The organism is Flavobacterium zhairuonense (genome assembly GCF_004352915.1).
GTDB lineage: Bacteria > Bacteroidota > Bacteroidia > Flavobacteriales > Flavobacteriaceae > Flavobacterium > Flavobacterium zhairuonense.
Map to the genome: position 1 here is coordinate 115,343 of NZ_SJSY01000066.1, position 57,671 is coordinate 173,013.

The following is a 57,671-nucleotide window of genomic DNA, read 5'->3' on the forward strand; positions in this document are numbered from 1 at the left end:
TTCTTCAGTCTGCGGATGAACTAATGGATCTCCATAAACTTCAGAAGTTGAAGCAATCAAAATTCTTGCTTTTTTAACTCTCGCTAATCCTAATAAATTATGCGTTCCTAAAGAACCTACTTTTAAAGTCTGAATCGGAATCTTTAAATAATCAATCGGACTTGCCGGCGAAGCAAAATGCAGTATATAATCTAAATCACCCGGAATGTGAACAAACTTGGTGATATCGTGATGATAGAATTCGAAGTTTTCTAGTTTGAATAAATGTTCAATGTTTTTAAGATCGCCCGTAATCAGGTTATCCATTCCAATAACAAAATAGCCTTCTTTAATGAATCGGTCACATAAATGCGATCCTAAAAAACCTGCAGCTCCGGTAATAAGTATTCTTTTCATAATTGATTTAATTGAACATTTTCGAATTTCATTTGGCAACAAAATCCAAGATAGACGCACAAATGTACTAAAATATCTTTCCTTTCAAATGACACTTTTAACCATCTATAAAAGAAGTTTTACAATTTCAGATAATTATTAAACTCATTTATTTATTTTTACTCACAAATTAATCCCGTATTTTGAAAGTTGTACATGTAATTGAGGCGCTCGGTGGTGGCGTTTATACCTATTTTAGAGATTTATCGACTTTCTTTGGAAATGATGAAATAAACCAAAATATCGAAACCATTATTATTTATAGTGGCAATCGAAAAGAAATTGATGCTCAAAAAATAAAATCTGAGTTTTCAGATGGCGTTAAGCTGATCCAGGTCAATATGGTCCGGGAGCTTTCTCCATTTCAGGATTTAAAATCGGCTTATCAATTAACAAAAGCGCTTAAAAAAATCAATCCGGACATTATTCATCTTCATTCTTCAAAAGCTGGAGTTTTGGGCCGTGTTGCTTATTTTTTCATGTTCAAAAAGAAAAAACTCTTCTATACCCCTCACGGATATTCGTTTTTAAGAACTGATATTTCAAGCACATTAAGAACACTTTATTGGACAATTGAAAAAAGCTTTCAGCGTTTTTTTGGTGGAACAATTGTGGCCTGTGGCGATACCGAGCAAAAAATTGCCCAAAAATTAGGACCTGCAAAATTAGTCCGAAACGGAATTGATATTGCAAATGTTCAAGAACATTATGCACCTCATCAAAACGAAAAATTGACCATTGGAATTATGGCCAGAATTACCGCAGCCAGAAATCCCGAAATGTTTAATCAAATTGCTTTAAAGTTTCCAGATTTTAATTTTGTTTGGATTGGAGACGGTGAATTGAGACATTTAATTACAGCTCCAAACATCCGAATTACGGGCTGGATTTTAGATCGGAAAACGGTTTTAAAAGAACTTGATAATATTGATATTTACATGCAGGTTTCTCTTTGGGAAGGTTTGCCAATTGCTGTTCTAGAAGCTATGGCATTACAAAAACCGGTTATTGCTACTAATATCATTGGGAACAAAGATGCTGTTCTTCACAATAATACAGGTTTCCTTTTTACTGATATAGCCGAATTAGATGGTTTCTTCGAAATTTTAAAAGATGCCGAAACTAGAGCAAAATTTGGTCAAAATGCTTTGGCAAGATGCGGAGAATTATTCGACAAAAATCAAAATTTTAAACAGCTTTTGGCGCTTTATCAAGAGTAAGTTTCTGCTGAAGCCAATAACTGGCAAAAATAGACGACCAAATGCCACTGAAGGCAATTCCGTCAAAACTAAGCAGAAAATCATCGACTAAATTTGATGTGAAAAAAATCAAGAAAAATGATAGTATCATGGCATTTTTTAAATCGTAGCCAAAGTAGCCAATTGTAAAGATGTAAAGCAGCACAACGAGTGGTCCAAGAATTCCGAACTTCAATAAAAAATCTAAAAATTGATTGTGCACTGGAAATTCATATTTAGCCAAAAAATGCTGATTGGTATCTCTATAATATTTGAATAATTCAGGTTTTCCATCTGCTGCCCCAACTCCAAAAGGAAGATTTTTAACCGATAATTCCCAAGCCGATTTCCAAATGGAAACCCTCGTAACCAGTGAATTAAAAACCTTTATTTCGGGATGGTCGATTTCGTCTAATTTTCCAACTTTATCCATATAAGCAAAAGTAACCGACGAATATTTTTCTTTCATATAAGGATTCTTTTGAATGAATAAAAACAAAATTCCTCCTAATAAAACAACAACTGCAAAGCCCGTCAAAAGAATCTTCTTGGGATTAATTTTGGTTCTAATTTCATAAAAGAAAACAATCAAAAATCCGATTAAGACATTCAACAGCGCCATTCTGGTATTGACCAAAAGCACAAAGAAAAAAGAAAATAAAAAGACGCTTAGATACATAATTTTAAACCCTATTTTCTCCTTATTTTTAAAACTCTCAAAAACAAAATACAACGCACAAACCGACACAAAAGCCAAATGCATATTCAGCGCAGGTGCATGAATGCCAATGCTATCGGTAAACTGATAACCCATTTCCCATAAATCAATTTGATTGAGATATTTTTCTACTAAATCAGGAAAAAGAACAAGAAATCGGATCAAGAAAAAAAACATAATAACTGTTGTAGCAATTACATAAGTTTTAGCAATTTTAAAAAAATCTACTCGCTGATAATTTCCAATAATAAACAATGGAAAAACCAATAACGAAGTTCTTTTTTCAATCGCCTTTATTCCTTGGACAAATGAATCATTGTTCCAAAAAAGCAACAACTCCAGTAAAACTGGTGAAGCAATACAAGCGATCAAAATGAATTGTTTTTTTGAATATTTCAATTTCTTGAAAAACACTAAATTAAATACCGCAAACAAAATAATCAGCAATGAGCACGGTTTCCTGAAAATCATCGCAACGGCCATTAAACACAAGAAAAAGTGAAATATTTTATTGAAGTTCTTTTCGGAAATGGTCATAATAAAGTGCAAAATAGATTAAAGGAAAAATCCCAATTTTGTGTCGGATCGAGGAACCTAAATCAGGTTCAAAAACGCTTTGGAGAATGAAAAAAGAAAACAAAATGAACATAATCAAAAGTTCGTAACGATACTTTTTTCTTTCTTGTAAACATATAGAAAATCGCACTAACAAAATATAAAACAGCAAAAGCTGCCAAATTACAAAAACAATAATTTGAGGCGAAAGAATATGTTTTAACCCATTCAAAGGCAGATTTACAGTAAAAAAACCATAAAAAATGCCAATTGCTTCTCCGTACCAAGTATCTGTTTTTACTGGCGAAGTGATCATTGAATTGGCATCTGCAGAAACCATTCTCGAGCTATTTACCACTTCCCTACTGATTTCAGAAAAATATTTCCCTTTTAAAACACCATAACTCAAAGAGAGAAAAACCGCAATCAGCAAACCATAAAAAATCGTACTGACGGTTTTATTTTTAAAATTGATGAAACTCACCAAATACATTCCGCCACCAACAACGGGAATCAAAGCAAAATAAGGACGATATAAGGCTCCAAAAAGTATTAAAAGCAACGAGGCAATCAAAATTGTTTTTCGGAACGAAAATCGCTCGTTTCGGCACAATAAAACAATTACGGCTATAAACAAATAGGTAATAAATTCCTTCGACGGCATCGAGATGAAAATTGCAATCATAAAAATGCCCAGATACACTAAAATGTTTTTGACATTCAGTTTTTCAAAATTATCTGGAATACCTATTTTGTATAAAATATAAATTAAAACCGGAAATTGAATCAACGCAATTATTGGAAAAGGAAGATGCCTAAAACCAATCATTTTATAAAACAAAATCGTAAGTGGATAACTTCCTAAATAACCAATTTCATTGTATTTGTCGTAAATAATAATTGCGGTATCGTAGAAAAATTTTGGAGGCAAAATAAAACAAGACAGAAGTGCCACAACTAAATTAGCTGTCGTAATTAGCAAAAATGCCACTGTACTTTTTTTAACTAATAATTGCATTTTTCTATTTTATTTTGAAGCTCTACGTTTTTTGTTCAGGCTTCTTTTTAATCGGTAACCATTCAAAAAGAAAATCAAAGTCTTGAAAGATAAAAATTTATAAAATTTCATCACTTTATCTACTTTTATGTTGCGTCCTTTTTTAAGAAGATATTTCCAAGAAATCAAATCATCCCAAATCTGTTTTTGCGATTCCGTCGACAAAACATAAAAATCTTTTAGAATTACGACATAATTGCAAGCCCAATAATTTTCTATTGCTTTATTTAATTTTTCTGATTCCGTTTTCTCCGAATACAATCCGTCTTTTACCATTTCATAAACATCTTCAATATGTTTGGCGCTAACAGCTGTCGTTATAGAACCTTGACGCGCCTGACGATAGACATAAAATGATTTCGAGTAAATATTAAAAGTCTTGATATAATACATCAATTTTCCGCACCATTCAATGTCTTCTGATTTTCTTCCGACAGGAAAAAACAATTCATTTTCAATTAAAATGGATCTCTTAATTACTTTGTCCCAAGCCGAAGCAACATATAAATCATAAAAAACCAGCTTCAGAATTTCGTCTTCAAATTTTCCGTTTTTGGTTTTTATAAATCGCTGATTGTATTTGCAATTAATATCGTTTTCTGAAAAAAATCGGCTTTCTTCGTGAAGGATTATATCGGGCTTTGTCTGAGAAATTATTTTACTCAAATCGTCTAAAGCCTGTTTTCCTTGCCAATAATCATCGCTGTCGGTAAAAATGATATAATCGCCTTTTGCTGCTTTTAATCCCGTATTTCTGGCATCAGATAAACCGCCGTTTTCTTTGTCAATGAGAGTTATCTGAGGAAATTTTTGCTTGTATTTTTGACAAATTTCCAACGAAGAATCGGTTGATCCGTCGTTGACTAAAATAAGTTCAAAATCAGAAAAAGTTTGGCACAAAACACTATCTAAACATTGTGGCAAATAAGCCTCAACGTTATAAACCGGAATAATAATACTAAAAAGCAAAGTCTCTTTCTCTATGTTCATAGCATAATTTTTTAATGCAAAAACACTTTTATTTTGTCTTTTCGATAAATAACAATTGCCACAACAAGATTCCAGAAAAAAGAACTTGAAACAAATGCAATTGCACCGCCAGTCATTCCGTAAATCGGAATTAAAAATCGGTTTAAAGTGAAATTAACAATGACTGCCAAAATCAAAATAATCTGAAAAATGTGTTGTCTTCCCGTCATATTCAAATAAACTGATGCTGTACCAAATGCCGAACAAATTCCCTGACCAATAAGCAATATCAAAAATGCCTGCTGTGCCACAATATATTGATGCCCAAAAATGGACAAAATTGATTTTGAAAAATAACTTATCAGCAAGATAACCGGCAACGTTATCATTAAAATTAAACGAGCACTTTTTCTTGACACTTCACTTAATTCTGCTGTTTTGTGACTCGCAAATAACTCCGCAATTTTAGCCGAAACGGTGATATTTATACTTACGATTATGATCGAGATAATCGTCATTATTTTAACTCCAACGGAATAAAATGCGACAGTTTCATCGTTTCGGTATTTCTTCAAAAACATGATATCAAAACACATTAATAAAAACATTGCCATTGCACTGATGGCAATTGGATATGATTTTAAAAATACTTCTTTATGCGTAATTTTTTCTATTGTTTCTAAAACCGTCTTTTTTCGGAAATAAACTAAAACTAAAGCAGTACTCACAACGGCCAGAAAAACAAATCCCAACAAAAAAACATCAACTAAATATTCTTGTTCGTGCCAATAAAACAAAACTATAGAGCCAATAATCAGCGGAATATATTTGATGATATTTCGAAACAACTCGGCTACATATAATTTATCCAAAGCTCTGAAAACTTCGGTGTTTAAAATTGATAAACCCGAGAAAAACAAGGCTCCCGCTCCTTTCAGTAAAATCGAATATACTTCTGGATCTGAAAAATAATTATTGATCGTTTCTTTACTGATAATAGCAATTATGAGTAATACCAACAATGAAGTTCCAAAAAGCATTAGAACCATTTTTGTGTATATATTTTTTAGTTCTTCGAGCGCATTTTGACTTGCTAATTTCCCTTTGAAATATATAATCGACTGGTCAAAACCCAGCAAACACATACTCCCGATGGATAATAGAAAAGAACGTACAAAATCATACTGGCCAACTAATTTTGGGTTGTAGGTTTTGGTCAGGAAAACTGTAAATCCAAATAAAAGCAATGCGCCAAAAACACGTAATGATAAAGTACCAAAGCTTTGTCTTAAAAACTTATTCTTTGAAAATCTTTCGAAAATAGAACTGGCTTTCAATTCTTTTAGAGTTGATTTGCTTGTGAAAGGGCAAGCTGTTTACGGTAAAATCTTCGAAACAAACTAATTACAACAAAAATAAAAATAAAGAAAAGCGGCAACCAAATTTTAAAGTTTCCGTTTACAACTCTATTTTCATTTATGTTAAGCGTCGAATTGATTTCTTTAATCGTTTTATCAAAACTGATTAATTTAATTTTGTTTTTTCCTTGTTCTAAAATCAGTTTTTGTTTCGTTTTTAAAATGTCATTCAGTTGCAAATTTTCATTGTAATACACTACTTTATCATTTTTCGCAGTGCTCGAAAGACCTTTTAAAACTTGATCAATCTGTGAAATAATGGTATCGTTTTGAGCGATTTCACGTTCCAGATTTTTGTATCCAATTTTTTGAGCCGCATCATAATATGCTGAATTATTCAAGAATTTTAGTAGCGGTTCAACAACATCTTTTTCACTTATTTCTTGATTTGAAGTAAAAGTAATGGTGTGAAAAGTGTAATTTTTGCTGGTAACATTATCTTCAAGTACCTTTTTTATTTCGCCTGTTTCGGCCATTAATTTAATCAGTTCAAAGTTTTGTTCTTTGTCTTCAATAAATTTATAAACATCTGGAACTGGCTTGATTTCAATATTTTTTGGAAAATTTCGATTTGAAGTTCCAAAAACATGTACTAAAAAATCAACATCCCCGGCGGCGATTTTAGCCTGAATCAAATTGATTTTGGCGTATAAATAATCGGCACTTTCAAAATTTGGAGTTACAACAATCTGGTTTTTAAAAGATTTTTTATTCGAATCCAAATAAAATCCAAGAGCAACTCCAAGTACAAACAAAATCAAGACCTGAATCCAGTTTCGGATAAAAAACTGAATTGCTCTAAAAATAGATCTATTTATACGGTCGAAAAAACCTCCAATGCTTTTTGAAAGCTGAAAAATATCGATTTCCTGATCTTGATTTTGGGGTACTTTTGTACTCATTGATGTTCTATTTTACGTTGAAAATTTGTTCCAAAATTTTAATGGTAATCAAATAAGTTGGCTTAACTCCAGTTGTTCCTAATCCGCCTGAAGCCAATGTGCTTCCGGTTTCCAAAGGATTATCTGAAGCATAATAAGCATAACGAACTTTAATATCGTGTGGCACACTTTTCCTGATTTTTGATGCCGACTGAATGGCTTTTTGGTAATAGGAACCTTCCATTTCAAGGCCGATTACGCCCCAAGTTGATTCGTGAAAAAATTTCAATAAATCTCTGTTTTGCAACGAAGTTCCTAAAACCGTAACCATTGCGCCTTCGTAAACGTCAATATCATTTCCTCTAAACATATCACCGGTTAATTCATTTTCGAAGAAATAATTATCGGCAGTTCCTTCGTTTATATGCGCAGTCGGAATCATAATATCGCCTTTTCCGCCTTCCAAAATTCCAGCTTTACCCATAATCGAAACCGATTTTACGTTCAGCAAAGTTTCTTTTTTAAATGGTTTCAAAAGCTCATCGATGGTTTCATACGCTTGTTCTCCAAACGCATAATCCATTACAATAATAACCGGTTTTTCTTCGCCTACATTTGCGTTTGAAAATGCCGTTTTTGACCAGTCAATTTTGGCTGTATCAAAAATCTGAACATCAATATTGGTCCCTGAGCAATCTGGAAGCGAAATCATTCCGTTTTTCAAAGCCAGTTCTTCAACTTGTCCTCTTATTTCTTTTGAACCGGAACCACTTAATTCTTCATAAATATGAAAATCGCTTTTGCCTTTGTATTTTGATGTCAATAATGGCGTAGCAAAAATCGAGTTCATCACACTATGCATATTTGCACTAATAACATGAATCGGGCGTTTTAAAAGATCGTTTGCTTTAAGAACTTCTTTGATGTTTGTTGCCCAGATTTCTCCATGAATATGGTGTCCCAAACGCTCGCGCAAAACCGGACTAAAAGTGATTGTACGTTTATTATTTTCGACAATTTCTTCGATTGCTAATTTCCCTAACCAATAAATTACGTGCAAGAAACGATCAGGCGCATTTTCTGAACCGAAAGCGTCATAAATATCCAAAACCTCTTCAAAAGTTCTAGCCAAAATATTGGCAACGTGCGAAATTGCTTTTTCTTTTTCAATCTGCGAAAGCTTTTTTGTCTGCGTAACAGCTTGTTCTAGTTTTAGCCAATCGCGAGAAACTTCACCTCCATCGTCAATTAAAACTCTATTTTTGATTTTATGAGATTCGATGAAAATGAAAGTCAAATGCGTCAGAATATCATAAATGTCTGAACGTCCGCGTGTGATTTCGACATTCATTTGTTCTTCGTCAATTCGGTAACAATTTCTTCTTCTTTTTGGCGGAACAATTGGCTGAAAATGCGATTTTGAATATCCTTCATCTGACGTTAAGTTGATAAATCTACATTGTTCAATTCCTATTGGAAGACGTTCTATAACATATAGAAGTCCGTTTAATTCTACTTTTTCCTCGGCAATATTTCCATAGATTTCAGGACGTAGTGCCAATAATGATTCTCTTAAACTGTCGCCAGAAACTCCCATTGGTTTATAAAAACCACGGTTGAATAAATGACGCATTGTAATGTACATTTTTTCTATCGCCGCAGATGATTCCTGTGCTCTTGATCTTGATATATGTTTGGTTTCTTTCATGCTATTCTATATTTATAAACTCAAATGTAAATTCAAATGTAAGCGAATACAAGGCATGCCTTGTATCTACAATATCATTTTTTTTTTAATCATTTTGATTTATTTTCTGTTTTAAATTTATCCTTTGTCCAATTTTCCGGATTTGAAACAATATAATCGGAAATTCTTTGATAATCATTATTACTTCTAATGATATTATCATAAAATAATTTTTGCCATTGATGGGGATATCCTAATCTGTTGGCGTGTTTTGTTACCGCAGATTTATAGGATCCAACGATTAACGAAATCGTATTTTTTCCAATATTTTGAAATCGTTGCGATCCTGGATTTTGATTTGACAATTCTTGAGGCTGTTGGGATTGTTGAGACAGGGCATGCCCTGTCTGTACATTATTTGCCTCATTCCCATTATTCACTATATCATCATCTATATTATCCGATTTTTTATCAATAATCAAAATTCCGTGAATATGATTTGGCATGACCACAAAATCACCCAATTCAACGTTTTTATGGTGTATAGGAATTTGATGCCACAATATATCGGCAATAATGCCGACCTCTGACAAAATCATTTTACCATTTTGAATTTCTCCAAAATAATGTTTTCTGTCTTGTGTACAAATGGTTATAAAATAGGCTCCGTTCCATCCATAATCCCACCATTGTGCTCTTATTGACGAAATACGATATTTATTTTGAAACTTTTCTTTATTCATAATAACTTAATGCTTCTATCTTTTTTCTTCATTAAAAGAAGCATTAAGTTACAAATATAAATATTTTCCTACTTTAAATTATCCGCGATCTTTCTGTCATTTGACAATCTCGGAATCTTATTCTGTCCGCCCAATTTTCCTTGTGATTTCATGTATTCCTGAAATCCATTTTTTGAAACTTTGGTTATAATTACTTTCTGCAACACATTTCCGGTAATCAAATCGTCGTAATAAATGTTTTGCTTTCGCATAGAATCGTCTATTGCTTCCGCGAAAACCTGCATATTTTCAGGCTCTTTTTCAAATTCAATTAACCATTCGTGATACGGTAATCCGCTTGATGGCGTTATTTGTGGCGCAACAGTAAATTCGTTTATTACTATATTGGTTCCTGCAGTTGCTTCTTTCATTGCATTTTCGACTTCATTGGCAATTACGTGTTCGCCAAAAGCCGAAATATAATGTTTGATACGTCCTGAAACTATGACGCGATAAGGCGCTAAAGACGTAAACTGAACAGTATCACCAATATTATAACCCCAAAGTCCTGCATTTGTAGAAACAATCAAAGCATAATTTACGCCCAGTTCTACTTCTCCGATTGTATAACGTTTTGGTCCCGAACCATCGGGATCGGTAAAAAATTCATCAGCTTTGATAAATTCGTAGAAAATTCCAGAATTCAAGAGCAAAAGCATTCCTTTTTCTTTTTGAGAATCCTGATACGCAAAAAATCCTTCTGAAGCCGGAAAAAGTTCAATACTGTCTACTTTTTTGCCAATCATTTGCTCAAATTTGGAGCGATACGGCTCGTAATTAACTCCACCATAAATGAACAAATTGAAGTTTTTGAAAATTTCGCTGATCTTTTTTCCTCCACTTTTTTCCTGCAAACGCTCAAAATACATCTGAACCCAAGAAGGAATTCCTGAAATCACAGACATATCTTCTTTTATTGTTTCGTCAACAATCGCATTTACTTTGGTTTCCCAATCATCAATGCAATTCGTTTCCCACGATGGCATTCGGTTTTTTTGCAAATATTTCGGAACAAAATGCGCTACAATCCCAGAAAGCCTTCCAAATTTAATTCCGTGTTTTTCAGTCAAAATTGGGCTTCCTTGCAGGAAAATCATTTTTCCGTTCACAAAGTCAGCTTTTCCAGTTTCGTTGATGTAATGCAGAATCGCATTGCGAGCCGCTTCAACATGAAACGGCATTGATTCTTTTGTCAGCGGAATATATTTTGCCCCCGAAGTTGTTCCAGATGTTTTAGCAAAATAAATTGGTTTTCCTTTCCAAAGAATATTTGCTTCACCTAATTTAACTTTTTCAACATAACTTTTCAAATCTTCATAATCCCGAATTGGCACATTTTTCTGAAAATCTTCAATTGTTTTTATTGAAGCAAAATTATGATCTTTCCCAAACTCGGTTTCTTTTGCATTTTGAATCAAACTTTTGAAAACTTCAAACTGAGTTGCCACTGGTTTATTTGACCAAGCTTGTGTTTGATTGTATATTTTTCGAGCAAATATCTTTGCAGCTATTGACTTAATTGACATTTTTTGTGGTATTATTTTTTGTCACTTTTCTTATTGTTTTTTTTGCTTTCGCTTTGCTCCTTCTCCATTTTTGCAACATCTTCTCTAAGCTTAATTTCTTCTTCTGTCGCTTTCATATTTACATCCAAATGTTCCTCATTTTCGGCAATAATAGAATCTTTATTAAATTTTGCATACTCCAGTTCTCCTCTCAAAACCTTTTGAACACCTTTTAAATAGGCCTCGTTTCGTTTTAAAACTTTTTCAAGCGAATCTGATTTTATGGCTAATTCTGTTGCATTTCGTTTTAATTGTGATGACGAATAACCCGGAATAAATTCGCGAAGCGGTGTAAAAGCAATGATAAATGTAGTAACTAAAATCAAAAATATGCCACCTAAAGTAAACATTACGAAAACATTCATTAAAGTCAGCCTCAACGAAAAAATTTCTTCAAAAGTATTTTCGTTCAAAATTACCAATCGGTTTTTAATGAATAATTTTTTTCTGAAATTTTTACTTTTTTTAGTCATTTTGTTGTTTGTACTAGCAAATATAGTGATTAATCATCTTGTTGTAATGAGAGAAAAAACGGCAAATATTGCAATTTTATTATTTTATAAAATATTTAACGCAGTATAAATGAAATATTTTAATCCAAAATTTCTTGTTGTTCGTATATTCTATATACCTTTGCGGTGAAAATATAAATCAAAATTTGCTTCGGCATTAAATATAATAGTCATGGGAAGATTAGGTCTTACAGAAATCCTTGTTATCGTAGGTATTGTGATATTACTTTTTGGAGGTAAAAAAATTCCAGAATTAATGAAAGGTTTAGGAAGTGGAATTAAGGAATTTAAAAACGCTGCTAAAGACGATCAACCTGCTGCTTCTAAAAAAGAAGAAGAAACAAAATAAGAAATTCGAACGTATTAAAAATCCCAGATTACAAATTGTAGTCTGGGATTTTTTTTGCTTATAAATTTTGCTGAAAATTTTTGAAAGAAAATTTCTATATATTTGACGAAATTTATTTTTATGAAAAAAACTCTACTTTTTTTAATTTTCTTTTTAACAATCTTTACAACCTTTGCTCAAAATCCGGCAGATATTTCCCAAGTGTTTGGTAGTATTTCAGGTTTTAGTGGAGAAGTAAAAACTACTGTTATACAGCCCGACGGTAAAATAATTGTTGGAGGTCTTTTCGCTTTTCAAAATGGTTCTCAATATGGTCTTATACGCTTAAATTCTGACGGAAGTAAAGATGATTCATTTGATATAGGTAAGGGTTTTGATGACTCAGTATCTTGTATTTCACTTCAAAAGGATGGTAAAATTTTGATTGCAGGTGATTTTAAATATTTTCAAGGTAAATTTTATAGTGGAATAATTCGTTTAAATTCTGATGGTAGTGTTGATACTTCATTTAATATATTAAATGGCTTTGTTACAAATTCTTTTGAAGCCAATTGTATTAAATCTATGGTTTTACAACCTGATGGTAAAATAGTTTTAGGAGGTGGATTTTCCTATTATCAAGGCAAAAGTCAAAATTTTTTAATTCGTTTGAATAGTGACGGAAGTAAAGATAATTCTTTTATTGTCGAAAATCCGAATATTGTTGTAAATGCTATCGGATTACAATCTGATGGTAAATTAATAATAGGAGGCCAATATCTTAAAAATAAAACCCAACAGCAAGATCGATTGATTCGACTTAATATTGATGGTAGTAGAGATGTAACTTTTACTACTGCAAGTGGATTTAATAATAATATAAATGCCATCACCATTTTATCTGATAACAGAATACTTGTAGGAGGCGCATTTGGTGGTTTTTTAGCACGCTTAAGTAGTAACGGAATTAAAGACGACCTTTTTTCATCACAAGTTAATTTCTCATATAACGTGTATCCATATACTTGTAACATAAACGTAATCAAACTTCAAAGTGATGAAAAAATAATTATTGGAGGCATTTTCAGCTCTTATCAAGGATCTGCAAGAAATTATTTGACAAGAATAAATTCTGATGGTTCAATTGATAAAAATTTCAAAATTGCAGACAAATTTGATTTTCCAGATGTTAAATCAATCGCTATTCAAAATGACGGGAAAATTATTGCAGGAGGGAATTTTCCAAAATTTGAAGGCGTTACCCAAAATAGATTAATCCGTTTAAATCTTGATGGAACCAAAGACATTTCTTTTAGATTGGGTCATGGATTTGATGAACAAGTTGAATGTATTTCTCGTCAATCTGATGGTAAAATTGTTGTCGGAGGGAATTTTATATCTTACGATGAAATTCAACAAAATAAATTAATCAGATTTAATGCTGATGGAACTAAAGATAAAAACCTAAATATAGGTTCAGGATTTGGTGTATCAGCTACTTCAGGTAGTAATTGCAGAGTTTTAACCATAACTGCCCTATCGGATGGAAAACTTATCCTAGGAGGTACTTTTGGAACATATCAAGACAAAGAGTATCCCGCTTTAATTCGATTAAATTCAAATGGAACTCCAGATACTTCTTTTAACACAGGTTCTGGATTATATTCTGGTACTCTAAATCACACAACTGTTAATAGTATAAAAGTACAGTCTGATGGTAAAATATTGGTAGGTGGTTATTTTACCAGATACCACAATACAGTCTGCAGTAATCTAATTCGTCTAAATCCTAATGGATCTATAGACACGACGTTTAAATTAGGAACGGGATTTGATTCAAATGTTTTAAACATAGTTTTACAACCAGATGGGAAAATATTAGTATGTGGATATTTTAAAAAATATCAAGGTATTGAGTCAAAATATTTAATACGTTTAAATTCTGATGGAACGGTTGATAATTCTTTTAAATTACCATCTGAATTAAATATTGGATCTATAATTACAATGTGTTTACAAAATGATGGTAAAATATTAATAGGAGCTAGCGGTACGTATACCTCTTCTGGTGGTTTAATTCGTTTGAATGAAGATGGTAGTATAGATAGTTCTTTCAATAAAGTAGATTTGAATGGAACAATTAACTCTATAGTTATACAAAACGATAAAAAAATAATTGTTGGAGGTTATTTCCAAAATAAATTAGCTAGATATAATTCTGATGGAATTATAGACCAAAATTTTAATGTAGGAACGTCTTTTCAAGGTAGCGCCCCTATTATTAAATCTATGGTCCTAGAACCTAATGGGCAAATATATGTGGGAGGATGGTTTCTTGGTTACCAAGATGACAATAGATCTGCACATCTTATTAAACTTAAAGGAAATGAAGTAGTCTTATCAAACGAAGATTTTATCAAAGAAAATAAATCTTTCTCTCTATGGCCAAATCCAGTAAAAAATACATTAAATATTAACTCACTTAATGAATCTAATTACTCAGTAAAAATTTATGATTTGTTAGGAAGATTGATTTACACAAAAGAAAATGTAAATACTTCAATAGATGTAAGCTCTTTTACATCAGGTTTATATTTAATTAAAATAAAAGCCGAAAATGGAGAAGCTTCACAAAAGTTCATAAAAATATAATCCTTTGATTTAAAAAGTAAAACTCCCAAACTACGAATGTAATTTGGGAGTTTTTTATTTTTAAGATTCCAAATGTTTTGGAATTTTGAATTTTGTAAATCGTAATTTCTACAAAACCATTGTCAACTGAATTCTCTTTCTATCTTCATCAACCTCAGTAACTTTAACATCAACATGCTGATGCAATTTTACCACTTCGTTTACGTCGCTCACAAAGCCAGCTTTTAACTGAGAAATGTGAACTAAACCACTTTCTTTGATTCCGATGTCAACAAAACAGCCAAAGTTGGTGATGTTATTAACAATTCCAGGTAAAATCATTCCAGTTTTCAAATCTTTGATTGATTTTACATTGGCATCAAATTCAAAAACCTTAGCCGATTTTCTTGGGTCCAATCCAGGCTTTTCAAGCTCTTTTATAATGTCTTTTAGCGTTAATAAACCAATTTCTGGTGTTACATACTTTTCAGGCTTAATAAGCGCTGTTTTCTCTTTATTTGCAATTAATTCATTTAAAGAAATATTCAAATCTTTCGCCATCTTCTCCACAACTGGATAAGCCTCTGGATGCACTGCCGAATTATCCAACGGATTTTTAGCATTTGTAATTCTAATAAATGCTGCTCCTTGCTGATACGCTTTATCGCCTAAACGAGGTACTTTTTTCAGTTGTTTTCTATCTTCAAAAGGTCCATTTTCAGAACGGTATTGGACGATGTTTTCAGCCAGCTTCTCTCCTATTCCACTCACGTAACTTAGTAAATGTTTACTAGCAGTGTTAATATTGATTCCAACCGAGTTCACACAACGAATAACCGTACTATCCAATTCTTCTTTCAATTTCGTCTGGTCAACATCATGTTGATACTGCCCTACTCCAATCGCTTTTGGGTCGATTTTTACCAATTCGGCCAAAGGATCTGAAAGTCGTCTTCCAATAGAAACCGAACCACGAACAGTTACATCATAATTCGGAAATTCTTCCCTCGCAATTTTTGAAGCTGAATATACCGAAGCTCCAGCCTCCGAAACCACAAAAACCTGAATTGGTTTGTCGAACGCGATTTTTTTGATGAAAAATTCAGTTTCTCTTGAAGCCGTTCCGTTTCCAATAGAAATCGCATCAATCTGATACGCATTTACCATTGAACGGATTTTTTTAATTGCCATAGTTTCCTCGTTTTGAGGAGCATGCGGATAAATGGTTTCGTTGTATAATAAATCTCCTTTTTCGTCCAGACAAACTACTTTACAACCGCTTCTAAATCCAGGATCGATTGCTAAAATACGTTTTTCTCCTAATGGCGGAGCTAATAACAACTGACCTAAATTGTTAGCAAAAACCTGAATCGAGTTAGCATCAGCTTTGGCTTTTGCTTCTTGTAAAGTCTCGTTTCCAATTGCAGGATTTAATAATCGTTTATAACTATCTTCAATCGCCAACTGTAAATGCGAAGTTGAATTGTTTTGTTTTTTAATGATAATTTCGTCAATAACATCGTAAGCATCGTCGATATCAACATCTATTTTCATTTTGATAAAGCCTTCGTTTTCTGCACGTAACATTGCCAATAAACGGTGTGCAGGCGCTTTTGTCAAAGGTTCTTCCCAATCAAAATACTGATTGAATTTTTGCGCTCCTTCTTCTTCCGCTTTCTTTTTAACCACTTTTGTCGCAATGGTTGCTTTTCGCTGAAACAATCTTCTTAATTGTTTACGAACATAGATATTTTCGTTAATCCATTCGGCAACAATATCTCTTGCGCCTTGAATGGCAGCTTCTTCATTAATAACATTTTCATTTAAATACTGCGTCGAAATGAAATCAAAATCAACATCGCTTTCTGACATTATTAATTTTGCTAATGGCTCTAATCCGAATTCGCGCGCCACATCGGCTTTTGTTTTTTTCTTCTTTTTGTAAGGAAGATAAAAATCTTCAATTTCTTGTAAATCAAAACTGTCTTCAATTTTTTTCTTCAAATCTGGCGTAAGTGCTTTCTGCTCTTCTATCGATTTTAAAACCGCTTCTTTACGTTTAATCAACGTATCGTATTCTTTCTGCAGTTTCGCAATCTGTTCAATTACAGTTTCATCAAGGTTTCCGGTAGCGTCTTTTCGGTATCGCGAAATAAACGGAATCGTACAGTCTTCCTCTAATAATTTTACTGTGTTTTGAATACTTACTGCAGGCGCCTGAACAGATTTGGCAATGAATTGAATATTAGTCATACTTTTAATGAAATAAATTCTTAATTATAAATTAGTATAATTTACTTGTTAAAACACACAAGAGAAATCACTAATCATTCGGCTAAAATAATATCTTTGTTTTTAATTTTAAGCCAATGGAAATTTTTTTACTCTATTTTTTATTTATAAATATAATCGTTTTTATTCTTGCGGGATATGATAAATACCAAGCCAAAAGAAACAAACGAAGAATTCCCGAAAATACACTTTTTTTGCTCGAAGCAATTGGCGGAACTTTAGGTTTATTAACAGCAATGTTAATCTTTAGACATAAAACGAGTAAAACTTCATTTATTGTCAAATTCCTAATCATTTTTTTGATTCAAGCAGTACTGATTTACCTTAAATTAAGTCATAAAATATAGATATTAACATTGTTGATAACCCCAAAAATTAACATTTAATTAACTTAAAATCAATAATTTAAAACAAAAAAACCGGAAAGATTTTAAAAATCCGCCCGGTGTGTTCTTATATTTGGTGCGAAGCACCGAATTTTTTTTTTGACTTTTTATGCGCAAGCAATTTTATTCACTCTATTTTGGTGTCTTCCACCTTCAAAAGCTGTATCAAGGAAAGTTTCAACGATTTCAACAGCTTGATGAATAGAAGTAAACCTTGCTGGAATACTCACAATGTTTGCATCATTGTGTAAACGTGTTAAATACGCAATTTCTTTAGTCCAGCACAAACCAGCTCTCACTTTCGGGTGTTTATTAACAGTCATCGCAATTCCGTTTCCGCTTCCGCAGATTACAATTCCAAAATCAGCTTTTCCTTCAGATATATCATTGGCAACAGGATGTCCAAAATCTGGATAATCTACAGAAGCATCTGTATCTGTACCATAATTAGTTACTTCGTATCCTCTTGCTTTAAGCATTTCAACAATTGCTTTTTTATATTCTGGACCTGCGTGATCGTTTCCTATCGAAATTTTCATTTTTCTATACTATTTAGTTGTGTCATGCAAATTTACTCAATTAATAAATGGTTGCCACGAATTACACCAATTTTCACAAATTTTTTTCTTTATACGTACTATATCAACAAAGCAATTTATAATTAGTATACATTCGTAAAAGTCATGACTAAAACTCTCATTCCACAACTATCTTACGCTCAAAAACTTATAGGTTATTAACAATTTTGATAACTCTATAAGTATCTCATAATCAATAAATAATATTCAGAATATTTGTTAAAATTTTGAGGTGTTAATAGGAGTTTGTAATTGCTTGATATTCAATTAACTTTAAGTTAACAGAAAATGTTAATAAGTTCGAAAAGAAAATTAGAAGTTTTTTTTGGTTGTTTTGAAAAATTTCATAATCCAAAAGTGAAATTAAATATGCAAGAAAAGTTTCGTGAATTTTTGGAAAAGTTATCAATATCAAAAATACCATTTTCAACAGAAATCAACATATCAACTTATCTACAAAATTAATCGAAATTTGGTTGTCAACCGTTGTTAATTAAAATATAAAAAGTCTTATAAATAAGTAATTTAACTAAAAATAACTATGTTGATAACTCAGAATAAATAAGTAAAACGAGATTTCAATGACTTCAAAAAAAAAATTATTCGACATATTAACAAGCTATAATAACAACCAAATTTTTTTAAATTTTAAAAATTCTTTTTTGTTGTATTTAATATATGTTGAAAACTAAAAAAGTTGAAATTGAAAAAATTTTATTTGAGTTTGAATTTTATTCTGATTGGAATTGATTTTTGAATTTTTCTTTCAGACGATTTTCAAAGGATTGTTGAGATTGTCCAAGATTTCTTGAACTTGCTCGAAATCGTCTGGATGGACTTTCAAGCGAATGCCACCCAGCGCCGCTGAATACATTGGAGCTACGGAAAGCGTGATTTCGTTTTCGAAAAAATAGGGAATTTCTTCCTGCTCCAGTAAGTGTTTGAGAATTACGGTTTCGTGCAGATAATTGAATACGGCGATGGTCTTAAAGCTTTCCATATTAGGTCTTTTTGTAAATGTACGAAAAGTTATATTTTTAATAATTCTAATTGTTAAAATCTATATTCTGATATCTTATTTGTAATTTTAAACCTTATAAGAAAAGATATATGAGTAAGAAAATTAGAAAGCCGATAAAAAAAGAGAAAGATTTCTCTAGTAAGATAGTAAAAATTTTATCGCAAAGTGCTAATAAAACATTCAATTATAAACAAATAGCAGCAAAGTTAGAACTTGATGACACAAAAAGCAGAAATCAAATTATTAAAGATTTGAAAATTCTAGCTTCGCAAAAGAAGATTATCGAAACAGAACCTGGAAAATATTTAGTCAAAGCTGAAAGCCAGGACTACTATGAAGGAACAATAGATATGACGAGCAGAAAAACGGCATATTTTATTTGTGACGAATTTGAAGAAGATGTTTTTATTCCGACAAATAACCTGAATCGAGCTTTAGATAAAGACAAAGTAAAGGTTTATGTTTATAACCGAAGAAAAGGAAAAAGACCTGAAGGTGAAGTAATTGAAGTTCTTGAAAGAGATAAAACAGAATTTGTTGGAGTAATTGATATTCAGGCTAATTTTGCTTTTGTTTCTACTGCAAATCCTAAAATGTATACCGATATTTTTATCCCTAAAGATAAAATTGGAGAAGCTGAAAATGGTGACGTTGTTTTAGTTAAGATTGAAGATTGGCCAAAACGAGCTGATAGTCCATTTGGATCCGTAATTCGAGTTTTAGGAAAACCTGGAGAACATAATACTGAAATTCATGCTATTTTGGCTGAATATGGTTTGCCAGCAGATTTCCCTGTAGAAGTAGAAGTTTTTGCACAAAAACTAGATACTTCGATTCAGGAATCTGAGATTGCAAAGCGTCGTGATATGCGTGATACGCTTACGTTTACGATTGATCCAAAAGATGCAAAAGATTTTGATGATGCCTTGTCTTTCAAAAAGTTAGAGAATGGAAACTTTGAAATTGGAATTCATATTGCCGATGTTTCGTATTATTTAGAAGAAGGAACAATTCTGGATGATGAAGCCTATCAAAGAGCAACTTCGGTTTATTTGGTTGATAGAGTAGTGCCAATGCTTCCGGAAGTTTTGTCTAACTTTGCCTGTTCGCTTCGTCCAAATGAGGAGAAATATACATTCTCTGCAATATTTGAAGTTTCTCCAACAGCTCAGGTTGTTAATCAATGGTTTGGAAGAACAGTAATTTATTCAGATCAGCGTTTTGCTTACGAAGAGGCTCAGCATATTATTGAAACAAAAGGAAATAACACGATTCCTGTTGATATTTCTATTACTGGAGAATCTTATGTGGTTTCAGATGAAATTGTGGAAGCTACTTTAAAACTAGACGAATTAGCTAAGATTTTAAGAAAGAAAAGAATGCAGCAAGGCGCTATTTCTTTTGATAAAGTTGAAGTGAAATTTAATCTTAATGAAGAAGGAGAACCAGAAGGAGTATACTTCAAAATCTCAAAAGATGCCAATCATTTGATTGAAGAATTTATGCTTTTGGCTAATAGAAAAGTAGCTGAATATATTGGAAAACAAAAGAAAACCTTTGTTTACCGTATTCATGATGAACCAAATGAAGATAAGTTAATTGCAATGCAAACTGTTATTGCTAAATTTGGTTACAAAATTGATTTTAGAACAAAAGATGATATAGCGAAATCAATAAATGCTTTAATGGAAGAAGTAAACGGTAAGAAAGAACAAAATCTTATTGATACGCTTGCGATTAGAAGTATGAGCAAAGCCAAATATTCGACTGATAATATTGGTCATTATGGTTTGGCATTTGATTATTACAGCCATTTTACATCGCCAATTCGCCGTTATCCAGACGTAATGGTACACCGTTTGTTGCAATATTATTTGGATGGAGGAGCTTCTGTAGATGAAGAAACATACGAAACCAAATGTCTGCATTGTTCAAATATGGAAAATTTGGCAACAAATGCAGAACGCGACAGCATTAAATACATGCAGGTTAAATACATGCAGGATCATCAGGACGAAGAATTCCTTGGCGTTATTTCTGGTGTTACCGAATGGGGAATTTATGTTGAAATCGTTTCTAATAAATGCGAAGGAATGGTAAGAATCAGAGAGATAAAAGAAGATTACTATACTTTTGACGAAAGGCAATATGCATTGGTTGGAGCAACTTCTAACCGTTTATTGCAGTTAGGAGACGAAATTTATGTGAAAGTAAAAAATGCCGACTTGGTGAAAAAACAACTTGATTTTCATTTTTTAAGACGAGCAGAATAAATATTAATTTAAAAATAAAAGTATGAAAAAGCTAATTATAGGAGCAGCAATTTTATTTGTACAAATGTCTTTTGGTCAGGTTACCAAAGAGTTAGGAGATTTTGATACCGTTAAGGTCTTCGATAAATTAAGCGTAAAAGTAGTTCAGGCATCTGAGAATAGAATTGTGATTAAAGGCGCAAGAGAAGCAGAAGTTGAAGTTGTGAACAAAAATGGTATTTTGAAATTGCGAATGCCTTTTCCAAAACTTTTATCAGGAAATGATTTGAGTATTACTTTGTATTACAAACATATAGAACTTATAGATGTAAATGAAGGAGCAACAGTAACTAGTAACGAAGCTATCAAGGCAACTTCTTTCAAAGTAAGTGCACAAGAAGGCGGCATTATAAATGTTGATTTGGATGTTGATAAACTCAAAGTAAGTTCAGTATCAGGAGGTTCCATTACATTAGCTGGAAAAGCTGCAAATCAAGATGCAAGTTTAGGAGCTGGAGGTTATTTATTGGCAAGTAAATTAGTAACGTCTCAGACTACTGTAAGCGTTTCTGCGGGCGGAAAAGCCGATGTTAATGCTTCAACCCTTGTTGATGCAAAAGTGAGCGCAGGAGGCTCTATTTACATTTATGGAAAACCAAAACAAATTAACCAAAAAACAGTTTTTGGTGGTAAAATCGAAGAAGTAAAATAATTTTTGATGATAAATGATATTCTGGCTGGACTGCCATGGGGACTTGTATTAAGTTTTATGGTAGGTCCAGTATTTTTTGTTTTGTTAGAAACCAGTATTACAAAAGGATTTAGAGCAGCTATAGCTTTTGATTTTGGAGTTGTATTAGGTGATGTTTTTTTTATTGCTATTGCATATTTAGGAAGTTACAGACTGATTTCCAGTCTAAAAGATGATCCAGCTCTTTTTATTTTTGGAGGAATTATTATGCTTTCTTATGGTATTATTTCATTTGTAAAACTAAAGAAAGAAGAAAAGATAAACGATGAAGAAATTGACCGCGACATTTTAAAAAGAAATTATGGAAGTTTGTTTGTAAAAGGTTTTTTACTGAATGTTATTAACATTGGTGTTCTTGGTTTTTGGCTTGCCGTAATTATTTCTGTAGGACCAAAATTAGATATGCAAACGTCAAGAATGATGACCTTTTTTACTTCAGTAATTATCACCTATTTATTAATTGATTGTGGTAAAATTTTATTAGCCAAACAGTTAAAATCAAAAATGACGCCAACTAATATTCTTAAAATTAAAAAAGGAATTAGCATTGTTTTAATGGTTTTCGGATTTGCTTTAGTAATCCAAGGCTGGTTTCCAAAAGAGAAAGAAATGGTTAAAAATGCTTTTGAAAAGATGGATAAGTAGTTTATTATCATATGAAAATAAGACTTTTATTTTTACTTTTTTGTTTTTCTTTATCAATTACGGCTCAAAAAGACTCTACAATTGTTAGTAAGTCTAATATAGCCGTAGTTTCTGCCGATAAATTAAATGTTGTTTATAGAGGAGTTTTGAACCCAATTTCAATTTCGGTTCCAAATTGTAAATCGTTTATTGCAACTGGTTCAGGATTAAATAAAATTTCAGAAGGAAAATATACATTAGCATCTGGCTCAGGTCTTTTTTCAGTAATTAAACTAGATATTGAATTGAATAATGGTTCTAAAATTACAGAGGAGCATAAATTTAGAATTAAAGGTCTTAAGTACATTTTCGCAAAGATTAACGATAGAAATAATTGTGAAAAATGTATTTTAGAAATGACAAAAGAAGAACTTTATAACTCTAAAATTCAATATAGTACGCCTGATAATTTTCTTTTTGATGTTAATCTTTCTCAATACAAAATAAATAGTTTTATTATAAAATTTAATAAAAATAAAAAGATTATTATTAATGGAAATGACTTTAATAGTGATGTTAATAGCAGTATTAAAAAGTTAAAAAAAGGTTCTATTTTCGTAATTGATGATATTAGTTATTCTTTTCCCGGTTCTGAAAATTATCTTCTACCCAGACTTGTTCCAATTAAAATTATGATTGTAGAAAAAGAAGAACAAGAAAATTATTATGAAAGTAAAGAGTTTATTAGAGATAGTATTCGCAGAATGAAAAGTAAATAAATAATTAAAACCTCTGAATTTCAGAGGTTTTTTTATGTTTATAATGTGCGATGGAACTTTGTCAAAGTTTTAAACTTTGACAAAGTTCAATACTAAGTTTTCGAAAGAAAAAGACAAAAAAAAACCTCTAAATTTCTTTAGAGGTTTTTGAGGCATCGTCCGGATTCGAACCGGAGTAGGAGCTTTTGCAGAGCCCAGCCTAGCCGCTCGGCCACGACGCCATTGCTTGAACGGATGGCAAAAGTAACTAAAATCTTTAAAATTCAAAAGTTTCGAATAAACTATTTTGAAAAAATGCCGTTTTAGTTTTTAAAATCACTTTCTAATTTCTGTCATTTTTATAGTAACTGACTCAACATCACCACCAATAGGAGGATTTATTTTAGAAACCCAAACTGTTGTTTTTTCTACACTTTTTATCTCTGCAAGCACTCGAATATTGATTCTTTTGGCTACATGTTCTAATAAATGCGAACGAATTGCCATTTCTTCTGTCACAATTTTGTTCAAATGAACATAATCAACAGTGTCTAAAAGATGATCTGTTTCTGCTGATTTCTGTAAATTGGTTTTAATTTTTAGATCTACGGTATAATCAGATCCAATTTTTCCTTCTTCAATTAAACATCCGTGATAAGAAAAAGTACGAATGTTTTTAAGTTTAATAACTCCCATTTTTATAATTTTATTCTTGTAGTATTTGGATCTTGGTAATTGGATGTTACAGCGTATACGATAACTATTTTGTTGACTTCATCAACTGTAAAATGAATAGTGTAAGGAAATTTCTTCAAAGGTAGAGTTCGAACAGTATTGTATTTTTCTTCAAAAAAAGGAAAAGTATGTAAAGTTTCTACGTATTCTTGATACTCATTGAAGAATTTTGTTCCTAAACCATCAGAAAGAGATTCATAATACTCAGCAATTTCATCTACTTCTAATTCAGCTCTTAAAAGAATATTTATTTCGAACATTACTTTTTATTCCATTTAGCATTGAGTCTTTTTTTAGACTCTTCCCAACTTATAAAATCCTCTGGCTTAGCATTCTTCATACGTTCTAAAACCATTTCTTGCTGCCATAGCGGAATTTCATTCTCAATATTTTCATTTATAGAAACATCTGGAATATGTTTAAAAAAACTAATAAAAGTTTCGTAAAAATCGTCTGGAATTGTAACAGTTAATTGTCTCATAATTCTGAATATTTGTACAAAAGTACTAAATAAATTAATCTTAGGTTTTAGCTTTAACGTTTCATGTTTTCAGTAAGTTTCCAAAGAAAACCATAAACCATAAACTATAAACTATAAACTTTTTTATCTTTGCTAAAATTACTATAAAATAATGGCATCAGAAGAGAAATCACTCAATTTTATTGAACAAATCATAGAGGAAGACGTAAAATCAGGTCTTTCAAATACTAAACTTCGCTTTCGTTTTCCACCAGAACCTAATGGTTATTTACACATTGGGCACGCGAGTTCTATTGCGTTAAATTTTGGTTTAGGAATTGATTATCAATCTCCTGTGAATTTACGTTTTGATGATACAAACCCTGAAAAAGAAGAACAGGAATTTGTTGATGCTATTAAAAAAGATGTAGAATGGTTAGGATATACTTGGGCTGAAGAATGTTATGCATCAGATTATTTCCAACAATTATACGATTGGGCAGTTTTATTAATTAAGAAAGATAAAGCGTATGTTGACAGCCAATCTTCTGAAGAAATGGCGATCCAGAAAGGAACTCCAACGACTCCAGGAACTGACAGCCCATATAGAAATCGTTCTGTTGAAGAAAACTTAGATTTATTCGAAAGAATGAAAAACGGTGAATTTGAGGCTGGTACGCATATTCTTCGCGCAAAAATTGACATGAAATCAACAAACATGTTAATGCGTGATCCAATTATGTATAGAATTTTACACAAACATCACCATAGGACTGGTGATGCTTGGAAAATCTATCCAATGTACGATTGGGCGCATGGACAAAGTGATTATTTAGAACAAATTTCTCACTCATTTTGTACATTAGAATTCTTGCCTCACCGTGAATTATACGATTGGTTTTTAGATCAGATTTTAGATGAAAATAAACTACGTCCAAAGCAAAGAGAATTTGCTAGACGTAACTTATCACATACTGTTGTTAGTAAAAGAAAATTACAGCAACTAGTTAAAGAAAAGCATGTTAACGGTTGGGATGATCCAAGAATGTCAACAATTTCTGGATTAAGAAGACGTGGTTATACAGCTGCTTCATTACGTAATTTTGCTAACACAATTGGTATTGCAAAACGTGATAATTTGATTAATGTATCGGTTTTAGAATTCTGTATTCGTGAAGATTTGAACAAAATTGCACCTCGTGTAATGGCTGTTTTAGATCCTGTAAAACTGGTAATTACCAATTATCCAGAAGGAAAAGAAGAGTGGTTAGAAGCAGAAAACAATCAAGAAGATGAAAGTGCTGGTTTCAGAAAAGTGCCTTTTTCTCGTGAATTATACATTGAAAGAGAAGACTTTTTAGAGGAAGCTCCAGCTAAGTTTTTTCGTTTGACTTTAGGAAAAGAAGTTCGTCTTAAGAATGCATATATCATTAAAGGTGAATCTGTTATAAAAGATGAAAATAGAAATATTACGGAAATTCACGTAACATATGATACCGATTCTTTAAGCGGAAGCGGGACAGAAGCAAGCCAAAGAAAAGTATCTGGAACATTGCATTGGGTTTCTATCAAACATGCTTTGGAAGCAGAAGTTCGTTTGTATGATCGTTTGTTTACAGATGAAGCTCCAGACAGTTATAAAGAGAAAAATTTCTTAGATTTTGTGAATCCAAATTCATTAGAAATCGTTACTGGATATGTTGAACCAAGTTTATCAACAGCTCAAAATGAAGATAAATTTCAATTTCAACGTTTAGGATATTTTACTGTTGATAAAGATTCAACTGCTTCAAAATTAGTCTTTAACAAGACTGTTGGATTAAAAGATGCTTGGGAAGAAAAGGGTAAAAAAGAAGAAAACAGCATCAATAATTCTTTGAAAGATATCAACAAATATTTTAAAGTTGAAACTAAACCGGAAAGAATTGCAATTGAAAGTGCAATAGGGGAGAACATCAAAAATATCTCTACTTTTTCACTTTTACAAAATTCATTAAAGAAGAATATCAACAATAATAAGGCTTCGCTGTTGTTTTCTCAGTTTATTTTGAAATATTCAAACTGGAAATCTACTGATTTTGAAGAAGAAGATATCAAAAAATTATATTCAATGTCTTTAAAAAGTGAATCGACTTATGTTCGATCAAAAGCACTTTTAAATTTAAGAGATATTGAAAGTGAAAGTTTCAGAAATCAGTTTTCAGACGAAATTTCAAAATTAAATTCAAATCCTCCAAAAAATGCATCGGAGAGAGAAATTGAAATTTTATCTGAATTGGTAAAAAAATAAAATATAATTAGAATCTATTGAAAAGCGCTTTTTAAAAGCGCTTTTTTTATTATATATAAAATCTATTAATTTTAATAAAATTATAAATTTAATGGATTAAAAGTGACTTTCATAACTTAATTTTAAGCGAGTTTTAAAATTCTTTCATCTTCTGAATCGTTTTTTACAAAAAGATTCAGCAAAATGCTTTATTTTAAGTTTTACTTTTTTTAAGCTTTAATTTTATATTTTTCCGCTTTATTTTTCATTTGTTTCATTTTTCAGTTTTTTTGAAAATTTATTTTGATCGGATTTTTTATAAAATAGTAATTTTTGATTGTTTTTATAAAAATATAAATTTTATATATTATTTATATTAATAATTATATTTTTCATTTTAATAGTTCTGTTTGATTATTAATATAGATTATTGTAATAATAAAATTCATAGTTTTTATATATTAAAATTAACCTTCATAAATCGTTTTTAAGGCGTTTTTTAAATTTAAGTGATAGATAACTCATTTTTTGAATTATTGTTTATTTAGAGTCTTTATTTAACTTTTTACTGTTGTTTTTGTCAGTTTAACGGGTTGTTAACATACAATTGTTTATAAAGTTGGTATTTTTAACTCAACACTAAAAATCAGAGATGATTTTTACAAAAATTAAAATTTGCCGTTAAAGGAACGAAACTGGAATTTACTGTTTTTAAAAACTCGTAATTTTTATTGCATTAGACTTTCAATATTGATTTCTTGAAAAGACAATTTTATGTTCTCATTTTTATTGTGCTGTAATTTTGATAATATTTCGCGTAAAAGGTATTTTTCAAATTGCATCATAATGTACAAAATTCCATAACATTGAATTTGTGTGAAGCTTTAGTTTTTAAATTTCAAATCTGATCATTTTTAATTTAAATCTAATAATCATGAAAATTTTATATTTTACGCTAGCAATTTTGTTTGCAAATATTGCAATTTCTCAAACACATCAAATTACAAAACACAATGGTGAAACTCTTGATGTTAATTTCATTAAAAACGAAAATGGTTTAATTTATTATTCAACAGTTGGAAGTTCTGAAGAAGTAAAAATTAGCAAACATGCTGTTTCATCTATTACGAATAAACAAACAAAAACAACTCAAAAAATTTCTGATAAAATAGTAGTTGATTCAAAAGATGATTACAAAATGGTAACAGTTTTATCTCAAGAAAAGACAATAGGGCTGAAGCAAGCGGCTAACTTTACAGGTGTCTCGACAAGGACAAAAGGTGAACCACCAATTGCAAATCAAAACCAGACTGCAATGAGAATCAAAACTAAATCAGCTGCAAACGGTTATCCATTTGTAAGTATTATTCAAAAGGCAGATGGTAAATATGAAGCTGTAGCTTATGTGTATTAATTAGATTGTTAAATTTTTGTAAATACCAAAAATTCAGTTATTTATAGTTTAAAAAATAGTACCTTTATTCATCACTTAAATTTTAATATTATGTCTAAAAACTTAAATACTATTGCGGCAATTATTGGTGCTGCAGCGGCCGGAGCAGCTATCGGAATTTTATTTGCTCCAGATAAAGGATCAAAAACTCGTGCAAAATTAAAAGAGGGGATTGATGATGCAGCACATAATCTGAAAGATTCATTATCGGCAAGTTCAGAAGTTTTGCGCGAAAAATTTACTCATGCAAAGAAAAATCTTGACGGGACTTATGATGAATTACTTTCTAATATGAGTTATAAAACTGAAGAAGTAATTACATTTTTAGAATCTAAACTAGCTGATTTAAAAGCTCAAAACGCTAAACTTCAAAAATAAAATTATTCTAAAAACACATTACTTGATTATCTTTATGAAAAGTAATGTGTTTTTTATTTAAAATCAGAATTATGGCTTTTGAAGAATTAAAAGAAAATACTGAAAATATTCAGGATCAAGCTAAAGAATATATTGAAAGTCATTTGGCTTATTATAAACTTTGGGGTTTTAAAGTTGCAATGAAATCAACAACTTTAATCTTTAAGTTTACATTGATTTTATTGTGTTTCAGTATGGTGTTGCTTTTTGGATCTTTTGCTGCAGCGTATGCTTTTGGAACTTTATTTGGAAGCAACGCTTTGGGATTTTTGACAGTAGGAGGGATCTATCTTTTCTTTACGATCTTACTTTTCTTTGTAAAAGACAAGTTTGTGGAGGGACCAATTTTGGAGAAATTTTCAGAAATCTTTTTTAATGATTAATAATTATGGAAAAGAAAAAATACTCATCGTATGCAGAACTTGATAGAGATCTGGAAATTCTTAAATTAGAGAAAGAGATAAATTATCAGAAATTAGTTTTAAGTATTCAGAAAACTAAGGAAAGTATAACACCTCACAAAATTGTAAATGGTTTTGTTTCATCTTACACGGATTATTTTAAAAATTCGTATCCAAAAATTTTACAGTCAATAATACCTTTTGTTATCAATTGGTTTATAAATAAAAAAAGAGGCAAATGAGCCTCTTTTTTATTTTAATGTTATTTATATTAAGCCGTTTCTGTTGGCTCAGAAGTATCTGATGGATTGAAGTTTACATCTGAATTGTTTGTTTTCTTAACTTTTCTAGGTTGTCTTTTCATTTCCTCTCCAATTATATTTGAAGCTGAAAAACTAGTTACCATATTATTTAACATATCACTTGCAGCTTGTGGAGAGTTTGGCAATAATATCAAATTAGAGTTGGTATCAGCTCCAATAGCTTGCAGTGTATCGTAATGCTGCGTAATTACAATCAATGCAGATGCTTCTTGTGAATTAATTCCAACATTGTTCAAAACTTCAACACTTTCTACTAATCCACGTGCAATTTCTCTACGTTGATCAGCAATACCTTGACCTTGAAGTTTTTTACTTTCGGCTTCAGCTTTTGCTTTAGCTACAATTCTAATTCGTTGTGCTTCAGATTCAAACATTGCTGCTGTTTTTTCTCTTTCGGCAGCGTTGATTCTGTTCATTGCATTTTTTACCTGGATATCTGGATCAATATCGGTTACAAGTGTGTTGATGATATCATAACCATAAGTTGTCATCGCTTCGTTCAACTCTCGTTTTACAGCAATTGCAATATCGTCTTTACGAACAAAAACATCATCCAAAATTAATTTAGGAACTTCGGCACGAACAACGTCAAATACATAAGCAGTAATTTGATCGTGTGGATATTCTAGTTTGTAAAAAGCTTCATATACATGTTCTTGAATTACTTTGAACTGGACAGAAACTTTCATTTTGATAAAGACATTGTCTTTAGTTTGTGTTTCTATAAGAACATCTAATTGTTGAATTTTCAGATTTACACGACCTGCAATTCTATCAATTATTGGAATTTTTAATTGTAAACCCGAATTTCTAACACTTGTAAATTTTCCAAAACGTTCTACGATAACGCTTGTTTGTTGCTTCACAGTAAAGAAAGATGACAAGAAAATAAATACTCCGAAGACTATTAAAATAATAAATGCTGTACCCATGGTGATAATTAATTTAGATTTTTGATCTTGGTAAATTACGAAAATTCTTCTAAAATAAAATTTTAAAACATTAAAAAAACGCTAAGAACATTTGTTGGATGTTTCTTAGCGTTTAGTTTTTTTTACCATTAAGGCATTAAGTTAATTAAGTCAAGCTTTGTTAAGATAATTAAGCTAAGCTTTATGAACTTAAATATTTATATAATTTTACCATTAAGTAGAGCTTAATAAACTTAATATCTTAATGGTGAAATAATTTATAAAGTTGCTATTGCTTTCTGAATTCTTGAAATAGTTTCTTCTTTTCCAATGATTTCTACAATGTCAAATAGGTGAGGACCTTTCAAAGCGCCAACCAAACTCAAGCGGAAAGGTTGCATTACTTTGCCCATTCCGATTTCGTTTTTCGTTAACCAATCTTTTACGATTGCTTCGATATTGGCAGAATCAAAACCATCGATATATTCAAGAGTTGAAATCAATTCTTGCATTAAAGCCGGTGTTTCTTCCTTCCAATTTTTACTTGCTTTTTCATCGTAAGATGTTGGCGCCTGGAAAAAGAAATCGGTTAAATCCCAAAATTCAGAAACAAAATGTGCTCTTTCTTTAATCAAAGAAACAATTCTTGTAAGGTCATATTTAGAAATGTCAACACCTTTTTCAGCTAAAATAGGAGAGAAGTCTTTTGCTAAATCAGCATCATTTTGTTTGATTAGATATTGATGATTGAACCATTTATTTTTCTCCGGATCAAATTTAGCTCCAGCTTTATGAACTCGGTTTAAGTCAAAAGCTTCAACTAGTTCTTCTAAAGAAAATAATTCTTTATCTGTTCCGTCATTCCAACCTAACAAAGCAAGGAAGTTTACAACTGCTTCTGGGAAAAATCCTTTTTCTCTGTATCCAGATGAAATGCCTTCTTCTGTTTTCCATTCTAATGGAAAGACAGGAAATCCTAATTTATCTCCATCTCTTTTTGATAATTTACCGTTTCCAATTGGTTTTAAAATCAAAGGTAAATGTGCAAATTCTGGAGCATCCCAACCAAAAGCTCTGTATAATAAAACATGAAGTGGCATAGATGGAAGCCATTCTTCACCACGAATTACATGTGAAGTTTCCATCAAATGATCATCCACAATATTCGCTAAATGGTACGTTGGCATTCCGTCACTTTTAAATAAAACTTTATCATCAAGTAAGTTCGTTTCAAACTTAACATCACCACGAATAATATCTTTTAAATGTAAAGTTTCGTCAACCGGAGTTTTAAAACGAATCACATAATGTTCTCCGTTTGCAATTCTTTTAGCAACTTCTTCAGCAGAAATTACCAAAGATGTATCTAACTTTTCGCGATTATGATGATTATAAATAAATGTTTTTCCTTCAGCTTCGTGTTGTTTTCTGTGAGCGTCTAAAGCTTCCGGAGTATCAAAAGCATAATAAGCCCAACCGGAATTGATCAATTGATCAGCATAAGATTGGTATAATTCCTTACGATCACTTTGTCTGTACGGACCAAATTTTTCATTTTTACCAACAGTTTCTTCTGGAGAAATTCCTAACCATTCAAGTGCTTCCATAATATATTCTTCAGCACCGGGAACAAAACGAGTCTGATCTGTATCTTCAATTCTCAGATAGAAAACTCCGTTATGTTTTTTTGCAAATAAATAATTAAATAGGGCAGTACGAACTCCGCCAATATGTAACGGTCCAGTCGGACTTGGTGCAAAACGCACTCGAACTTGCTTTGACATTTGTATAAATTTTGTTGCAAAGATACGATATTAGTCAAAAGCCAAAAGTCGAAAGTTTGAAAGGTTTTTATGCTGTATGCTAAACTTTTGACTTTCGACTTTTGACTTTCAGACTTATCGTTATAATTAGTACTTTTATGGGTTATAATTAAAAGAGATTTTATTTTGAAAACATCATCTGCGATATATCAGAAATTAGAAGGATTTATAAAGAAATACTATATGAACGAATTGATAAAAGGAGGGCTTCTTTTTATTGGTTTCGGACTTTTGTATTTTTTATTTACACTTTTCATTGAGTATTTTCTTTGGTTGAAACCATTAGGAAGAACGCTTTTATTCTGGATATTTATTGGAGTAGAAGTTTTTCTGCTGTTTCGATTTATCTTATTTCCAATTTTTAAGTTGTTCAAACTTCAAAAAGGAATTGATTATAATCAGGCTTCGGCAATTATTGGAAATCATTTTACAGAAGTAAGTGATAAACTAACGAACTTTTTACAGCTTTCTTCAAACGAAAATTCGGCAGAAAGTTCAGAATTAATGTTGGCTTCGATTGAACAAAAAGCAAATTCATTGCAACCAATTCCATTTGGAAATGCGATCAATTTTAAATCAAATAAGAAGTATTTACCATTAGCTTTGATTCCGGTTTTATTGTTTGCTGTGTTTTTTATCTCTGGAAACAGCAATATAATTTCTCAAAGTTTTAATAGAGTAGTGCATTTTAATTCTGCATTTTTACCACCAGCTCCTTTCAAATTTGTGGTTTTAAATGACAAACTTCAGACAGAACAAAACAAAGATTTTATTGTAAAAGTAGAAACAGAAGGAAATGTTGTTCCGGAAAATGTGATGATTCATATTGGCAACGAAAGCTATTTTATGGAATCTTCGCAGACAGGAAAGTTTGAATTCAAGATTGAAAAACCAACTTCAGATGTTCAGTTTTCTTTTGAAGGAAATTCGGTTTCATCAAACGAATATGAATTAAAAGTTATTACAGTTCCGTCGATTGCCAACTTCGAAATGGTTTTGAATTTTCCATCTTATTTAAAAAAGAAATCAGAAACGATTCAGGGAACTGGAAATGCAATCGTTCCTGAAGGTACATCTGTAACATGGAAAATGTCTACAAAGTCAACTCAGGAAATTGTTTGGAAAGATGAGAACTCAGCATCTAAATTTAATAAAATAGAAGATGAATTTAAGTTATCAAAAAGTATTAATCAAAATACAGAATACCAAATTTTAACTTCAAATAATAAAGTTAAGAACTACGAAAAATTAGATTATCAGCTTTCAGTTATCAAAGATCAGCATCCAACAATCACAGTTTCGCCAGCTCCAGATAGTTTAAAATTAGACAAGAATTATGTTTTAGGAAGACTTGGAGATGACTATGGTTTGTCAAAATTACAGATTGTTTATTACGAACATGGTAAACCACAAACTGCAAAAAGAGGAACTATTCCGGTAAAGCAAACTGTGTTTGATCAGTTCGTTTTTAACTTTCCAAGTAATCTTGCAGTAGAAGAAGGAGTGTCATATGAATATTATTTTGAGGTTTTTGATAACGATGCACCACACGGATTTAAGAGTACAAAGTCTTCTACATTTTCAGATCGAGTTGCTACAACAGATGAAATTCAGGATGCCGAATTGCAACAGCAAAATGCTAATATTAATAGTTTGTCTAAATCGCTAAAGAATCAAGAAAAGCAATTTTCTGAAATGGATAAACTTAAAAATACCGGAAAAGAAAAAGATAATTTAGAGTTTAAAGATCAGCAAAAAGTAAATGATTTTATCAAACGTCAAAAGCAACAAGACGAAATGATGAAGCAGTTTGCTGAAAAAATGAATAAGAATTTAGATAAATACAACACCGATAAGAAAGATAAAACTGCCGAAGATTTACAAAAGCGTTTAGATAACGCAGAAAAAGATTTGGAGAAAAATCAGAAATTGATGGATGAACTGAAGAATCTAAATGACAAATTAAACAGCGAAGAGTTGTTTGATAAGATGGAAAAGTTCAAACAAATCAGTAAAAATCAATCTCGTAATTTAGAACAATTAGTCGAATTAACCAAGCGTTTTTATGTAGAAAAGAAAGCAGGGCAAGTTGCAGAGAAGCTAAATAAGTTAGCTGAAAAACAAGAAGAGCTTTCTAATAAAGATGCTGAAAACACAAAAGAGAAACAAGACGACATCAATAAATCATTTGATAAAATTCAGGAAGATCTTAAAGATTTGAAAGAAGAAAACAATAGTTTGAAATCTCCAATGGATATTCCGAAAGATGCTTCAAAAGAAAAAGATGTAGAGAATGATTTGAATAAAGCATCGGAAGAATTAAGTAAAAAGAATACTTCTTCGGCTAAGCCAAAACAAAAAAGTGCTTCTAAGAAAATGAAATCTATGGCGGAACAAATGAGTTCGAGTATGGAAAGCGGAGAGCAGGAACAATTGCAAGAAGATGTTGCAATGCTTCGTCAGATTCTGGATAATCTTTTAGCTTTTTCATTATCGCAGGAAGATGTAATGAAACAATTTAAATCGATGAAATTAGGTTCTTCTGCCTACACGAAGAACATTAAAATTCAACAGAATTTGAAACAACAGTTCAAGCATGTCGATGATAGTTTGTTTGCATTGTCTCTTAGAAATCCAAAAGTTGCGGAAGATGTAACTAAAGAAATTGGCAACGTACAATATAATATGGATAAAGCCATTGAAGTTTTAACGGATGTTCAAATTCCAAAAGGAGTTTCTCACCAACAATATGCTGTTTCGTCTGCAAATAAATTAGCTGATTTTTTAAGTGACCTTTTAAATAATATGCAAATGTCAATGGCTAATCCAGGAGCAGGAAAACCAAAACCAGGAGACGGGCAAGGAATGCAACTTCCAGATATTATTCAAAAGCAAAAAGGTTTGGCCGATAAAATGAAAGACGGAATGAAGTCTGGTGATAAACCAGGAACTGGTCAAGATGGAAAAAGTGGTGAATCGAAACCAGGCGAAGGAAAAGAAAATGGACAAGGTAAAGATGGTAAAAGTGGTCAAGGTAAAAACGGACAAGGAAATCAAAACGGAGGAAAAGGCAAGAATGGAAATGAAGGTGAAGATGGAGAAGGTGATGCTGAAAAGATAATGGAGATTTACAAAGAACAAGTAAAACTTCGTGAAGCATTACAAAATGAATTAGCTAAAAAAGGTTTAGATGCGCAAGGAAGAAATGCAATCGAACAAATGAAAGCTTCCGAAAAACAAATTTTAAACAAAGGATTTAAGAATGAGAACCTGCAAAGAATTTTAAATATCCAGCAAGAGTTGCTAAAATTAAACAATGCGGTTCAGCAACAAGGTCAAGATACGAAGCGTCAATCTGAAACAAATAAGGCTGAATTTTCTAATCGTGCAAATGCTTTACCAAGCCCATTAACTGATTATTTAAATAGTGTAGAAATTTTAAATAGACAATCGCTACCTTTGCGCTCGAATTTTAATCAAAAGGTTCAAGAATATTTTAATACAAAATGATAAACTTTAATTACGAAACCGAATTTTCTTTAAATAACGAACAAGCTTATACAGATTGGTTGGGCGCAGTTATTGTTTCTGAAAAGAAAAATGAAGGAGAAATAAATTATATTTTTTGTGATGATGAATACTTGCATAAAATTAATGTAGAGTATTTGAACCACGACACACTAACAGATATTATCAGTTTTGATTATACAGTTGGTAACGAATTAAACGGAGATATTTTTGTTTCTGTTGAAAGAGTAGAAGATAATGCAAAAGATTTTAATGTATCTTTTGAAGAAGAATTGAAACGTGTACTTGCACACGGTATATTACATTACTGTGGATACAAAGATAAAAGTGATGCAGATGCTGAACTTATGCGTTCAAAAGAAGATGAAAAGATTGCAATGTTTCACGTGGAACAGTAATTAAACATCTAAAAAAAAGAAATAGAATTATGTTCCACGTGAAACGTTTTATTTTTTAAGGGGTAAAAAACATGTTCCACGTGAAACATCTAAGAAAATAGACAACAGATTTATTTACATCGTTCCACGTGGAACGATGTAAAACTTAAAGCTTTTTAAAACTTTCTAATCTAAAATTGTGTTCCACGTGAAACGTTTTGGAATTTTTATAGAGAAAGTTTAAAAGATAATTGATTAAATAAATCGTTCCACGTGGAACGATTATAGATTTGATTTGAAATTTCGATTTGTTTCTGTTTAATTGTGTTCCACGTGAAACGTTTGTATGTAGATTTGAAACTTGAAACAAACATTGTGTTCCACGTGAAACATAAGTTATATTGAATTTAGAATTTAAATCATTCGTTCCACGTGGAACAAAAGAAAAATAAAGTTAATTCTGAGAACCGCCTTAAACGGTTTGCAGAGAATAATAAAACAAAATGTTTTTAGAAGAATACGATGTAATTGTAGTTGGTGCTGGTCATGCAGGATCTGAAGCCGCGGCAGCGGCCGCAAATTTGGGATCCAAAACTTTGTTGGTTACAATGAGTTTGCAGAACATAGCTCAGATGTCTTGCAATCCTGCGATGGGAGGAATTGCGAAAGGACAAATTGTTCGTGAGATCGATGCGCTTGGAGGTTACTCCGGAATTGTTTCAGATCGAACTGCAATCCAGTTCAAGATGCTGAATAAATCAAAAGGACCTGCAATGTGGTCGCCAAGAGTTCAAAGTGACAGAATGCGTTTTGCAGAAGAATGGAGATTGATGTTGGAGGGAACTCCAAATTTAGATTTTTACCAAGAAATGGTAAAGGGTCTGATTATCGAGAACGGAAAGATAAAAGGAATTAGAACTTCACTTGGAGTTGAAATTCGTTCCAAATCGGTTGTGTTGACAAACGGAACTTTTTTGAACGGATTGATTCATATTGGAGAAAAACAATTCGGTGGAGGAAGAGCAGGCGAAAGTGCTGCAACCGGAATTACCGAAGATTTGGTGAAAGCTGGTTTTGAAGCCGGAAGAATGAAAACAGGAACGCCTCCGAGAGTGGATGGTCGTTCTTTGGATTATTCGAAAATGAACGAAGAAAAAGGAGACGTAAAACCGGATAAGTTTTCTTATTCGGATTTAACGTTTCCGTTAACGCATCAAAGATCTTGTCACATGACATACACAAGTTTGGATGTTCATGATATTTTGAGATCTGGTTTTGATCGTTCGCCAATGTTCAACGGAAGAATAAAAAGTTTGGGTCCGAGATATTGTCCTTCGATCGAAGACAAGATTAATCGTTTTGCAGATAAAGAACGCCATCAACTTTTTGTTGAGCCGGAAGGATGGAAAACTTGTGAGGTTTATGTAAACGGATTTTCAACTTCGCTTCCAGAAGATATTCAGTTCAAAGCTTTGCGTACAGTTGCCGGTTTTGAGAATGTGAAATTTTTACGTCCAGGTTATGCGATCGAATATGATTATTTTCCGCCAACACAATTGAAACATACTTTGGAAACGAAGTTGGTTGAAGGATTATATTTTGCCGGACAAATTAATGGAACGACAGGATATGAAGAAGCTGCTTCGCAAGGTTTGATGGCCGGAATAAATGCACATTTAAAAGTGCATGAAAAAGCACCATTAATTTTAAAACGTGATGAAGCTTATATTGGAGTTTTGATCGACGACTTGATTACGAAAGGAACGGAAGAACCTTATCGTATGTTTACATCAAGAGCAGAATATAGAACATTGTTGCGACAAGATAATGCCGATTTTAGATTGACGCCAATGTCGTACGAAATTGGTTTGGCTTCTGAAGATCGTATGCGAAGAATGGAACACAAGTTAAACGAGTCTGAAAAGATGGTTGCCTTCTTTAGAGAAACGAGTGTTACGGTTGCAGAAACAAATCCGATTTTGGAAGCAAAAGAATCTGCTCCAATTTCACAAGGAGATAAAATGTTCAAAGTTTTTTCTCGTCCGCAGATTGAATTGGAGGATATGCTGAAATTTGAAAAAGTGGATGCCTACATCAAAGAAAATAATCTTGATGAAGAAATTGTAGAGCAAGCCGTAATTCAAGTAAAATATTCTGGTTACATCGAAAAGGAGAGAAATAACGCTGATAAACTAAATCGTTTAGAAGAAGTAAAAATTCCAGAGAATTTCGATTATAATAAAATTAAATCAATGTCGATTGAAGCCAAGCAAAAATTGAGCAAGATTCGTCCTGTTACAATTTCGCAAGCTTCAAGAATCAGCGGTGTATCACCAAGTGATATTTCTGTGCTTTTGATTTATATGGGAAGGTAAAGATTTTAGATTTCTGATTTTAGATTATTTCTGTTTTTGCTTAAATTGATTTGTTCCACGTGAAACTAGAAATGTTTTATGTTGGTTCAGTTTTTTTCGGATTGCAGTAAAATCTAAAATCTAAAGTCAGCAATCTAAAATGGATTTTGTTCCACGTGAAACTTTTTTCAAAATGTTACGTTGGATTATTTTAAAATGAAATATTCAAAATTGTAGAGATGGACAAGTTGTCCATCTTTTTGCAGTTTGATTCAAAAAATAATAAAAGCAAATGTTTAGATGAACTTTGGTTCAACTGCACATTATTTCAAACCCGAATTCTATTAAATAACTATTAATTAAAAAATGGACGTTTTAAACAAAAAACATTTTCTTACTGTAAAAGACCATTCTGTTTCAAAAGAAATTTTCGACTTGTACTATGATGAAAATTTGGATATGCTGATTACTTCTCCACAACCAGATTTAGAAAATTTAGGAAGATATTACGAAAGCGAAGATTATATTTCGCACACAGATAACAAACGTTCTGTTTTTGAAAAAGCGTATCATTTTGTAAAAAGTATCGCTTTAAAAAATAAACTGAATTTGATCAATTCAGAACAATCTCAAAAAGGAAAAATTTTAGACATCGGTGCCGGAACAGGAGATTTTGTATTGACGGCAAAAAATGATGGCTGGAATGTAATTGGAATTGAACCTAGCGATCGAGCAAAAAATATTGCGAAGCAAAAAGGAATTTCGTTTGTCGAAGAAACAGCTTCTTTAGAAAATAATTCTTTTGATGTAATTACCATGTGGCACGTTTTAGAACACGTTCCAAATTTGGAAAATCAAATTCAGGAATTGAAGCGATTATTGAAGCCAACTGGAACATTAATTGTTGCTGTTCCAAATTTCAAATCTTTCGATGCAAAACATTACGGAGAATTTTGGGCTGCTTTTGATGTGCCAATTCACTTTTGGCATTTTTCAAAAAAAGCGATCCAATTGCTTTTCGAAAAAGTAGACATGAAATTAGAAAAAGTACTTCCAATGAAATTTGATTCATTTTACGTGAGTCTTCTTTCTGAAAAATACAAAACCGGAAAAATGAATTTTATCACGGCTTTTTTTGTTGGATTAAAATCAAATTTAAAAGCGTCGTCGACAAAAGAGTATTCATCGCACATTTATGTCTTAAAAAACAAGTAAAACGCAAAATAAGCCCGTTTTAGAGGTGTTTTAGGCTAAAGCGAGGGTTTGTGTTGTCTTTTTTTAGAAAAGCGCTCTAAAACAAGCTGTGAAAGCCACTTTTAATAGTGATATTTTATAGTATTTTTTGACTCCATAAAGAAAATCAATGCCACATTTTAGTGGCATTTTTTTTGTTTTTTCACTGCTTATTTTTCGAATTTCGAATTTTGAGGAAATTTCAAAAAATGACTTTTTGAAAATTACGATGAAATTCGAAAAATGAAAATGAAGCTAATTTTTGAATCAAATTTGAAATGAAAAAGTGAAGAAAATAAAAATGAATTTTATCATGAAAAAAATCTGTTTTAATAGAATTCTTGTTTAGCCGAATCAAAAACGGTATAAGGATCTTGTTTTATATTGGAAAAGTGTTCAAAACTTAAAATAAGCTTGTTTGCGGGACTTTTTATGATAAAACAAGAGTTTGTGTCTCCTTTTTTAAAAGGATTTCGCTAATCAACGCTGTGAAAGCCATTTTTAATAACGATATTTTATAACATTAAAAATCCTCATAAAGAAAACTAATATCATAAAATTTTAGCATTTTTTAAACTTTATGTTGATGCTATTTATTTTTTTATATTTTTGTCTTTCATACCAATAAAAAAATTAGAAATTTAGAAATGAAAAAAGCATTAGTAATTATCGGGCTTTCAATTTTGGCTGTTTCTTGTAATAAAACAGCGGAAGTAAAGGAAGTAAAAACAGCTTACGTAGATACTTCAGTTTTAATGAAAGAATACACTGAAGCAAAAGACCTTGAAGCTAAATACAAAGCTCAAGCAGAGGAAAAAGGAAGACAACTACAAGCTGAAATTACTCGTTTTAAACAAGACGCTGCTAATTTTCAAAGTCAAGCACAGGCAAATGGCCAGCAATGGGCACAACAAAGAGGAGCTGAATTGCAAAAAAGAGAGCAGCAATTGGGTTACGCTCAACAAGCTTTATCGCAACAATTACAGCAAGAAAGTGGTGTAGAAATGGATTCTTTAATTAGTGGAGTTAAAAAATTCATCAAAGATTACGGTAAGAAAAATGGTTATGCATACATCTATGGTACTGGTGATGCTGCAACTGTATTATATGCTGAAGATAAGTATGATATCACAAAAGAAATCATCAAAGAATTGAATGAGAAGTATAAAGCAACTCCAAAAGCTGAAGAAAAACCAGCAGCTAAAGAAGAGGCTAAAAAATAAGACTTCCAAAACTAACTAAACTATGAAAACCTAAATCAGCAACTGATTTAGGTTTTTTTCTTTTATAAAAATGCGATATTTTTGGCGTTTAATACCTGCCTAATGCAAAACGTTTCAGAAGCTGCTGCTTACACTTTACAATTCATAAATCAGACGCAAAAATCTATTTTTCTTACTGGAAAAGCCGGTACGGGAAAGACGACTCTTTTGCGTGAAATTATTGCTACAACACACAAAAACACTGTGGTTGTGGCGCCTACAGGTATTGCGGCGCTTAATGCTGGCGGTGTTACGATTCACTCGATGTTTCAGTTGCCATTTTCGGCTTTTCTTCCCACTTATGAAGAGAGTTCTCAGTTTACCGAAACTGTGAAATTTGAGAACAAAGAATCGCTTCGACGACATTTCAAAATGAACAATGTGAAGCGAAATGTGATTCGAAATATGGAGCTGCTAATTATTGATGAAGTCAGCATGCTTCGTGCTGATTTACTGGATGCTATCGATTTTATGATGCAGACAGTTCGTAGAAATACACGCGCTTTTGGAGGTGTTCAAGTACTTTTTATTGGTGATTTGTTGCAGCTTCCGCCAGTAATTCGGGATGAGGAATGGAGAACTTTGCGCAATTATTATAAAGGAAAATTCTTTTTCCATTCGCATGTAATTCAGCAAAATCCGCCTTTGTATATTGAATTATCTAAGATTTACCGTCAAAGTGATGATGTTTTTATTTCTGTTTTGAATAATCTTCGAAACAATCAAATTTCCAAAGATGATATTCAGGTTTTAAATCAATACGTCAAACCTGATTTTGATTTAAAAATGAATCCGGGATATATCACGCTGACGACGCATAATGCTAAAGCAGATACAATCAACGAGCAAGCAATCAGCGATTTGCCAGGAAATGAATTCAGTTTTCAGCCTTTTGTAGTTGGTGATTTTCCGGAGAAAATTTTTCCTGTTGAAGAAAATTTGAAGTTGAAAGTTGGCGCTCAAGTAATGTTCGTAAAGAACGATTTATCTTTTGAAAAAAGATATTTCAACGGAAAAATGGGCGTGATAAAATCACTTTCGGCAGAAGAAATTTTCGTTCATTTTCCTGAAGAAAATAAAACTATCGAAGTTGAAAAATACGAATGGAAAAACATTCGCTACAAGGTAAATGAACTCACAAAAGAGATTGAGGAAGAAGTTTTAGGCACATTTGCGCATTATCCAATCAAATTGGCGTGGGCCATTACGGTGCACAAAAGCCAAGGTCTGACTTTTGAGAAAGCTGCGCTTGATGTATCGCAAGTTTTTCTTCCCGGACAAGCCTACGTAGCACTTTCTCGTTTAACGTCTTTAAATGGGCTTGTTTTGCTTTCTTCGATGCAAATGAATGGACTTTCGAACGATCAAGATGTCATGGATTATGCTTTGAACAAAGCAACCGAAGACGATTTGAAAAATTCGCTTCATTTTGAAACCAAAAATTTTATTCATAACTATTTGATTAACAGTTTTAATTGGACAGATTTGGCTCAAGAATGGCGAAATCATAGATTTAGTTACAATGAAAATGCTACAAGTTCTGAAAAATCAAAACATTCGGTTTGGGCGCATAAACGTTTGGATTCAATTGAAAGTTTGGTAGATCCTTCGCAGAAATTCATAAATCAGCTCAATAAAATTTTCAGCAATCAAACTGTCGATTTGATTTTTGTAAAAGAAAGAGTAGAGGCGGCGTATGATTATTTTTTCAAGCCGATGGATAAATTGGTTACTGATCTTTTAACTAAAATGGCTGAAATTCAGAAATTTAAAAAAGTAAAAGAGTTTTACGAAGAATTGTCTGTTTTGGACGATTTGCAGACTAAAGCTGTTTTGCGATTAATGAAAGCCAAATTGCTTATGGAAATTGTCGTTTCCCGTGAAACAATCAGTAAAGAAAGCTTGACTTCTCCAGCCATTAAAAATTATAAAACGGATAAAATTTCGAGAATCCGTGATGAGTTTAAAATGACCAATACAGACATGTTTCAAGTCGAAGAGCCTGCAATGCGTTATTCGTCTAAAAAATTGGATAAAACAGCCGAAAAAGGACCAAAAAAGACCACAGTTGAAGAAACGCACGAACTTTGGCTGGAGAAAAATTCTATTGAGGATATTGCACGAATCAGAAAAATAACCAAACAGACGGTTGAAACACATTTGATAAAATTGATTCAGGCTAAGAAAATTGAAATTTCTGAAGTACTTCCGGATGATAAAATTTTAGCACTTCGAGATGCTTTTGAATTTTATCAAGAAGAATCATTAGCGCCGTTAAAAGAAAAATATGGTGATGAATTTACTTGGGATGAACTTAAAATGTTCAAAGCTAGTATAAACTGATTTTAGATTTTAGATTTTAGATTTTAGATTTTAGATTTTAGATTTTAGATTTTAGATTTTAGATTTTCATAAAAACATTATGTAAAATAGAAGTTGAAAATAAAAACAATTCTTAAATACGACATGTAGAGAATTGTTCCACGATCAACAAATTAACGATGGTTTTAAATCTCATACGAACTAAATTTAATTTGATTATATTTGATTGTTTTTGTGATAGTTAGTTTTTAATTAAAAATATTTTTAAGATGAAAAGAAGCTATTTATTTTTAATTCTATCAATTTTAATCTGTAATTATACATTTGCTCAAGAGGCAAGTTCAGACTACCAGATATTTGCAAAGCGGTTTATTGAAAACGTAAAAGACAACAAGAAAGAAGCATTGGCTGATTTGGTTGTTTACCCTTTAAACAGGGAGTATCCACTATCTGATATAATCGACAAAGCTGATTTTTTTAAGCGGTACGACGAAGTATTTGACGCTAGCTTTAAAGATGAAATCATAAAATCTGATCCTTCAAAAAACTGGCATGATATGGGTTTGCGGGGTGTAATGCTTGACAAGGGAAGCATTTGGCTCGATGTAGAAGGACGTCTGACAGCAGTTAATTATTTGTCGAAATTTGAAATTGATCTCAGAAAGAAACTTATCGATGCGCAGAAAAATGACTTAGATGCAAGTATTGCTTATTTCCAGACTCCAATATGCATTTTAGAAACGTCTAAATTTATCATCAGGATCGATGATCTGGGTAAAAATAATTATCGTTTTGCATCATGGGCAATCGGAAAAAAGATGAGCGAAAAGCCCGATATGATTCTTTACAAGGGTAAACTTATTGTCGAAGGAATTGGCGGTAATCATCAATATGAATTTGCAAATGATAAGTATACTTACGAATGCGCAATTATAATTTTAGGCGAAAAAAATTCGCCTCCGGCGAGATTTACGATATATCAAGGCAGTAAAAAAATACTTCTTCAAGATGCTAAAATTGTTTCACGATAAACAAAAGCCGATTCAAAACTGAATCGGCTTTTGTTTATAGCGTTGAAATCACTTTTTCAAGCTCTTTTTGCTGCGTTATTTGCGTTAATTTTAATTTTTGAATGCTCACCTCATTTTCTTTTGTTTTAATGCGCTGTTTCGTTATTTCTTCCTCAGAAAGGGAAGTCGTAGCAATTTTGTTCTCTAATTTTTGATTCGTCGATTGCAGTTTTTCAATTTTGCTTTTTGTCGCCTTTAAATTATTTTCGTTTTTAACGAGATTTTTCTTTTTATTTTCAACCTCTTTCAACTTTCGTTTTAATTCGGTTATTTTACTGTCAAGCGCTTTATGATTTTGATCAGAAAGATTTTTTAAGTCGGCATCAATCTTCTTCTGTTCTAATTCTAAAGTTTTTGAATCTGTATTGGTTTGTTGCGCAAAGAAATAAGTGCTGTTCATTAGGAAAATAAGCAATGCGATAATTTTAAAGCTTTTCATTTTTTTTTTTTGAATTTAATTAAAAGCTAAAGTATCAGATGAAAATAAGGCGTAATACCACAGAAGAATTTAAAAACAGCAAAATAGGACAAAAAAAATCCTATTCAATTCGAATAGGATTTTTTGAGAATTTTATAAGTTTTCGACTAATATCCAGGCATCTGGATTTTCGCCTTTTTGTATTTCTTTTTGAGCTTTAGTAGCTTCGGCCATAGTTGCATAACTTCCGTATAAAACAGGAAATAAACCGTGTTTGTTTTCGCCAAGCATACGTGCTTTATAACCATCTTTTATCAATTGATCATAAGCTTTTTTAGCGTTTGCTTCACTTCTAAAAGCGCCGGCCATAATGTGATAAGGCATTAATTTGGCTTCTGGAGTTTCTACTTTTGCAGAATCAACCGAAAGTGTTACTGCAGGCAAAGGATTTTGGATAAAGAAAGTCGCTTCCTGAATTTTGTTTTCTACTTTTTTCTGAACAGCACTTTCGACAACTAGAGTTTGAGAATCAATTTGATTTTGGTACAAAGGATAGCCAATACTTCCGGTAATACCAAGTCCTAAAATGAAAATGGCTGCATATTTCAGTAAAGAATTTGAAGATTTTGTTTCCTCTTCACCAAAAAGAGCAACCGTTTCTTTTTCTGTAATTTCTTCCAATTTGCGCTCAAAAATTTCTTTTTTCACAACAGGTGAAATAAACGGACTTAGTCCAAAGGAAGTTGCTAAATAGTTGGTTTGATCATTTGGAGTGAAAATGATATTTTTTTCAGAATTCAGACGAATTTCACCTATATTTTTCAAGCTTATCGTACCATCTTCTTCAAGCGTTTTTTTCCAGCTTAAAACTTCAAATGCAATTGCGCTCACGGCAAAACCATACGATGTTTTTTCAGCATTTGCTATGTGATTGGCAAGCAAACCGTCGTTGTTTTTTAAATGACTGTTGAAAGAAATCAACTTCTTAGGTGGAGAAAACGAATTTGTGTTTTCATTCACTTGTGCCGACTGAGTTTCTGTTAAAAATGCACCAAATCCGGGAACCGTTACACACTGATAACGATACAATAACTGTCCTATGTAGTTTTCAATTTTCATAGTAACAAAGTTATGGAACGAATATAGTTATCAAAATTTTATTCACAATTTTTATTAACAATTCGGATTATTTTATAGACAATTCGTTTTCAATTATTTAAATAAATGTCGTTCTAATTTTTAGGTGTACTAATTTTATAAATCACTATTTTTATTAGGAAATTACTTTATTTTAGTGATATTTGCGCTTTAAAACTGTTTTAGTTTTCGGTTCTATTTTACATAATGTTTTTTGAAAATGTCAGATCAGGAATTATTTTACTTGTTAGCCTTGCTCAAAGTGGATGGAGTAGGAGATATTATGGCCAAAAAATTGGTAAAGCATTGCGGAAGTGCAGAAGCAGTTTTTAAAGCAAAAGCGGTTAAAATTGCCGGTATTGATGGAATTGGCGCCGTTTTGCTTAAAAATTTGAAGGATAAAAGTGTTTTTGAGAAAGCTAGTTTTGAATTAGAGTTCATCCGCAAAGAGAAAATAAATGTCTCCTATTTTCAAGATGATGATTATCCGGATCGCTTGAAACACTGCATAGATGCTCCGGTTCTGATTTTTACTTCTGGAAACATAAACTTGAAGAACAAAAAGTTAATCAGTATTGTGGGCACACGTCAAGTTACTTCGTACGGAATTGATTTTTGCAAAAAACTTATTGAAGATCTTGTTCCTCTTGATCCAGTAATCGTAAGTGGATTTGCTTATGGAGTTGATATCGTGGCGCATCAATTGGCAATGGAAAATAATCTGCAAACAATTGGTGTTTTGGCACATGGCCTTAATCAAGTTTATCCGAGAACACACAAAAAGTACATTGCTAAAATGGAAGAAAACGGTGGATTTATTACTGAATTTTGGAGTTCTTCAAATCCAGATAAAGAAAAATTTGTTCGCCGAAACCGGATTGTAGCTGGAATGACCGAAGCTACCGTTGTAATTGAATCTGCAGATAAAGGCGGTTCTTTAATTACCGCCAATTTAGCAAATGACTACAACAGAGAAGTTTTTGCAGTTCCTGGCCGTGTTTCAGACCGATACAGTCAAGGATGCAATAACTTGATAAAAACGCAAAGAGCAAATGTTTTGACTAGTGCGGCCGATTTGATTTATGTGCTGAATTGGGATCTTGAAAATAAACCAAAAACGGTACAAAGACAGCTTTTTGTAGAATTAGATCCTGATGAAGAAGTAATTTATAATTTCTTGATTAAAAATGGAAAAGAGCTTCTGGATATCATTGCATTAGAATGTAATTTTCCAATTTTTAGATTGTCCGGAATACTTTTGAATATGGAGCTTAAGGGTTTGATTAGGCCATTGCCAGGGAAAATGTTTGAAGCGATTTAGTTGGTTTTTTAATAGAAAAATTAGCACGAAATGAATTAAAGAATATATTTGTTTTTGAGGATAAGAAAAAAGCCTAATAGAAACGAAATCTATTAGGCTTTTATTTTGAGATTTTATTTTTCAAATCCTAAAACATTGCGAACTTTTGCTAAAACGCCATCTGCAACGACAGAAGCTTTTGCGGCGCCTTTTTTCAGCAAGGCATCAACTTCTTCAAGATTGTTTATGTAGTAATTGTATTTTTCTCTTTCTGTTTTGAATTTTTCGGTAATCAATTCAAACAAAGCTTGTTTGGCGTGACCGTAACCATAATTTCCACCAAGATAATTTGCTCTCATTTGTGCAATTTGCTCTTCATTTGCTAACAAAGAATAAATGGCAAAAGCGTTGCAAGTATCAGGATTTTTTGGAGCTTCAAGAGGCGTACTATCAGTTTCGATGCTCATCACTTGTTTGCGAAGCGTTTTGTCATCCAGGAAAATATTGATAATATTATTAGCAGATTTACTCATTTTTCCGCCGTTTGTTCCCGGAATCAACATACTGTCTTCTTGAATTTTAGCTTCTGGAATTACAAAAGTTTCTCCCATTTGATGGTTAAAACGAGAAGCCACATCGCGAGTGATTTCTAGATGTTGCAATTGGTCTTTTCCAACTGGCACAAATTCAGCATCGTACAAAAGAATGTCGGCTGCCATTAACATCGGATAAGTAAAAAGTCCGGCGTTAACATCGTCTAAGCGATCTGATTTATCTTTGAAAGAATGTGCCAAAGTCAATCTTTGGAACGGAAAAAAACAGCTTAAATACCAAGTCAATTCGGCAGTTTGAGTCACATCAGATTGTCTGTAGAATGTTACTTTGTCTGGGTTCAGGCCACATGCAAGCCAAGCGGCCGCTGTGCTATATGTGTTTTCTCTTAATGTTTTGCCATCTTTGATTTGTGTAATAGAATGCAAATCAGCAATAAACAAATAAGATTCATTTGCAGGATTGTTTGATAATTCAATTGCAGGGATAATTGCTCCCAGTAAATTTCCTAAATGTGGCGTTCCTGTACTCTGAACACCCGTAAGTATTTTTGCCATTCTCAATTTTTTCTGAATTGCAAATGTCGTAATGTTTTTTCTAACCGCAAAGTTCGTAAGGATATTGCATAAAGTTTTGTTAGTGAATAGTGTTTTTTTTAACGCAAAGGGCGCGAAGGATTTTCACAAAGGAAAGAAGTTTTTTCGGCGGATAGCTTTGCTATGAGTTCGCAAAGTTTTGTGTTTAATGAATTTGAGTTTTTTGAACAATTAGTTTGTTGTTTTTATTTGTATGAAAATATTTATAAATTTGATATTTTTGAATATGACTGAAAACGAAATATCAAATATTATAATTGGGCTTGCTATAGATATTCATAAAAAGCTCGGGCCGGGTTTATTGGAAAATGTTTATAAGGAATGTTTGTTTTATAAAATTAAACAACGTGGACTTTTTGTAGAAAAAGAGAAAGCTTTGCCGTTGGTTTTTGAAGAAGTTAAACTTGATTGTGGGTATCGTATTGATTTGCTTGTAGAAAATAAGTTTCTAATTGAAATTAAGAGTGTAGAATCGCTTAGTTTGAATCATTTGGCACAAACTTTAACGTATTTAAAACTTGGAAATTTTAAACTTGGGTTACTGATAAATTTCAATGAAAGTCTCCTAAAAAATGGGATAAGAAGAGTAATAAACAATTTATAGATTTAGCTTTGTGAACTTACTGCAAAGCTATCCGCAGAAAAAACTTCTTTCCTTTGTGAAAATCCTTTGCGCCCTTTGCGTTAAAAAACCAACGACACAGAAAGAAATCTCTATAAAATTCATTTCTGTTTTCTTACTTTTGAAGTTATGAAAATATTTAAAATTACTTTTTGGGTGCTTTGGCGCATTTGGTTTTATGTTTTAATGGCCATTCCGATATTGATTATGTTGCCGTTTTTGCTGATTTCTATCATATCAGAGCGTGGATACCCTTATTTTTTTAAAATGGCCCGCATTTGGGCTAAATTTATCCTTTTCGGGATGGGTTTTTATTACAAAGTAAAGCGCGAACAAAAGCTTATCAAACATACAAGCTACATGATTGTTGCAAATCATACTTCGATGACAGATATTATGCTGATGCTTGCCCTTATTAAAAATCCTTTTGTTTTTGTGGGAAAGAAGGAATTGGTAAAGATTCCGCTATTTGGATTTTTCTATAAAAGAACTTGTATTTTAGTAGATAGAAACTCTTCAAAAAGCAAAAATGAAGTTTTTAAAAGAGCCCAAAACCGTTTAAATCAAGGTTTAAGTATTTGTATTTTTCCTGAAGGAGGTGTTCCAGATGACGAAAGTATTTTGCTGGATGAGTTTAAAGACGGAGCATTTCGTTTGGCAATAGAGCATCAAATTCCGATTGTTCCAATTGTTTTTCCAGACAATAAAGATCGGTTTTCGTACACTTTTTTTAGTGGAAGTCCTGGAAAAATGCGCGCAAAAATTCTTCCATTTGTAGAAACAAGCGGTGTGACAAGCGATCATCGAAAAGAGCTTCGGGATCAAGTAAGACAAATGATTTACAATGAATTGATTGAATTTCAGAAAAAAGATTCTAAAAAATAAAAACAGAACCCGGTAATCCTTAAGCTTTAGGATACCGGGTTTTCTTTTGAACTAAAATAACCCCTTATTTTTATTCAAAAAATCTTATCTGTGAATGATTTTTTCAGAAATAAATCGCAATACTTTTTTAAACTTCAATTTGGTTTTTCTGCGGTTTTTATTGTACAACACTTCAATTTTCTCTTTCATGATTAAAAACATTAAGGATTGATAATAAAGAGTTTGGTTAGAACTCAAGTTAACGTCACAATATATAGAGAACTAAAAATGAAAAAGGTTGCGTGCGATAGGAATTTTTTTCTTAAAAAGAATAAAAACCCGCCAGCACCAAACTAAACCGACGGATTTTTATTAAAACAAATCAACCAAATTCATTCTAAAAATTTAAGAAAGGCACTTATGGCGATGCCAATAAATTTTATAATTACTTATTAGATGCGGTTTTTTTGAAATGGTTGCGTCGATTTTTAATATTTTTTTAAAAGAAAAACCCGGAAGTATTTAAACTCCCGGGTTTTTGAAAATATAAATCTGTATTATTCAGATTTTGAAAGATTTAAGCGTTTGCTAATTCTTTCATATGTTCTTTAATTTTAGCTTCTAATTCATCAGCTAATTCTGGATTATCTTTTATTAGAGCTTTAACGGCATCACGTCCTTGACCTAATTTTGTGTCACCATAGCTAAACCATGATCCCGCTTTTTTAACGATATCGAATTCAACAGCAAGATCAAGAATTTCTCCAGTTTTAGAAACACCTTCACCGTACATAATGTCGAATTCAGCAGTTTTAAATGGCGGAGCAACTTTGTTTTTAACGATTTTGACTTTAGTTCTATTTCCAATTACGTTTTCACCGTCTTTGATTTGAGCAGAACGACGAATATCTAAACGTACAGAAGCGTAGAATTTCAATGCGTTACCACCGGTTGTCGTTTCTGGATTTCCAAACATAACCCCAATTTTTTCACGTAATTGGTTAATGAAGAAAACGGTACAATTTGTTTTGCTGATAGTTCCAGTAAGTTTTCTTAAAGCTTGAGACATCAAACGTGCGTGAAGACCCATTTTTGAATCTCCCATTTCGCCTTCAATTTCGCTTTTTGGAGTTAACGCAGCAACCGAGTCAATTACCACAATATCAATTGCTCCAGAACGGATTAAGTTTTCCGCAATTTCTAATGCTTGCTCTCCGTTGTCTGGTTGTGAAATGATTAAATTTTCAATATCTACGCCTAATTTTTCAGCATAGTTTCTATCAAAAGCATGTTCAGCATCAATAAAAGCGGCAATTCCGCCTGCTTTCTGTGCTTCAGCTATTGCATGCAATGTCAAAGTAGTCTTACCAGACGATTCTGGACCGTATATTTCAATAATTCTTCCTTTCGGGTATCCATTTACCCCAAGCGCTAAATCAACGCCAAGTGAGCCAGAAGAAATCGTTTCTACTTCCACAATGGCTCTGTCGCCCATTTTCATTACGGTTCCTTTTCCGTAGGTTTTGTCAAGTTTATCAAGCGTTAATTGTAACGCTTTTAATTTGGCTTCTTTGTCTGAACTCATATCTTTTTAAATTATCTTAATTGATTTTTTGGCTTTCAAAATAGTACTAAAAAATAAGAAATAACTTTCTTATTACTATTTAACTGAACTTGTGAATTGCAAAACTAGTTCTTTTTTTCGGAGTTTGGTTGCTCCAAATTGTTCCAAATTGTCACAAATTTGATTACAAAAACAAAGCTTTTAATTCTGTTGCTTCTGATGGTTTCATTTTTCCTGCAAGCACTAAACTCAACTGTTTGCGACGCAAGGCAGCATCAAAACGTTGGATTTCAAGCTCAGTTTCTGGAACAATCGCTGGAACTTCAACAGGTCTTCCAGTATCATCAACAGCAACAAAAGTGTAGATTGCTTCGTTTGCTTTGGTTCTGCTTCCAGATTCGCGGTCTTCAACCCAAACGTCAATGTAAACTTCCATCGAGCTTTTGAAAGATCTTGAAACTTTAGCTTCGACAGTAACAACGCTTCCTAGCGAAATTGCTCTATTGAAAGCAACGTGATTTACAGAAGCTGTAACTACAATGCGGCGTGAGTGCCTGCGTGCCGCAATACTTGCTGCACGATCCATTCGGGCAAGCAATTCGCCACCAAAAAGATTGTTTAAAGGATTTGTTTCGCTCGGTAAAACTAAATCAGTTAAAATAGTTATAGATTCTGAAGGATGTTTTGAATTCATTTTTTGTAAAATTATAATTAAGCGCGCTGATTAATTCAGCCAATAAACAGCCATAACGGCTGGTATAAAATAGATTACAATGGTTCTTGCGCCATCGTAATCCTTTGCAAGTCTTTGTCCGAAAAGCATCATCAATAAACTGATGCATGAAAAAATTGCACCATAAAAACCAAATTCGCGTCCGCTGTTTAATGCGATTTGAATGGCGCCAACAACAGATAAAATTCCTGAAATTAATTCGAGAATAAGTAAATGCATGAGCGCTAAAGGGACTTGGTTTTTTAATGGTGTTTTGGCAAAATGTTCTTTAAGCCAGTTTACATTATCTTTCCAATAAAAAATCTTTTCATAGCCTGATTGTAAAAACGTTATGGCTAAAAATACTAATAATAAAATAGAGGCAACATTATTCATTTGAGGACTATTTTTTGTGGATTAAACGAGTCAGTTTTATAGATAAATCGGTTAGGATTATTTTTGCATTTCCGTTTCTTTCAATGTGATACATTGCATCTGAAAGCTCTTTGAAAATTTCGTGAATGTTGTTTCCGTTTACAAAAGGCGCAAAATTTTCAAGTTTGAATTTGTCCACTTTTGGTTCAATGTAAACTAAGCTCGGAGTTTGATAATTCAGCAATAAAGCCTGACGAAACATTTCGATGCAAAATTGGATGAATTTTTTCTGGCTTTCGCGTCCAAGACCTGCAATTTCTTCACTCCAAGAAATCAAATCCTGAATTGCGGCGGCATTTCCTTTAGCTCTAAAAGCGGCTCGAACCCAGTTTACAAACCATTGTTCGAAAGGATATTCGGAGTCATCTTCTTTTAGCAAATGCATTGCTTTGTTGAAGTTTCCTTGTGCCTGATGCGCAATTTTTTTTGCTAAATTCGAATCAATATTTTCACGTAAAACCAAGGCATCTGCAATGACTTTTTCCGGAAGTCCGTTAAAGTGAATTACCTGACAACGAGAGCGAATGGTTTGAATAATATCTTCTTCATTTTCAGAAATCAGAAGGAAAATGGTTTTGTCTGAAGGTTCTTCAAGTAGTTTTAAAAGTTTATTTGAAGCCGCAATATTCATTTTATCGGCCATCCAAATGATCATGATTTTATAACCACCTTCGTATGATTTCAGCGAAAGCGATTTTAAAACTTCTTGAGCATCTTCAACTCTAATTTCGCCCTGTTTATTTTGAACGCCTAGAATTTTGTACCAGTCAAATAATCCTCCGTAAGGCATTTCCTGAACAAATGTTCGCCAATCCTGAATAAAATCTAGACTTTTTGGTTTTGTTTTGACATCTTCGGTCGTTACTGTTGGATAAATGAAGTGAAGATCTGGATGTGAAATGTTTTGAAATTTCAAATTGCAGGAATCATTTCCATTTTCGTTTTCGTTACCCGTATTGTTGCACAAAATATACTGCGCATAAGCGATTGCGGTTGACAAAGTGCCGCTTCCTTCTGGCCCAACAAATAATTGCGCATGCGGAATTCGTCCTGAAGATGCACTTTTTATCAAGTGACTTTTGATATAATCTTGACCTAAAATTTGAGAAAATTGCATGAAGCAAAGATATAAGAAAATGATGTAGGCAAAAATTTTAGATTAAAAGATTATGAGTTGTATTTTGAGTGAAAAATGTTGAGTGTTTTTTTAATTAAAAATGCGTTTGTGTCAATTTAGTTTTGTTAATAAATTACTTCAAGCTAGTAGATATGAAGACTTTTTTGTTAATATTTTTTTGCCAAAAACGGTAAACGTAATGTTTTTTTAGTTATTTAATGATAGAAATTCGGTTGTTTTTATAGCCTTTATCTTACGGTTTTGATTTTAACAAATTTAACAAAACGCTCGTTAAAACGCACATTTTCTCGACATACGACTGGTTTTTAAGGTTTTTTTAAGTTTTTTTTTTGAAAAAACAAATCAATAAAGTTGCGATTTAAGTTAATTTATATATTTTTGTTTGCATGAACAACCAATTATAAATCGAATCTATGAAAGGGAAAATTATTTTATTAAGTACACTTTTTTTCTTGACAACTGCAGCTGTTTCAGCACAGGCAAAAAATGCTCCAAGAAGTATCATTAGTACAACAGCTCTTATCAGAAAATACCATGATCAAAAAGAATTGAGTGGTATGCAAAAGGGAGAACTTTTGGAATTATACATTGAGCGTATTAAAGTTTTAGTGAAAACCCTTCCGTACATTGCTTTGGTTACAAAACCAGGAGTTACCATGGCCGATTTAGGTATTCCAGACGATAGTGAGCACAAAAAAGTATTAGATGCGCAAGCAGTTGGTACTACAACTTTCTTGGACACAACTGTTGATTTCCAAAGAAAGATGATGCCTTACTCTGATAAAGGAAACTTGATCGCGGCGATTTTATTTTACGAAAGCACATTGAAATCATTACACGAGTTCAACGATTTGAACGAAATGTAATAAAAAATTATATTTTTAAAACCTCTTTTAATCTGTTTACGTAGATGATTTAGATTTTCGAAAAACATTTAAGAGAGTAATAAAAAATAACTCGTTCTCGATGTGTTCTGAATTATTTCAGAAAAATCGAGATGAGTTTTTTCATTTACGCATACCCAAATTTATTATTAACCCTAATACCCCCTTATCATGAAAAAAATTACTCAAATGATCTGCGTTCTTTTGACAGTTACTAGTATGAGTGCTCAGCAAGAGAAAGGAATTATGGGCTACAACAATTGGTTGAATAACTGGACCGAATTTAAGCCTAACAAAGTAGAGTATGGAGAAGCAAATCAAATTTTAGCAGGAAACATTTCTGTTAATACTAAATTGCTGAAGAGGAATGTTTATGTTTTGCAAGGCAACGTTTATGTTACTAACAACGCGGTTTTAACAATCGAACCTGGAACTTTAATTATTGGTGATTTCGAAACTAAAGGAACATTGGTAGTTACAAAAGGTGCACAAATTATTGCTGATGGTTTAGAAACAGATCCAATCGTATTTACTTCAAACAGAAGCCAGAAAAAAGCTGGTGACTGGGGAGGAGTTGTACTTCTTGGTGATGCACCAATCAATAAATTTGGAGGTGTTGGTTCTTACAACATGGATTTAGATCCAAGTTTAACTACTTATGGAGGTGATAACGTAAACGGAAATTCAGGCGTTTTAAGATTTGTTAGAATCGAATTCGCAGGAAAAAAAGTTAAAGGTGTAGATACTTTCAATGGTTTGACTGTTGCTGGTGTTGGTGCTAAAACTATTTTAGATAACGTTATGGTAAGCTACTCTGGTGGTGACTCATTTGCTTTCTTTGGAGGTGATGTAAATGCTACTAAATTAGTTTCTTACAAATCAATCAACGACGATTATAAATTTACTCAAGGTGTTCAATGTCGTTTATTCAACTCATTGGCAGTTAGATCATCTTATTTATCTTCAAACAAAGATGGATCTCGTTGTATGGAGGTAAAATCTTTCGAAAAGAAAAGCGAAACAGATTTTACTAAAAAAACAACACTTGTTGTTGCAACAAATATTACAATGTTAAATGACAGCGATAACATCAAAGCTGATATTCAAGCAGGTTTAGTAAAAGAGGCAATTTATGTTGCTGAAACTGCATCTCTTGAAATGAAGCGTACTGTAATTTCTGGATTTAACCCGGCCGTTTTGCTAGACAGTAAAACTGAAATCAATGATGCCAACCTTAAAAAAATCAAATTTGAGGAAATGTATTTCAACTTATGTAATGGAAATATCTTTACAGAGTACAATTCTAACAATGAAGATTTAGAGAGCTGGTATGGAAACAGCGTGTTCTTTAACGTGATGTCACAAAGTGATAACAAAGAAACTTTCATTGATATTTACAATCCTAAGAAACCAGATTTCAGATTACAATTAGGAAAAATTACAGCATCTAGCGGAAAATAGATAAGTTTCGATTTTTATTTCAGAGCGTAAATTTTATTAATAAAGTCCCCAGACACAATTTATGTTAGTCTCGTCAAGGACCAAATAAAGATCAAGACATAATGGCCCCATCTATAAAAAAATATTTTATTTATATTATATTTTTGGTTTCGCCTATAGCAGTTTTAAATGCACAAAGTAAATCAGGAAACACTACTGTTTCTGCTGATACTAATGGCATCGCATTGGCGTGTAATAACAACCAAAAAACCGAAACGGCTGATACAACAGTGATCAGCAAATTAGAGAATTCTAATCAGTTAGCAGTGGAGCTATCCATCCCCAAGGATAGCTTTGCTATGGCTAGTGATGCGAACGATCAAAAAACTTCAGAGTGCAAAGAAAATTCATCGATTACAGCTTCTTATTCTGTTCTTGCGAAGGACATTATTGAGAACTATAAATATGATTTTTCTGAAACATTCATCGATATCTTGTTTTTTGAAAATATAGACTTAGCAAGAACTAGAACTATATGATTCAGAAAACTACGCTATCTGTAATCCGATTTATTGCATTTTTTAGTATTTTGTTTTGTACTAAAACGAATACGTATGCCCAAACGATAGTGCCCCAGCAATTAAATTTTGATAGGATTTGTGCTGGGCTTATCATTGATGGCGCTCCTTTTAATCAATATGCGGCTACTTTTAGTTATGTAGATTTTCCAGCTGGAACAACTTTTGAAGTAGAACTTTCTGATGATGCAGGGAATTTTACAACCCCTACAGCTACAACAAAAATCTCATTTACAGATGATCCTACATTAAAGCAACAAACAATTCGATTTGCTGTTCCAACCAATTTAAAAGGATCTGATATTTACAGCTTACGTGTAAAAAGTAATACAGCAACTCCTGTCTATAGTTTGCGATTTAAAAATCTTGCAAACAACACCTCTTTCCCAGCATATTATAGTACTTATGTGAGTTCATTTTATATTAATGAAAAATCACCTACTGCGACAATTTGTTCAGGAGGAAGTATTTCACTTTCTGTTTATAATCCAACACCAAATGATGCTCCTTCGTCTCCGGCTAATTATCCAAATCTAAAGTACAAATGGTATAAAGATGATGTTTTGATTAATGGACAAAGCGGTACAACGTTACTAGTAAATTCAATTGGAACCTATTACGCAAAATTAGATTATGGATTATGTTCAGAAGATAATTTAAGCTCAAATCGTGTTACTGTTACAGCCTCTGGATCTGGTTCATCAGTTACAATTGCATCAAGTTTAGGTAATCCGTTTTGTGCAAGCGGTACAGGAACAGTTTTAACGGCGACTTCAGGAAATAGTTACGTTTGGAAAAAAAATGGAACCGTAATAGCAGGAGCAACAAGTCGCAGTTATGCCACAAACGAAGCGGCAATTTACACGGTTGATGTTGACTTTGGAGGATGTAAAGCAACAGGAACAATTGATCTTAAAGGAAACAACTTTACAGCATCATTAAATGTCCCAGAAACGAATGTTATTGCCCCAGACGAAACATTAAGCGTTACGGTGACTACAAATGCTGTGAATCCTACTTTCCAGTGGTTTTTAGGAAGTACAGTTATTGCAGGT

52 protein-coding genes and 1 tRNA gene (2 of these 53 running past the window's edge) are annotated in these 57,671 nt (G+C 32.2%); 27 read left to right on the top strand and 26 right to left on the bottom strand.

The annotated features are described in order from the left end of the window. Nucleotides 1–396: the 5' end (the start) of a UDP-glucuronic acid decarboxylase family protein gene (locus EYY60_RS04700; RefSeq protein WP_132988237.1), read on the bottom strand. 588 nt of this gene lie to the left of the window's left edge; the window shows 396 of its 984 coding nt (coding positions 1–396); its start codon is at nt 394–396; the stop codon falls past the left edge of the window. A gap of 182 nt (nt 397–578) precedes the next feature. On the opposite strand from EYY60_RS04700, the gene EYY60_RS04705 reads away from it, so the two are divergent. After that, nucleotides 579–1,655, top strand: a complete 1,077-nt coding sequence (locus EYY60_RS04705; RefSeq protein ID WP_132988238.1) for a glycosyltransferase — start codon at nt 579–581, stop codon at nt 1,653–1,655. Here EYY60_RS04705 and EYY60_RS04710 read toward each other — a convergent pair. The 9 genes from EYY60_RS04710 to EYY60_RS04750 form a co-directional block, all read right to left on the bottom strand. Then, a complete protein-coding gene (locus EYY60_RS04710; protein ID WP_235832290.1) occupies nt 1,624–2,790 on the bottom strand; it encodes an O-antigen ligase family protein in 1,167 nt (388 codons plus the stop codon). The two genes, EYY60_RS04705 and EYY60_RS04710, sit on opposite strands and share 32 nt — an antisense overlap. 109 nt (nt 2,791–2,899) lie before the next feature. Beyond that, on the bottom strand, nt 2,900–3,964 hold the full coding sequence (locus EYY60_RS04715) for a hypothetical protein (protein ID WP_132988240.1): 1,065 nt from the start codon (nt 3,962–3,964) through the stop codon (nt 2,900–2,902). Between the two features lie 9 nt (nt 3,965–3,973). Further along, a complete protein-coding gene (locus EYY60_RS04720) occupies nt 3,974–4,993 on the bottom strand; it encodes a glycosyltransferase family 2 protein (protein WP_132988241.1) in 1,020 nt (339 codons plus the stop codon). An 11-nt stretch (nt 4,994–5,004) separates the two neighbouring features. Continuing rightward, nucleotides 5,005–6,309: an MATE family efflux transporter gene (locus EYY60_RS04725; protein WP_132988242.1), complete on the bottom strand. Its 1,305-nt coding sequence runs from the start codon at nt 6,307–6,309 to the stop codon at nt 5,005–5,007. 5 nt (nt 6,310–6,314) lie between these two features. Further along, nucleotides 6,315–7,292 carry a hypothetical protein gene (locus EYY60_RS04730; protein WP_132988243.1) on the bottom strand — a complete coding sequence of 326 codons (978 nt, stop codon included), beginning with the start codon at nt 7,290–7,292 and terminating at the stop codon, nt 6,315–6,317. Nucleotides 7,293–7,299: 7 nt separating this feature from the next. Then, complete coding sequence (locus tag EYY60_RS04735) at nt 7,300–8,979, bottom strand: DUF6909 family protein (protein ID WP_132988244.1); 1,680 nt, start codon at nt 8,977–8,979, stop codon at nt 7,300–7,302. Between the two features lie 89 nt (nt 8,980–9,068). Beyond that, on the bottom strand, nt 9,069–9,701 hold the full coding sequence (locus EYY60_RS04740) for a transposase (protein ID WP_132988245.1): 633 nt from the start codon (nt 9,699–9,701) through the stop codon (nt 9,069–9,071). Between the two features lie 68 nt (nt 9,702–9,769). After that, nucleotides 9,770–11,266, bottom strand: coding sequence for a GH3 auxin-responsive promoter family protein (locus EYY60_RS04745; RefSeq protein WP_132988246.1), 1,497 nt, complete (start codon nt 11,264–11,266; stop codon nt 9,770–9,772). 11 nt (nt 11,267–11,277) lie between these two features. Next, nucleotides 11,278–11,778, bottom strand: coding sequence for a peptidase (locus tag EYY60_RS04750; RefSeq protein WP_132988247.1), 501 nt, complete (start codon nt 11,776–11,778; stop codon nt 11,278–11,280). Between the two features lie 211 nt (nt 11,779–11,989). On the opposite strand from EYY60_RS04750, the gene EYY60_RS04755 reads away from it, so the two are divergent. Beyond that, nucleotides 11,990–12,166, top strand: coding sequence for a Sec-independent protein translocase subunit TatA/TatB (locus tag EYY60_RS04755; RefSeq protein WP_035646675.1), 177 nt, complete (start codon nt 11,990–11,992; stop codon nt 12,164–12,166). A 120-nt stretch (nt 12,167–12,286) separates the two neighbouring features. Further along, nucleotides 12,287–14,797 carry a T9SS type A sorting domain-containing protein gene (locus tag EYY60_RS04760; RefSeq protein WP_132988248.1) on the top strand — a complete coding sequence of 837 codons (2,511 nt, stop codon included), beginning with the start codon at nt 12,287–12,289 and terminating at the stop codon, nt 14,795–14,797. Between the two features lie 108 nt (nt 14,798–14,905). Here EYY60_RS04760 and EYY60_RS04765 read toward each other — a convergent pair whose 3' ends face one another. Next, complete coding sequence (locus tag EYY60_RS04765) at nt 14,906–17,029, bottom strand: Tex family protein (RefSeq protein ID WP_132988249.1); 2,124 nt, start codon at nt 17,027–17,029, stop codon at nt 14,906–14,908. Nucleotides 17,030–17,145: 116 nt separating this feature from the next. Between EYY60_RS04765 and EYY60_RS04770 the strand changes: the two genes are divergently transcribed. Further along, nucleotides 17,146–17,415 (top strand): DUF1294 domain-containing protein, encoded by a 270-nt coding sequence (locus EYY60_RS04770; RefSeq protein WP_132988250.1) that lies wholly within the window; start codon nt 17,146–17,148, stop codon nt 17,413–17,415. A gap of 146 nt (nt 17,416–17,561) precedes the next feature. On the opposite strand, the gene rpiB is transcribed toward EYY60_RS04770, so the two are convergent. Both rpiB and EYY60_RS04780 read right to left on the bottom strand, forming a co-directional pair. Beyond that, complete coding sequence (rpiB, locus tag EYY60_RS04775; protein ID WP_132988251.1) at nt 17,562–17,993, bottom strand: ribose 5-phosphate isomerase B; 432 nt, start codon at nt 17,991–17,993, stop codon at nt 17,562–17,564. Between the two features lie 805 nt (nt 17,994–18,798). Beyond that, the gene (locus EYY60_RS04780; protein ID WP_132988252.1) at nt 18,799–19,032 is read right to left on the bottom strand and encodes a putative signal transducing protein; all 234 of its coding nucleotides are present in this window, start codon (nt 19,030–19,032) and stop codon (nt 18,799–18,801) included. 110 nt (nt 19,033–19,142) lie between these two features. Between EYY60_RS04780 and rnr the strand changes: the two genes are divergently transcribed. Genes rnr through EYY60_RS04800 form a run of 4 tightly spaced genes read left to right on the top strand, consistent with a single transcriptional unit; the run spans nt 19,143 to nt 23,459 of the window. After that, nucleotides 19,143–21,326: a ribonuclease R gene (rnr, locus tag EYY60_RS04785; RefSeq protein ID WP_132988253.1), complete on the top strand. Its 2,184-nt coding sequence runs from the start codon at nt 19,143–19,145 to the stop codon at nt 21,324–21,326. A gap of 22 nt (nt 21,327–21,348) precedes the next feature. Next, the gene (locus EYY60_RS04790; RefSeq protein ID WP_132988254.1) at nt 21,349–22,017 is read left to right on the top strand and encodes a head GIN domain-containing protein; all 669 of its coding nucleotides are present in this window, start codon (nt 21,349–21,351) and stop codon (nt 22,015–22,017) included. 6 nt (nt 22,018–22,023) lie between these two features. Further along, complete coding sequence (locus tag EYY60_RS04795) at nt 22,024–22,701, top strand: LysE family translocator (RefSeq protein WP_132988255.1); 678 nt, start codon at nt 22,024–22,026, stop codon at nt 22,699–22,701. Between the two features lie 11 nt (nt 22,702–22,712). Then, nucleotides 22,713–23,459 carry a GldM family protein gene (locus EYY60_RS04800; RefSeq protein WP_132988256.1) on the top strand — a complete coding sequence of 249 codons (747 nt, stop codon included), beginning with the start codon at nt 22,713–22,715 and terminating at the stop codon, nt 23,457–23,459. Between the two features lie 150 nt (nt 23,460–23,609). Here the strand turns inward: EYY60_RS04800 and EYY60_RS22245 are convergent. From EYY60_RS22245 to EYY60_RS04815, 4 genes are all read right to left on the bottom strand, one after another. Beyond that, nucleotides 23,610–23,680: transfer RNA gene (locus EYY60_RS22245), tRNA-Cys, on the bottom strand. Nucleotides 23,681–23,774: 94 nt separating this feature from the next. Further along, nucleotides 23,775–24,134: a dihydroneopterin aldolase gene (gene folB / locus EYY60_RS04805; protein WP_132988257.1), complete on the bottom strand. Its 360-nt coding sequence runs from the start codon at nt 24,132–24,134 to the stop codon at nt 23,775–23,777. A gap of 2 nt (nt 24,135–24,136) precedes the next feature. Then, nucleotides 24,137–24,433 carry a hypothetical protein gene (locus tag EYY60_RS04810; RefSeq protein ID WP_132988258.1) on the bottom strand — a complete coding sequence of 99 codons (297 nt, stop codon included), beginning with the start codon at nt 24,431–24,433 and terminating at the stop codon, nt 24,137–24,139. Further along, nucleotides 24,433–24,654, bottom strand: a complete 222-nt coding sequence (locus EYY60_RS04815) for a hypothetical protein (protein ID WP_132988259.1) — start codon at nt 24,652–24,654, stop codon at nt 24,433–24,435. The genes EYY60_RS04810 and EYY60_RS04815 overlap by 1 nt, the downstream gene beginning before the upstream one ends. A 151-nt stretch (nt 24,655–24,805) precedes the next feature. Between EYY60_RS04815 and EYY60_RS04820 the strand changes: the two genes are divergently transcribed. The 5 genes from EYY60_RS04820 to EYY60_RS04840 all read left to right on the top strand — a co-directional run bounded on the left by EYY60_RS04820 (nt 24,806) and on the right by EYY60_RS04840 (nt 29,415). Further along, nucleotides 24,806–26,923 (top strand): glutamine--tRNA ligase/YqeY domain fusion protein, encoded by a 2,118-nt coding sequence (locus EYY60_RS04820; protein ID WP_132988260.1) that lies wholly within the window; start codon nt 24,806–24,808, stop codon nt 26,921–26,923. A gap of 913 nt (nt 26,924–27,836) precedes the next feature. Then, nucleotides 27,837–28,316: a hypothetical protein gene (locus EYY60_RS04825; RefSeq protein WP_132988261.1), complete on the top strand. Its 480-nt coding sequence runs from the start codon at nt 27,837–27,839 to the stop codon at nt 28,314–28,316. Nucleotides 28,317–28,406: 90 nt separating this feature from the next. Then, complete coding sequence (locus EYY60_RS04830) at nt 28,407–28,733, top strand: YtxH domain-containing protein (protein ID WP_132988262.1); 327 nt, start codon at nt 28,407–28,409, stop codon at nt 28,731–28,733. Between the two features lie 71 nt (nt 28,734–28,804). Then, nucleotides 28,805–29,155, top strand: coding sequence for a competence protein (locus EYY60_RS04835; protein ID WP_132988263.1), 351 nt, complete (start codon nt 28,805–28,807; stop codon nt 29,153–29,155). 5 nt (nt 29,156–29,160) lie between these two features. Next, nucleotides 29,161–29,415, top strand: coding sequence for a DUF6327 family protein (locus EYY60_RS04840; protein WP_132988264.1), 255 nt, complete (start codon nt 29,161–29,163; stop codon nt 29,413–29,415). Between the two features lie 29 nt (nt 29,416–29,444). Here the strand turns inward: EYY60_RS04840 and EYY60_RS04845 are convergent, their stop codons facing one another. Further along, nucleotides 29,445–30,428 carry an SPFH domain-containing protein gene (locus EYY60_RS04845; protein ID WP_132988265.1) on the bottom strand — a complete coding sequence of 328 codons (984 nt, stop codon included), beginning with the start codon at nt 30,426–30,428 and terminating at the stop codon, nt 29,445–29,447. Nucleotides 30,429–30,685: 257 nt separating this feature from the next. Continuing rightward, the gene (gltX, locus tag EYY60_RS04850) at nt 30,686–32,191 is read right to left on the bottom strand and encodes a glutamate--tRNA ligase (protein ID WP_132988266.1); all 1,506 of its coding nucleotides are present in this window, start codon (nt 32,189–32,191) and stop codon (nt 30,686–30,688) included. Between the two features lie 165 nt (nt 32,192–32,356). Between gltX and EYY60_RS04855 the strand changes: the two genes are divergently transcribed. The 7 genes from EYY60_RS04855 to EYY60_RS04885 all read left to right on the top strand — a co-directional run bounded on the left by EYY60_RS04855 (nt 32,357) and on the right by EYY60_RS04885 (nt 44,337). Continuing rightward, complete coding sequence (locus EYY60_RS04855) at nt 32,357–35,740, top strand: DUF4175 family protein (RefSeq protein WP_132988267.1); 3,384 nt, start codon at nt 32,357–32,359, stop codon at nt 35,738–35,740. Continuing rightward, on the top strand, nt 35,737–36,156 hold the full coding sequence (gene ybeY / locus EYY60_RS04860) for an rRNA maturation RNase YbeY (protein ID WP_132988268.1): 420 nt from the start codon (nt 35,737–35,739) through the stop codon (nt 36,154–36,156). Before EYY60_RS04855 ends, ybeY begins: the two co-directional genes overlap by 4 nt. A gap of 482 nt (nt 36,157–36,638) precedes the next feature. Next, nucleotides 36,639–38,510 carry a tRNA uridine-5-carboxymethylaminomethyl(34) synthesis enzyme MnmG gene (mnmG, locus tag EYY60_RS04865; protein ID WP_132988269.1) on the top strand — a complete coding sequence of 624 codons (1,872 nt, stop codon included), beginning with the start codon at nt 36,639–36,641 and terminating at the stop codon, nt 38,508–38,510. A 345-nt stretch (nt 38,511–38,855) separates the two neighbouring features. After that, nucleotides 38,856–39,704, top strand: a complete 849-nt coding sequence (locus EYY60_RS04870; RefSeq protein WP_132988270.1) for a class I SAM-dependent methyltransferase — start codon at nt 38,856–38,858, stop codon at nt 39,702–39,704. 665 nt (nt 39,705–40,369) lie between these two features. Beyond that, nucleotides 40,370–40,945: an OmpH family outer membrane protein gene (locus EYY60_RS04875; RefSeq protein WP_132988271.1), complete on the top strand. Its 576-nt coding sequence runs from the start codon at nt 40,370–40,372 to the stop codon at nt 40,943–40,945. A 102-nt stretch (nt 40,946–41,047) separates the two neighbouring features. Further along, complete coding sequence (locus EYY60_RS04880; RefSeq protein ID WP_132988272.1) at nt 41,048–43,327, top strand: helix-turn-helix domain-containing protein; 2,280 nt, start codon at nt 41,048–41,050, stop codon at nt 43,325–43,327. Nucleotides 43,328–43,575: 248 nt separating this feature from the next. After that, on the top strand, nt 43,576–44,337 hold the full coding sequence (locus tag EYY60_RS04885) for a hypothetical protein (protein ID WP_132988273.1): 762 nt from the start codon (nt 43,576–43,578) through the stop codon (nt 44,335–44,337). Between the two features lie 34 nt (nt 44,338–44,371). Here EYY60_RS04885 and EYY60_RS04890 read toward each other — a convergent pair whose 3' ends face one another. Beyond that, a complete protein-coding gene (locus tag EYY60_RS04890; protein ID WP_132988274.1) occupies nt 44,372–44,815 on the bottom strand; it encodes a hypothetical protein in 444 nt (147 codons plus the stop codon). Between the two features lie 132 nt (nt 44,816–44,947). Next, nucleotides 44,948–45,913, bottom strand: coding sequence for an HU domain-containing protein (locus EYY60_RS04895; RefSeq protein ID WP_132988275.1), 966 nt, complete (start codon nt 45,911–45,913; stop codon nt 44,948–44,950). A 238-nt stretch (nt 45,914–46,151) separates the two neighbouring features. On the opposite strand from EYY60_RS04895, the gene dprA reads away from it, so the two are divergent. Further along, complete coding sequence (dprA, locus tag EYY60_RS04900) at nt 46,152–47,252, top strand: DNA-processing protein DprA (protein WP_132988276.1); 1,101 nt, start codon at nt 46,152–46,154, stop codon at nt 47,250–47,252. Nucleotides 47,253–47,365: 113 nt separating this feature from the next. On the opposite strand, the gene trpS is transcribed toward dprA, so the two are convergent. Beyond that, a complete protein-coding gene (gene trpS, locus EYY60_RS04905) occupies nt 47,366–48,340 on the bottom strand; it encodes a tryptophan--tRNA ligase (RefSeq protein ID WP_132988277.1) in 975 nt (324 codons plus the stop codon). A gap of 265 nt (nt 48,341–48,605) precedes the next feature. Between trpS and EYY60_RS04910 the strand changes: the two genes are divergently transcribed. Then, nucleotides 48,606–48,983, top strand: coding sequence for a GxxExxY protein (locus EYY60_RS04910; protein WP_132988278.1), 378 nt, complete (start codon nt 48,606–48,608; stop codon nt 48,981–48,983). Nucleotides 48,984–49,130: 147 nt separating this feature from the next. Further along, on the top strand, nt 49,131–49,886 hold the full coding sequence (locus tag EYY60_RS04915) for a lysophospholipid acyltransferase family protein (RefSeq protein WP_132988279.1): 756 nt from the start codon (nt 49,131–49,133) through the stop codon (nt 49,884–49,886). A gap of 556 nt (nt 49,887–50,442) precedes the next feature. On the opposite strand, the gene recA is transcribed toward EYY60_RS04915, so the two are convergent. The 4 genes from recA to EYY60_RS04935 form a co-directional block, all read right to left on the bottom strand. Then, nucleotides 50,443–51,450, bottom strand: a complete 1,008-nt coding sequence (gene recA / locus EYY60_RS04920; RefSeq protein WP_026727347.1) for a recombinase RecA — start codon at nt 51,448–51,450, stop codon at nt 50,443–50,445. Between the two features lie 163 nt (nt 51,451–51,613). After that, nucleotides 51,614–52,123, bottom strand: a complete 510-nt coding sequence (locus EYY60_RS04925; protein ID WP_132988280.1) for an acyl-CoA thioesterase — start codon at nt 52,121–52,123, stop codon at nt 51,614–51,616. A gap of 30 nt (nt 52,124–52,153) precedes the next feature. Then, nucleotides 52,154–52,537, bottom strand: coding sequence for a DoxX family membrane protein (locus EYY60_RS04930; RefSeq protein WP_132988281.1), 384 nt, complete (start codon nt 52,535–52,537; stop codon nt 52,154–52,156). A gap of 7 nt (nt 52,538–52,544) precedes the next feature. After that, the gene (locus EYY60_RS04935) at nt 52,545–53,693 is read right to left on the bottom strand and encodes a DNA polymerase III subunit (protein ID WP_132988282.1); all 1,149 of its coding nucleotides are present in this window, start codon (nt 53,691–53,693) and stop codon (nt 52,545–52,547) included. A gap of 434 nt (nt 53,694–54,127) precedes the next feature. Between EYY60_RS04935 and EYY60_RS04940 the strand changes: the two genes are divergently transcribed. From EYY60_RS04940 to sprC, 4 genes are all read left to right on the top strand, one after another. Further along, nucleotides 54,128–54,580 carry a hypothetical protein gene (locus tag EYY60_RS04940; RefSeq protein WP_132988283.1) on the top strand — a complete coding sequence of 151 codons (453 nt, stop codon included), beginning with the start codon at nt 54,128–54,130 and terminating at the stop codon, nt 54,578–54,580. Nucleotides 54,581–54,769: 189 nt separating this feature from the next. After that, a complete protein-coding gene (locus EYY60_RS04945) occupies nt 54,770–56,059 on the top strand; it encodes a hypothetical protein (protein WP_132988284.1) in 1,290 nt (429 codons plus the stop codon). A gap of 101 nt (nt 56,060–56,160) precedes the next feature. Further along, nucleotides 56,161–56,577, top strand: a complete 417-nt coding sequence (locus EYY60_RS04950; RefSeq protein ID WP_132988285.1) for a hypothetical protein — start codon at nt 56,161–56,163, stop codon at nt 56,575–56,577. Next, nucleotides 56,574–57,671, top strand: partial view of a gliding motility protein SprC gene (gene sprC / locus EYY60_RS04955; RefSeq protein WP_132988286.1) — the 5' portion only. It continues 390 nt past the right edge of the window; only the first 1,098 of its 1,488 coding nucleotides appear in the window; the start codon lies at nt 56,574–56,576; the stop codon falls past the right edge of the window. Before EYY60_RS04950 ends, sprC begins: the two co-directional genes overlap by 4 nt.

What these genes read in the sequence shown, in the direction of transcription:
- EYY60_RS04715 (WP_132988240.1), bottom strand. Translation starts at nt 3,964, where the DNA reads ATGCAATTATTAGTTAAAAAAAGTACAGTGGCATTTTTGCTAATTACG.
- EYY60_RS04720 (WP_132988241.1), bottom strand. Translation starts at nt 4,993, where the DNA reads ATGAACATAGAGAAAGAGACTTTGCTTTTTAGTATTATTATTCCGGTT.
- EYY60_RS04730 (WP_132988243.1), bottom strand. Translation starts at nt 7,292, where the DNA reads ATGAGTACAAAAGTACCCCAAAATCAAGATCAGGAAATCGATATTTTT.
- EYY60_RS04735 (WP_132988244.1), bottom strand. Translation starts at nt 8,979, where the DNA reads ATGAAAGAAACCAAACATATATCAAGATCAAGAGCACAGGAATCATCT.
- EYY60_RS04740 (WP_132988245.1), bottom strand. Translation starts at nt 9,701, where the DNA reads ATGAATAAAGAAAAGTTTCAAAATAAATATCGTATTTCGTCAATAAGA.
- EYY60_RS04745 (WP_132988246.1), bottom strand. Translation starts at nt 11,266, where the DNA reads ATGTCAATTAAGTCAATAGCTGCAAAGATATTTGCTCGAAAAATATAC.
- EYY60_RS04750 (WP_132988247.1), bottom strand. Translation starts at nt 11,778, where the DNA reads ATGACTAAAAAAAGTAAAAATTTCAGAAAAAAATTATTCATTAAAAAC.
- EYY60_RS04755 (WP_035646675.1), top strand. Translation starts at nt 11,990, where the DNA reads ATGGGAAGATTAGGTCTTACAGAAATCCTTGTTATCGTAGGTATTGTG.
- EYY60_RS04760 (WP_132988248.1), top strand. Translation starts at nt 12,287, where the DNA reads ATGAAAAAAACTCTACTTTTTTTAATTTTCTTTTTAACAATCTTTACA.
- EYY60_RS04765 (WP_132988249.1), bottom strand. Translation starts at nt 17,029, where the DNA reads ATGACTAATATTCAATTCATTGCCAAATCTGTTCAGGCGCCTGCAGTA.
- EYY60_RS04770 (WP_132988250.1), top strand. Translation starts at nt 17,146, where the DNA reads ATGGAAATTTTTTTACTCTATTTTTTATTTATAAATATAATCGTTTTT.
- rpiB (WP_132988251.1), bottom strand. Translation starts at nt 17,993, where the DNA reads ATGAAAATTTCGATAGGAAACGATCACGCAGGTCCAGAATATAAAAAA.
- EYY60_RS04780 (WP_132988252.1), bottom strand. Translation starts at nt 19,032, where the DNA reads ATGGAAAGCTTTAAGACCATCGCCGTATTCAATTATCTGCACGAAACC.
- rnr (WP_132988253.1), top strand. Translation starts at nt 19,143, where the DNA reads ATGAGTAAGAAAATTAGAAAGCCGATAAAAAAAGAGAAAGATTTCTCT.
- EYY60_RS04790 (WP_132988254.1), top strand. Translation starts at nt 21,349, where the DNA reads ATGAAAAAGCTAATTATAGGAGCAGCAATTTTATTTGTACAAATGTCT.
- EYY60_RS04795 (WP_132988255.1), top strand. Translation starts at nt 22,024, where the DNA reads ATGATAAATGATATTCTGGCTGGACTGCCATGGGGACTTGTATTAAGT.
- EYY60_RS04800 (WP_132988256.1), top strand. Translation starts at nt 22,713, where the DNA reads ATGAAAATAAGACTTTTATTTTTACTTTTTTGTTTTTCTTTATCAATT.
- folB (WP_132988257.1), bottom strand. Translation starts at nt 24,134, where the DNA reads ATGGGAGTTATTAAACTTAAAAACATTCGTACTTTTTCTTATCACGGA.
- EYY60_RS04810 (WP_132988258.1), bottom strand. Translation starts at nt 24,433, where the DNA reads ATGTTCGAAATAAATATTCTTTTAAGAGCTGAATTAGAAGTAGATGAA.
- EYY60_RS04815 (WP_132988259.1), bottom strand. Translation starts at nt 24,654, where the DNA reads ATGAGACAATTAACTGTTACAATTCCAGACGATTTTTACGAAACTTTT.
- EYY60_RS04820 (WP_132988260.1), top strand. Translation starts at nt 24,806, where the DNA reads ATGGCATCAGAAGAGAAATCACTCAATTTTATTGAACAAATCATAGAG.
- EYY60_RS04825 (WP_132988261.1), top strand. Translation starts at nt 27,837, where the DNA reads ATGAAAATTTTATATTTTACGCTAGCAATTTTGTTTGCAAATATTGCA.
- EYY60_RS04830 (WP_132988262.1), top strand. Translation starts at nt 28,407, where the DNA reads ATGTCTAAAAACTTAAATACTATTGCGGCAATTATTGGTGCTGCAGCG.
- EYY60_RS04835 (WP_132988263.1), top strand. Translation starts at nt 28,805, where the DNA reads ATGGCTTTTGAAGAATTAAAAGAAAATACTGAAAATATTCAGGATCAA.
- EYY60_RS04840 (WP_132988264.1), top strand. Translation starts at nt 29,161, where the DNA reads ATGGAAAAGAAAAAATACTCATCGTATGCAGAACTTGATAGAGATCTG.
- EYY60_RS04845 (WP_132988265.1), bottom strand. Translation starts at nt 30,428, where the DNA reads ATGGGTACAGCATTTATTATTTTAATAGTCTTCGGAGTATTTATTTTC.
- gltX (WP_132988266.1), bottom strand. Translation starts at nt 32,191, where the DNA reads ATGTCAAAGCAAGTTCGAGTGCGTTTTGCACCAAGTCCGACTGGACCG.
- ybeY (WP_132988268.1), top strand. Translation starts at nt 35,737, where the DNA reads ATGATAAACTTTAATTACGAAACCGAATTTTCTTTAAATAACGAACAA.
- mnmG (WP_132988269.1), top strand. Translation starts at nt 36,639, where the DNA reads ATGTTTTTAGAAGAATACGATGTAATTGTAGTTGGTGCTGGTCATGCA.
- EYY60_RS04870 (WP_132988270.1), top strand. Translation starts at nt 38,856, where the DNA reads ATGGACGTTTTAAACAAAAAACATTTTCTTACTGTAAAAGACCATTCT.
- EYY60_RS04875 (WP_132988271.1), top strand. Translation starts at nt 40,370, where the DNA reads ATGAAAAAAGCATTAGTAATTATCGGGCTTTCAATTTTGGCTGTTTCT.
- EYY60_RS04880 (WP_132988272.1), top strand. Translation starts at nt 41,048, where the DNA reads ATGCAAAACGTTTCAGAAGCTGCTGCTTACACTTTACAATTCATAAAT.
- EYY60_RS04885 (WP_132988273.1), top strand. Translation starts at nt 43,576, where the DNA reads ATGAAAAGAAGCTATTTATTTTTAATTCTATCAATTTTAATCTGTAAT.
- EYY60_RS04890 (WP_132988274.1), bottom strand. Translation starts at nt 44,815, where the DNA reads ATGAAAAGCTTTAAAATTATCGCATTGCTTATTTTCCTAATGAACAGC.
- EYY60_RS04895 (WP_132988275.1), bottom strand. Translation starts at nt 45,913, where the DNA reads ATGAAAATTGAAAACTACATAGGACAGTTATTGTATCGTTATCAGTGT.
- dprA (WP_132988276.1), top strand. Translation starts at nt 46,152, where the DNA reads ATGTCAGATCAGGAATTATTTTACTTGTTAGCCTTGCTCAAAGTGGAT.
- trpS (WP_132988277.1), bottom strand. Translation starts at nt 48,340, where the DNA reads ATGGCAAAAATACTTACGGGTGTTCAGAGTACAGGAACGCCACATTTA.
- EYY60_RS04910 (WP_132988278.1), top strand. Translation starts at nt 48,606, where the DNA reads ATGACTGAAAACGAAATATCAAATATTATAATTGGGCTTGCTATAGAT.
- EYY60_RS04915 (WP_132988279.1), top strand. Translation starts at nt 49,131, where the DNA reads ATGAAAATATTTAAAATTACTTTTTGGGTGCTTTGGCGCATTTGGTTT.
- recA (WP_026727347.1), bottom strand. Translation starts at nt 51,450, where the DNA reads ATGAGTTCAGACAAAGAAGCCAAATTAAAAGCGTTACAATTAACGCTT.
- EYY60_RS04925 (WP_132988280.1), bottom strand. Translation starts at nt 52,123, where the DNA reads ATGAATTCAAAACATCCTTCAGAATCTATAACTATTTTAACTGATTTA.
- EYY60_RS04930 (WP_132988281.1), bottom strand. Translation starts at nt 52,537, where the DNA reads ATGAATAATGTTGCCTCTATTTTATTATTAGTATTTTTAGCCATAACG.
- EYY60_RS04935 (WP_132988282.1), bottom strand. Translation starts at nt 53,693, where the DNA reads ATGCAATTTTCTCAAATTTTAGGTCAAGATTATATCAAAAGTCACTTG.
- EYY60_RS04940 (WP_132988283.1), top strand. Translation starts at nt 54,128, where the DNA reads ATGAAAGGGAAAATTATTTTATTAAGTACACTTTTTTTCTTGACAACT.
- EYY60_RS04945 (WP_132988284.1), top strand. Translation starts at nt 54,770, where the DNA reads ATGAAAAAAATTACTCAAATGATCTGCGTTCTTTTGACAGTTACTAGT.
- EYY60_RS04950 (WP_132988285.1), top strand. Translation starts at nt 56,161, where the DNA reads ATGGCCCCATCTATAAAAAAATATTTTATTTATATTATATTTTTGGTT.